The organism is Bacillus sp. FSL W8-0770 (genome assembly GCF_038008705.1).
GTDB classification, from domain to species: Bacteria; Bacillota; Bacilli; order Bacillales; family Bacillaceae_G; genus Bacillus_A; species Bacillus_A cereus.
The window spans coordinates 90,001-147,016 of the sequence record NZ_JBBOZR010000001.1 but is presented as its reverse complement, the minus strand read 5'-3'; the positions used below and the strand labels follow the sequence as shown (position 1 = coordinate 147,016).

Sequence of the window (57,016 nt, the reverse complement as noted above, 5' to 3'; positions counted from 1 at the left end):
AATTCCTCTTCTGTAAATTCTGCAAAACGAAGTCCAACTGTTGCTGCTCCAAGTTCTTTTACTAACTTTACAATTCCAGACTGCAACTGCATTTGTTCCGCTGTACCGGTTTTTACGATTGCAATTTTGATACTCACATGTTCCTTCTCTGGCTTGACTGTTACCTCTTTAATTGCACTTGTTTCTTTTAATGTTTTATGTAAAAACGGATCTACAATCCCTTCTAACGCTTCAACCACTTGCTCTTTCCTTACCATAATTAGCCCAGCCCCCTGTATGAAAAAATAACGTAATGTTAATTGAATTTATCTCTGCTTATTCTTGAAATAAATGCGTTTACATTTCCAGTATAACATATTTTCCGAAAACTTCGTTAACGAGAGAAGCTCAAAAAAATCCTCCTTATTCTGGAGGATTTCCTTTTTCCGTGAAATACCGTAGTATACCACGGTATATTGCAGCTGCTACCTTTTGCTGATATTTCTCCGAATTTAACATATACCTTTCGTTCACATTCGATAAAAAGCCAGCTTCAATTAAAGCACCTGGTGTTTTAGAATACTTTAATAAATATACATGCGAAATTGTCTTAGCAGAACGATTCGTGTTTTCTAAACTTGTTCTCAATTCAGCCTGTATAAATTTTGCAGCACGTTCATTTTCAATTGAAGAGCGGTAATAGAACGTTTGTGCGCCTTTCGATCCACTACTAGTTAAAGCATTTAAATGAATACTTGCAAAAAAGTCTACATCAGGTTTATTGATGATTTCTACACGTTTTTTTAAATCCTCTGCTTTACGTCTGCTATATGACTTTGTATCTTTGTTAGCTAAATCATAATCTCCCTCACGCGTTAAAATAACTAGTGCACCTTGTTCTTGTAAATAGTCTTGTACCTTTTTTGTAATTTCAAGCGTAATATCCTTTTCTATAATATCCTTTCCACCAACAGCCCCTCCATCTGGTCCACCATGCCCAGCATCTAATACGATTACTTTCCCTGATAAGGGTAAATTCCAAGCACGCCACGATTTTGTAATTTGAAATTCTTGTTTGACTAAAAAAAACAATACAACCGCAGCGAGTGCAAAAGAGATAATTCGAATTCTCTTCATACCTTTCCTCCTCCAGCTAGTCCCTCTAATTACTTATATGGGACAAGAGGAAAGTTTATGCTTGTCTTAATGAAGCTTTAATCGATATCTTCTTTCACCTTTTTCATACCCTTCTTGCCACCACAATCCTATAAACTGCTGACAAGATTCAAAAAGTAATTCCTCATCTTTCAACTTTATTTCTCGCATAGTCATACTCGTTAAAAATTGAAATAGCGTTTCAGTTAATTGTTGTTCTTCTTCTAAAGCTCTATATTTCACATCAAAAAACGATTCACCATAATAACCAAATTTACTGTATCTCGCTCCTAATAAATAAGATTCTATCCCTAATTCAATACAGTAATCTTCATACTGACGATGAAGCTCTTGCATTTGAAAGGCATCACGAATATTTGAACGCAATGTTTTTAATGATAATTCCCGCAACATCTTCCGCTCGTATTTTAACTGCTTTTCTTTTTGTTTTTCTTGTAAGCTAACAATGACATTCATAGTACTTATAAACCTCCCTAATACGTATTAGTCTAAACTTCTAAAGAAGAAGCATACGCGTGGCGGTAGCACTAAAATATTCCAAGCTATAAAAATTGCAAAAGAGGAATGAAACATAAAAAACCCCAACCAAAATGGTTGGGGTTTGTAGTTCGCAAAAATTAACGTTTTGAGAACTGAGGTGCACGACGTGCGCCTTTAAGACCGTATTTTTTACGCTCTTTCATACGTGCGTCACGAGTTAATAGACCTGCACGTTTTAGTGTTAGACGGTATTCTGGATCAGCTTTTAATAAAGCGCGAGAAATACCGTGACGAATAGCACCAGCTTGACCAGTGTATCCACCACCATTTACGTTTACAAGTACATCGTAGTTACCTAAAGTTTCTGTTGCAACTAGAGGTTGTTTCACTACTTCACGTAATGCAGCAAATGGGATATAGTTTTCAAAATCACGACCGTTAATGATAACGCGTCCTTCGCCTGGAACTAGGCGTACGCGCGCTACTGAACTCTTACGACGTCCAGTGCCATAGTATTGAACCTGTGCCAAAGTAAGCCCTCCTTTAATTAATTATCCGCGAAGTTCGTAAACTTCTGGTTTTTGTGCTTGGTGTGGATGCTCTGCTCCAGCATACACGTTAAGTTTCTTAGAAACTTGACGGCCTAAGCGTCCTTTTGGAAGCATGCCTTTAATTGCAAGCTCTAACATTTGTACAGGGTAGTTTGTACGCATTTCAAGAGCTGTTCTTTGCTTAAGTCCACCTGGGTGGTTAGTGTGACGGTAGTAAATTTTATCGTTTAATTTATTACCTGTTAAATGAATTTTCTCAGCGTTAATAATAATTACATGATCACCCGTGTCAACGTGTGGTGTAAATGTAGGTTTGTTTTTACCACGTAAAATGGATGCTACTTCACTAGCAAGGCGACCTAAAGTTTGACCTTCAGCATCAACCACATACCATTTACGCTCAACTTCGTTAGCTTTTGCCATAAAAGTCGTACGCATGTGTTTCCCTCCTCGTTATCTTTTCCATAGAAAAAATCTATTGTTTATCTTAAACACGATTTCCTTCCGGGGCTAATCGTGGTTTTAGAAACAATACCATATGTTATGATATACTTTTGAGTTTCTAATGTCAAGCAAATGTTACACCAGGATTAGTTGTTATAGTTTACCTCCCATAAGTAAAGCCCATGACCTGGAGCCATCTTTCCAGCAAACTGACGATTTTGTTTCGCTAAAATCTCTGGAATGCTATCAGGATCAAGCTTTCCTTGCCCTACGCTAAGTAACGTACCAACAATAATTCTGACCATATTATATAAAAATCCATTACCTACAAAACGAAAAATTATTTCATCATCTTGTTCAATTAACTCGATTTCATAAATTGTTCGCACTTTATCTTTTTTGTCAGTTTTTGCTGAACAAAAAGAAGTGAAATCATGCGTTCCAATAAAATAAGGAATTGCTTTTCGTATAGAATTGATTTCGAGCGGGTATGGATATTGATATACGTAATTTCTACGGAATACATCCGCAGTCTTTGATAATAATACACGATAACGATATTCTTTTTTCTCAACACCGTAACGTGCATGAAATTCTTCTGTTTTTTTCTCTACTTGCCTAATAACAATATCATCTGGCAACATTGTGTTTAAAGCATTACTCCATTGCCACTCTTCAAGAGACAAAGGAGTATCAAAGTGTATTACTTGTCCTTTTGCATGAACTGTAGAATCTGTTCTACCAGATGCCTGAACACGAACAAGTTCTCCCTTATGCAATTTCTGCAATGCTTTTTCTATCTCCTGTTGAACAGTACGATGGTTCGGCTGAATTTGATAACCACAAAAATGCATGCCATCATATGCAACCGTACATTTTATTCTATCCATTTCTCTATTCTCCATTACGATCGCACCCATGCCAAAATACAAGCTAAACAAAATAAGCTGACAATCGTTACTGTATCGCTTGTTTTCCAGCGTAGTTGCCTAAATTTAGTACGTCCTTCACCACTTTGATATCCACGAGCTTCCATCGCAATGGCTAAGTCCTCTGCACGCTTAAAAGCACTGATAAACAGAGGAACGAGCAGTGAAATAATAGCTTTCATTCTATCTTTTATCGGTCCCCCGGCAAAATCAATACCACGTGACGCTTGTGCTTTCATTATTTTACTCGTTTCATCCATTAATGTCGGGATAAAACGAAGAGAAATTGACATCATTAATGCGATTTCATGAACAGGAACCTTTATACGCTTCAACGGCTTTAATAACGTCTCCAAACCATCTGTAATTTCAATAGGTGTCGTCGTTAACGTTAATAATGTCGTCATTAAAATAATAACGAAGAATCGTACAGAAATGTATATCCCTTGCTCTAATCCTTTTTCATATATCGAAAACCAACCAAGCTGGAATAGTACATCCCCCTCTTTATTTGTAAAAATATGCAGGAAAAATGTAAAAAGAAAAATCCATAAAATTGGTTTTAAGCCCGAAAGTACATAACGAATCGGCACTTTTGCAAAAAATAAAGCAATGAGTGCATATAAAAATAAAAATCCATATGAAATCGCATTATTTGCTAAGAAAACAACAAATACATATAAAAAGACAATCAGCAGCTTCGTACGTGGATCAAGTTGATGAATAAGTGAATTCCCCGGGATATATCTCCCAATAATCAACTGCTGCATGATTCATGACCACCTTTTCGTAACACCTGCACAACTTCATGAGTAAGATCCTCTAAAGATAAGGTAGCCTTTGGAATTGAAATACCAAACTTCTCTTCAATTGCACGTTTATACTTTAATGACATAGGAAGATCCACACCAATTTTCTCTAGTTCATCAGCATGTGAAAATACTTCCTCTGCACTTCCTTGCAAAAAGACCGTTCCTTTATGCATAACTACAATCTGCTCCGCATACTGAGCAGCATCTTCCATATTATGCGTTACAAGGATAACTGTAAGACCTTTCTCCTTGTGCAACTTATAAAACATCTCCATAAGTTCGTTCTGCCCTTTTGGATCTAGTCCTGCTGTAGGTTCATCTAATACAAGCACTTCAGGTTCCATCGCCAGTACACCCGCTATTGCAACACGTCTCATTTGTCCACCACTTAATTCGAACGGAGAACGTGTTAACAGTTCCGGTTCTAGCCCTACAAGTTCAATTGCCTTTCTAGCCTTTTGCCTTGCTTCGTCTACAGATACTCCAAAATTAGTAGGGCCGAAACAAATATCTTTCTCCACAGTCTCTTCAAACAACTGATGTTCTGGGAATTGAAAGACAACCCCTACTTTTTTACGTAGTGGCTTTAGCTTTTTTTCTTTCTTTCCTGCCGAAATCAAATGTTCACCAATTTGAACTGTACCATTTGTCGGCTGCAATAAACCATTTAAATGTTGAATCATCGTCGACTTACCTGAACCAGTATGACCGATAATGGCATAATAGCCCCCACTTGGAAACGACACGTCTACATCATAAAGTGCGCGTCTTTCAAATGGAGTTTTATATTGATAACGATGCTCTACTTTTTGGAATGTAATCTCCAAAGTTCGTTCACCAAGCTTTCCATTGTAAGATGCGTATTTTGCAAGAGAATTTCATTTCTTTTTAATAATTCTGCTATTTTTACTGAAAACGGTACATCTAAGCCAATTTCTTGGAGCATATGAGAGGATTTGAAAATTTTTTCTGGAGTCCCTTCCTCTAATATTTCTCCCTTATTTAAAATAATGACACGATCTGACTGTGCCGCTTCCTCTAAATCGTGCGTAATCGATAACACAGTAATACCTTTTTGAGTAACAAGTTGTCTAACCGTTTCTACTACTTCACGTCTCCCTTGAGGGTCTAACATTGACGTTGCTTCATCTAATATTAAGATAGATGGTTGAAGTGCTAAAACGCCTGCTATTGCCACTCGCTGCTTTTGCCCACCGGATAAGGAATGAGGCTCATCATTAAGAAAATCTTCCATACGGACAAGTTGCAAGGCCTGTTCTAATCTTTCAATCATTTGTTCTCTTGGCATTCCGATATTCTCTAAGCCAAATACAACATCATCTTGCACTGTTGTTCCAACAAATTGATTATCTGGATTTTGAAATACCATTCCAATTTGTTTTCGAACATCCCATACTGTTTCCTCTGATAAAACCATTGTATCATTTACTGTAATAGTCCCTGCTTCTGGCAAAAACAAACCATTCAATAATTTTGCAAGTGTAGACTTTCCTGAACCGTTTTGTCCAATAATAGATACCCATTCTCCCTCATATAAGGAAAATGAAACATCTTTTAATGCATAAGTGGCTGCCCCAGGATATTGAAATGATATATTTTCTATCCGAAGTTTCTCTTTTTTCAATAGAAGGCACCCTTTCCTTCGCACAGTTAGCCTATTTTTATATTTAAAAAAAAGGGCCATGACCAGTTTCTTGAAAAGAACTGTCCTGCCCTTTTAATTATCATTATACTAACTCGATAATTACCATTGGTGCTGCGTCTCCGCGACGTGGACCAATTTTTGCAATACGAGTGTATCCGCCTTGGCGCTCAGCATAGCGTGGAGCTACATCAGCGAATAGTTTTTGAAGTGCATCTTGACCAGTCTCAGCGTTAGCTACTTCATTGCGAATGAAAGCTGCTGCTTGACGACGAGCATGAAGATCTCCGCGTTTACCTAAAGTGATCATTTTTTCCACTACAGAACGAAGTTCTTTTGCACGAGTTTCTGTCGTTTGGATGCGCTCGTTGATAATTAAATCAGTAGCTAAATCACGTAACATAGCTTTACGTTGCGCACTTGTACGGCCTAATTTTCTGTATGCCATTCGTAGTTCCCTCCTTTGTTGATGGGTTTAAATCCTCAGTCGTCTTTACGTAAACCTAAACCTAATTCCTCAAGTTTATGTTTAACTTCTTCTAAGGATTTACGTCCTAAGTTACGAACTTTCATCATATCTTCTTCTGTTTTGTTCGCAAGCTCTTGTACAGTATTAATTCCTGCACGTTTTAGGCAATTATAAGAACGAACAGAAAGGTCTAGTTCTTCGATAGTCATCTCAAGAACTTTCTCTTTTTGATCTTCTTCCTTCTCGACCATAATCTCAGCATTTTGTGCTTCATCAGTTAAACCAACAAAGATATTTAAATGCTCAGTTAAGATTTTGGCACCTAAAGAGATAGCTTCTTTTGGCCCGATGCTTCCATCCGTCCATACATCAAGCGTAAGCTTATCATAATTAGCCACTTGTCCGACACGTGTCTTTTCCACTTGGTAAGTCACACGTGATACTGGAGTATAAATAGAATCAATAGGAATTACTCCTATTGGTTGATCTTCGCTTTTATTTGCATCAGCTGGCGTATACCCACGGCCACGCTTTGCAGTTAAACGCACGCGGAAATGCGCATCTTTTGCTAACGTTGCAATGTGTAAATCTGGATTTAAGATTTCTACATCACTATCGTGAGTAATATCAGCAGCTGTGACAATACCTTCGCCCTGTACATCAATTTCCAACGTCTTCTCTTCTTCAGAGTAGATTTTAAGAGCTAACTTTTTCAAGTTTAAGATGATCGTCGTAACGTCTTCTACTACGCCCTCAACTGTTGAAAATTCATGTAATACGCCATCGATTTGGATAGCAGTAACAGCGGCACCAGGGAGTGAGGATAAAAGAATACGACGTAAGGAGTTACCCAAAGTAGTACCATATCCACGCTCAAGCGGTTCAATTACGAATTTACCATATTTAGCATCTTCGTTAAGTTCAACCGTTTCGATTTTCGGCTTTTCGATTTCAATCATTAACTAAACCCTCCTTCAAAACGTCGAAACCCCGGTTAAACAAAGGTATAACCCCTGTCTAACCGAAAGTCCCCCTTAGGCAGTTCCCGATTGTGCACAACAAGCGATGTTTCTGTACGAAATTTCTCGATAATGCATCATATCCATTATAGACAAAAGGGAAAATTCTATACAGAAAAATTACACACGACGACGTTTTGGTGGACGACATCCATTATGAGGAACTGGAGTAACATCTCTAATTGCTGTTACTTCTAGACCTGCAGCTTGAAGAGCACGAATTGCAGCTTCACGACCAGCACCAGGACCTTTAACAGTAACCTCTAAAGTTTTTAAACCGTGTTCCATTGCAGCTTTAGCAGCAGTTTCAGCAGCCATTTGCGCAGCGAATGGAGTAGATTTACGAGATCCACGGAAACCAAGTGCACCAGCACTAGACCAAGAAAGTGCGTTACCGTGAGTATCTGTAAGTGTTACGATTGTGTTGTTGAAAGTAGAACGAATATGAGCTATACCAGCTTCAATATTCTTTTTCACACGTTTTTTACGAGTGTTTGTTTTACGTGCCATTGTTAGTTCAACCTCCTTTACTTATTATTTCTTTTTATTTGCTACTGTACGACGTGGACCTTTACGTGTACGAGCATTGTTTTTAGAGTTTTGACCACGAACTGGTAAACCACGACGGTGACGAAGACCACGGTAAGAACCGATCTCCATTAGACGTTTGATGTTAAGAGATACTTCACGACGAAGGTCTCCCTCAACTTTAATACGATCGATGATATCACGGATACGTCCTAATTCGTCTTCCGTTAAATCACGAACTCGTGTTTCTTCAGAAATACCTGCTTCAGCAAGAATTTTTTCAGCAGTTGTGCGACCAATGCCGAATACGTAAGTTAAAGAAATAACAACGCGTTTGTCTCGAGGAATATCTACACCTGCGATACGTGCCATTACGAATGCACCTCCTTCTGATTAACCTTGTTTTTGTTTATGTTTAGGGTTTTCACAAATAACCATTACTTTTCCACGTCTACGAATAACTTTACATTTTTCGCAGATTGGTTTAACTGACGGTCTTACTTTCATGTCTCGAACCTCCTTAAAGATTACGGAGTGCTATATTATTTAAAACGGTACGTAATACGACCACGATTTAAATCGTACGGAGATAATTCTACCGTAACTTTGTCTCCTGGTAAAATACGAATGAAGTTCATACGGATTTTACCAGAAACGTGAGCCAATACGACATGCCCATTCTCTAATTCTACTTTGAACATAGCATTTGGCAACGTTTCAAGAACGGTACCTTCGACTTCAATTACATCATCTTTAGCCATTCAATAGTTCTCCCTTCTTCAAATCAGTAACATTTTACACTGCTCTGAAATCCCGGAGAGCCAGCTACTTATAAAGTGGTAAGGATTTCGTATCCTGCTTCTGTAAGAGCAATCGTGTGCTCAAAATGGGCACACCATTTACCATCTACCGTTACCACTGTCCAGTCATCAGATAGTGTTTTTACATATCGTCTTCCTTGATTCACCATCGGCTCAACACAGATGACCATTCCCGGCTTTAATCTAGGGCCTCTATTGGGTGGACCATAGTGCGGGATTTGAGGGTCCTCATGTAAGTCTTGCCCGATTCCGTGACCAACATACTCCCTAACGATCGAGAATCCATTCTCTTCAGCATGGGTTTGAACCGCATGTGAGATATTTGATAATCTCTCGCCTGGTTTTACTTGTTCTAGACCAAGATACAACGATTTTTCTGTGACATCAAGTAGCTTTTGAACAGATTCAGAAATGTTTCCAACTGGATACGTCCATGCAGAATCTCCATGGTACCCATTGTATTTCGCACCAATATCGATACTGATGATATCGCCCTCTTTGAGCTTGCGCTTCCCTGGAATTCCGTGTACAAGCTCTTCATTTACAGAAGCACATATGCTCCCCGGAAATCCGTTGTATCCTTTAAAAGATGGCGTAGCACCATATTTTTGAATCGTCTTTTCCGCTATTTGATCGAGCTCTTTCGTTGTAATTCCTGGAGTAATGTGCTGTTTCAACTCTTGATGAGTCAAAGCAACGATCCTGCCAGCTTCTCGCATGATTTCTATCTCGCGAGGAGTTTTGCAGATTATCATTACGCTAAGCCTCCGATGAGAACATCGATATCAGCAAATACTTTATTGATATCTTGCTCACCATTAATGCTTTGTAAGTAACCAAGCTCTTCGTAGAAATCAAGCAAAGGTTTTGTTTGCTTAATATTTACATCTAAACGATTTGCTACAGTTTCTTCATTGTCATCAGAGCGTTGATATAATTCGCCACCACATTTATCGCACACATCAGCTTTTGCTGGTGGATTGAATTCTAAGTGGTAAGTCGCACCGCACTCTTTACAAATGCGACGGCCTGTAAGGCGTTTTAATAACAACCCTGAATCCACATTAATGTTTAAAACATAGTCGATTTTTTTGCCAAGATCTTTCATAATTTCTTCAAGAGCTGATGCTTGTGCAACAGTTCGTGGGAAACCGTCTAGTAAGAAACCTCTTACGCAGTCGTCTTGACTTAAACGTTCACGAACGATTCCGATTGTAACTTCATCTGGAACAAGTGCACCTTTATCAATAAAAGATTTTGCTTGTAGACCCATTTCAGTTTCAGCCTTCATAGCTGCACGGAACATGTCTCCTGTTGAAATGTGAGGGATGTTATACTTGGCAACAATCTGTTCGGCTTGTGTACCTTTACCAGCACCAGGAAGCCCCATTAAAATTAAGTTCATCCTTGTTCCCCCTCAGAGTACATGAGCATGTAGGGAAGACAATTCTTCCCACTTACTCACTGCTTGATAAACCCTTTGTAATGGCGTTTTACCAGTTGGCTTTCTAGCTGCTTCATTGTTTCTAAAGCAACGCCGACAACGATTAACATACTCGTTCCACCGATCTGTGCAGATGGAGGAAGATTTCCCAATTTCGTAAAGATAACTGGTAAGATTGCAATCGCTGCTAGGAAAATTGATCCTACAAAGGTCAAACGATACAAGATTTTTGTTAGATATTGTTCCGTATTCTTACCCGGACGAATACCTGGAACATATCCACCTTGCTTGTTTAGATTCTCTGACATTTGCTCTGGATTAACCTGAACAAATGCATAGAAATATGTGAAGGCTACAATGAGCGCAACATATATGATCATTCCCACTGGGTGAGAATAGTTAAAGTTTGCAATAATCCACTGCGATACATCATGTTTCGGGAAGAACTGTGCAATAGTCGGAGGCGTAATTAAGAATGAAACAGCAAAAATTACTGGAATAACACCAGCACTATTTACCTTAAGCGGTAAATGTGTGTTTTGTGCTCCAGCATAACCACCATTTCCTCCTGTTACACGCTTCGCATATTGAATTGGGATCTTTCTAACAGCCTGTTGAATGAAAATAACACCCACAATAACTGCTAGCACAGCTAGTAAAATCAATGCAACTTTAACGATACTCATGAACAATTGATCTCCGATATTTTGAAACTGTTGCTGATACACTTGAGATATAACACTTGGGATCGCTGCGGCAATACCGCCAAAGATAAGGATGGAAATACCATTACCTACACCTTTAGCTGTAATCTGTTCACCTAACCACATTAAAAATGCAGTACCAGCAGTCAGTACCGTAGCAATGTATAAATAAGTGCTCCAACCTGGATTCAAAATTAATTGTCCACCTACCATACCGTTAAAACCGATTGACATACCAAACCCCTGAATAAACGCAAGAACAATTGTAAAGTAACGCGTGAATTGCGTTAATTTACGACGGCCCATTTCACCTTGCTTCGACCATTCCGAAAATTTAGGAACAACATCCATCTGCAATAATTGCACGATGATGGATGCTGTAATATACGGCATGATTCCCATCGCAAAGATGGAGAAGTTTTTCAAGGCTCCACCGCCAAATGTATTTAGAATACCTAAAGCATTTAATTGATCTTGTGCCTTCAGTACGTCTCCATTTGTAAATGGCACGGGGATAAACGTGCCAATCCTGAATACGATTAACATCGCTAAAGTGAATAATATTTTACGTCTTATCTCAGCAACGCGCATAAAGTTGGAGATTGTACGAAACATTAGATCACCTCAACTGATCCGCCAGCTGCTTCAATTGCTTCTTTAGCACTTGAAGAGAACTTGTGCGCTTTAACAGTTAGTTTTTTCTCTACTGCTCCGCTTGCAAGAACTTTAACACCGTCGTTTAACTTGCTGATAACGCCAGTTTCCAGCAATAATTCAGGTGTTACTTCTGTACCATCTTCAAAACGATTTAACGTTGATAAGTTTACAATAGCAAACTCTTTACGGTTAATGTTTGTGAAGCCGCGTTTTGGTAAACGACGGAATAATGGAGTTTGACCACCTTCGAAGCCAAGACGAACACCGCCGCCAGAACGTGCGTTTTGTCCTTTATGACCTTTACCAGCAGTTTTACCGTTACCAGAACCGATACCACGACCGACACGGTTACGTACTTTACGAGAACCTTCTGCAGGTTTTAATTCATGAAGTTTCATTCCCAGGCACCTCCTTATATTAATGAGTTATCCTTAAGCTTCTTTTACAGTTACAAGGTGAGAAACTTTGTTGATCATACCAAGAATAGCAGGAGTTTCTTCCTTAACTACAGTTGAATTCAACTTTTTAAGACCTAAAGCTTCTACCGTCGCACGTTGATCTTGTGGACGACCAATTACACTACGAGTGAGGGTAATTTCTAACTTTTTCGCCATTTGTTTTCCCTCCTTAACCTAGTAGCTCTTCTACAGATTTACCGCGTAATTTTGCAACATCTTCAGCGCGCTTAAGTTCGCTTAATCCGTTCACAGTAGCGCGAATCATGTTGATTGGTGTGTTAGAACCAAGAGATTTCGAAAGAATATCTTGTACACCAGCTAATTCAAGGACCGCACGAACAGGTCCACCAGCAATAACACCAGTACCCTCAGCAGCAGGTTTTAAGAATACTTCACCAGCGCCAAAATGACCGTTGATTGTGTGTGGAATTGTTGTACCAACTAATGGTACAGCGATTAAGTTTTTCTTAGCGTCTTCGATAGCTTTACGGATTGCGTCTGGTACCTCTTGTGCTTTACCAGTACCGAATCCAACATGACCGTTTTTATCGCCAACTACAACTAGTGCAGCAAAGCGGAAACGACGACCACCCTTAACAACTTTCGCGACACGATTTATCGTAACTACACGTTCTTCAAGTTCTAATTTACTTGGGTCAATGCGATGCATCAATTTTCCCTCCTTTGACCATTAAAATTGTAATCCAGCCTCACGAGCAGCTTCAGCTAGAGCTTTAACACGGCCATGGTATAAGTAACCACCGCGATCAAATACTACTTCTTTAACGCCTTTCTCTACAGCACGCTTAGCAACTGATTCTCCAACTTTCGTAGCAGCTTCAATATTGCTAGTACCGTTAAGAGCAAGGTCTTTATCAAGAGTAGATGCACTTACTAACGTTACACCATTCACATCATCAATAACTTGAGCGTAAATATGTTGGTTAGAACGGAACACGTTTAAACGTGGACGCTCTGCAGTACCAGTAAGTTTAGCACGTACACGTGCATGTCTTTTCTTACGAGTCGCATTTTTATCAGCTTTAGTGATCATTCTTGTCACTCCTTTCTCTCACCTAACGGGTTTACTTAGCAGTTTTACCTTCTTTACGACGAACAACTTCGCCTTCGTAACGAATACCTTTACCTTTGTAAGGCTCAGGAGCACGTACAGCACGGATGTTAGCAGCGAATTCGCCAACACGTTGCTTGTCGATACCTTTAATTACGATCTTAGTTGGTGCAGGTACTTCAACTTCAAGACCTGCTTCCGGAGTCATTTCTACTGGATGAGAATAACCTACGCTTAATACAAGTTTATCACCTTGTTTTTGAGCACGGTAACCAACACCGACTAATTCAAGTCCGCGTGCGAAACCTTCAGTTACACCTTCAACCATGTTTCCGATTAAAGCACGAGTTGTACCGTGTAATGCACGGTGTTCCTTCTGTTCAGATGGACGCTCAACTGTTAATGTATTCTCTTCAATTTTGATAAGCATATCAGCATTGAAAGTACGAGTTAATTCACCTTTAGGGCCTTTTACTGTTACAGTATTGTCTTCTGCAACTGTAATAGTAACACCTGCAGGGATTTCAAGAATCTTTTTACCAATACGAGACATGTGGTCACACCTCCGTTCGTTTTAAATATATATTACCAAACGTATGCTACTACTTCTCCACCAGTTTGTAATTGACGAGCGTCTTTGTCTGTCATTACTCCCTTAGATGTAGAAACAAGAGCGATACCTAATCCGTTAAGTACACGTGGTACTTCGTCAGCTTTAGCGTAAACGCGTAAGCCAGGTTTACTGATACGTTTTAATCCAGTGATTACACGTTCATTGTTTGCACCATATTTCAGGAAAATACGAAGGATACCTTGTTTGTTATCCTCGATGTATTCTACATCACGAATGAAACCTTCACGTTTTAAAAGTTCAGCGATCTCTTTTTTGATTTTAGAAGCAGGAACCTCTAATTTCTCATGACGTACCATGTTCGCATTACGGATGCGAGTAAGCATGTCTGCAATTGGATCTGTCATCACCATGTGTTTTACCTCCTTCCCATTTGTGGGTTTTACCAACTAGCTTTTTTAACACCAGGAATTTGACCTTTATATGCAAGTTCACGGAAACAAATACGGCAAAGTTTAAATTTGCGGTATACAGAATGCGGACGACCGCAGCGTTCGCAACGTGTATACTCTTGTACTTTAAACTTAGGAGTACGCTTTTGTTTCGCTATCATAGATTTTTTAGCCACGTTTTCGCCTCCTCTACTTAGCGTTGGCTTCCATTATTTTTGGAATGGCATACCGAATTGTGTTAAAAGTTCACGAGCTTCTTCATCAGTTTTCGCTGTAGTAACGATTACGATGTCCATACCGCGGACTTTGCTTACTTTATCATAATCAATCTCAGGGAAAATAAGTTGCTCTTTAACACCTAATGTATAGTTTCCACGACCATCGAATGATTTCTTAGAAACACCACGGAAATCACGTACACGTGGTAAAGAAACTGATACTAATTTGTCGAAGAACTCATACATTTGCTCGCCGCGTAAAGTTACTTTCGCACCGATTGGCATACCTTCACGAAGACGGAAACCAGCGATTGATTTTTTAGCACGAGTTACAACAGGTTTTTGACCTGTGATTTGTGTTAATTCTTCTACTGCGTTGTCTAACGCTTTTGAGTTAGATACCGCGTCACCAACACCAGTGTTGATTACGATCTTTTCGATTTTTGGTACCTGCATTACAGATTTATAGTTAAACTTGCTCACTAGAGCAGGAGTAATTTCCTTTTGGAACTTCTCTTTAAGGCGATTCAATGAAGTGACCTCCTTTCTTAAGAAAATTATTTATCTAATAATTCACCAGATTTTTTTGCAATACGAACTTTTTTACCATCTTCTACTTTGAAGCCTACACGAGTAGGTTCACCTGTTTTCGGATCTAAAATCATAACGTTAGAAACGTGAATAGGTGCTTCTTTAGTAATAATTCCACCTTGTGGATTTAATTGAGATGGCTTAGAGTGCTTCTTAACGATATTGACACCCTCAACGATAACACGGTTTTGCTTTGGGAAAGCCACAAGGATAACGCCTTGTTTTCCTTTGTCTTTACCAGTGATTACCTGTACTTTATCACCTTTTTTTACATGCATCTTAATTCTGCACCTCCTTAGCAAGGCAATACCTTAAATTATAGAACTTCTGGAGCTAAAGAAACGATCTTCATGAAGTTGCTATCACGTAATTCACGAGCTACTGGTCCGAAGATACGAGTACCACGTGGGCTCTTATCGTCTTTAATGATAACCGCTGCGTTTTCATCAAATTTGATGTAAGAACCGTCCGGACGACGAGCTCCGCTCTTCGTACGTACCACTACTGCTTTAACAACGTCACCTTTTTTAACAACGCCACCTGGTGTTGCTTGTTTTACCGTAGCAACGATAATGTCACCAATGTTAGCATATTTACGACCAGAGCCGCCTAATACTTTAATTGTTAAAAGTTCACGTGCACCAGAGTTGTCAGCAACTTTCAAACGAGATTCTTGTTGGATCATGTTATGAAACCTCCCTTCGGACTAAAAATTCCGATTCGTCTATTTAGATAATAACCGCTTCTTCAACGATTTCAACTAAACGGAAACGCTTAGTAGCAGAAAGCGGGCGAGTTTCCATGATTTTAACGATATCGCCAAGTTTCGCTTGGTTTTGCTCATCATGGGCTTTGTACTTCTTAGAATACTTAACACGTTTTCCGTACAAGGAATGAGTTTTGTAAGTTTCAACTAAAACTGTAATCGTTTTGTCCATTTTGTCAGACACTACACGACCAGTATAAACTTTGCGTTGGTTACGTTCGCTCACTATGCAAACCTCCCCTCAATTTATCGATTAATTCCGATCTCTCTTTCACGAACTACAGTTTTCATACGAGCAATTGCTTTACGCACTTCACGAATGCGAGTTGGATTCTCTAATTGTCCTGTAGCAAGTTGGAAGCGAAGATTAAACAACTCTTCCTTTAAAGCTTTAACTTTTGTTTCGATTTCGGCAGTGGTTAATTCACGAATATCATTAGTTTTCATTAGATTCACCACCATTTTCTTCACGTTTTACGAATTTACATTTCACAGGTAACTTGTGAGCTGCAAGACGTAATGCTTCGCGTGCTACCTCTTCAGATACACCCGCGATTTCGAACATAATTTTCCCAGGTTTTACTACTGCTACCCAGCCTTCTGGTGCCCCTTTACCGGAACCCATACGTACTTCTAGAGGTTTTGCAGTGTAAGGTTTAGAAGGGAAAATTTTAATCCATACTTTACCGCCACGTTTCATGTAACGAGTCATTGCACGACGAGCAGCTTCGATTTGACGGTTTGTAATCCATGAAGCAGCTTGTGCTTGTAAACCGAATTCACCGAAAGCAATTTCAGTTCCACCTTTAGCACGACCACGCATTTTACCACGATGCTCTCTACGATATTTTACGCGTTTTGGCATTAACATATTATTTTCCTCCTTCCTCAGAAGCTTTCTTTTTTGTAGGAAGGACTTCTCCACGGTAGATCCATACTTTTACGCCTAATTTACCGTATGTTGTATCAGCTTCAACTGCTGCATAGTCAATATCAGCGCGAAGTGTATGAAGTGGAACAGTTCCTTCACTGTAAGATTCTGCACGAGCGATATCAGCTCCGCCAAGACGACCAGAAACCTGTGTTTTAATACCTTTAGCACCTGCACGCATAGCACGTTGAATAACTTGCTTTTGTGCACGACGGAATGATACACGGTTTTCTAATTGACGAGCGATGTTTTCGCCTACTAATTTAGCGTTAAGATCAGCTCTCTTAACTTCTAAAATGTTGATGTGTACACGCTTGCCTGTTAATTGGTTAAGAGCTTTACGAAGTGCTTCAACTTCAGTACCACCTTTACCAATTACCATACCAGGTTTTGCAGTGTGAATTGTAACATTTACACGATTTGCTGCACGTTCGATTTCTACTTTAGCAACAGCAGAATCTTTTAAGCGTACATTAATGTACTCACGGATTTTGATGTCTTCATGTAATAATGTAGCGTAATCTTTCTCAGCGAACCAACGAGATTCCCAGTCACGGATAACGCCGACACGAAGACCAATTGGATTAACCTTTTGACCCATCGATTATCCCTCCTTCTTTTCTGATACCACAACTGTGATGTGGCTTGTGCGTTTGTTAATTTGGCTTGCACGACCCATTGCACGTGGACGGAAACGTTTTAACGTTGGACCTTCGTCAACGAAAACTTTTTCAACAACTAGGTTGTTAATGTCCATCTCATAATTGTGCTCTGCATTTGCGATTGCAGATTTTAAAACTTTTTCTACAACTGGAGAAGCAGTTTTTGGTGTGTGGTTAAGGATAGCAATCGCTTCACCCACTTGCTTACCTCGGATTAAGTCTACTACTAAACGAACTTTACGAGGAGCAATACGAACTGTTCTCGCTACTGCTTTAGCTTGCATTGAAGTGCCTCCTCTCATTATCTTCTAGTTTTCTTATCGTCAGCAAGGTGACCTTTGTACGTACGAGTTGGTGCGAATTCACCTAACTTATGGCCAACCATATCCTCAGTGATGTACACAGGTACGTGTTTACGACCATCATATACAGCGATTGTGTGTCCGATGAACTGAGGGAAGATTGTTGAACGGCGAGACCAAGTTTTAACAACTTGTTTTTGCTCAGATGCAACTAATTTTTCCATTTTGCTCATTAAGTGATCATCGACAAATGGTCCTTTTTTTAAGCTACGAGCCATTTTGGTGCCTCCCTTCGTGATTGGCGTACGGTTCTAGAAATGAACCGTACTACAATCCCATTATTTTTTACGACGACGAACGATGAATTTGTCAGACGCTTTGTTTTTCTTACGAGTCTTGAATCCAAGAGTTGGTTTACCCCATGGAGACATTGGAGACTTACGTCCGATTGGAGAACGTCCTTCACCACCACCGTGTGGGTGATCAACCGGGTTCATTACAGAACCACGAACTGTTGGGCGTTTACCTAACCAGCGAGAGCGACCTGCTTTACCGATTTTGATAAGTTCGTGTTGTTCGTTACCTACTTGACCGATTGAAGCGCGACAAGCAGATAATACAAGACGTACTTCACCAGAAGTTAAACGTACAAGTACGTATTTACCTTCTTTACCAAGTACTTGAGCAGATGTACCAGCAGAACGAACTAATTGTCCGCCACGACCAGGCTTAAGCTCGATGTTATGAACAACAGTACCTACTGGAATGTTGATTAATGGTAATGCGTTACCGATTTTAATGTCAGCTTCTGGGCCAGACATAACTTCCATACCTACTTCTAAAGATTTAGGAGCAAGAATGTAACGTTTTTCACCGTCAACGTAGTTAATTAATGCGATATTCGCAGAGCGGTTTGGATCGTATTCGATCGTAGCAACGCGTCCTGGAATTCCATCTTTGTTACGCTTAAAGTCGATGATACGGTATTGACGCTTATGTCCGCCACCTTGATGACGTACAGTGATTTTACCTTGGTTATTACGACCAGCCTTCTTGCTTAAAGGAGCAAGTAATGACTTTTCGGGTCTATCAGTCGTGATTTCAGCGAAATCATTCGTAGTCATATTACGACGACCGTTAGTAGTTGGATTATACTTTTTGATTCCCATCTCAATTTCCCTCCTTCTTTAGTAAGAATTAAACGCCTTGGAAGATTTCGATTTCTTTGCTGTCAGCAGTTAGCTTAACGATTGCTTTACGACGACGGCTAGTAAAACCAGCGTGACGACCAACGCGTTTTGCTTTCGGCTTGTAGTTCATGATGTTCACTTTTTCTACTTTAACACCAAAGATCGCTTCAAGAGCATCTTTAACTTCTGTTTTATTAGATTTAACGTCCACATCGAACGTGTATTTTTTTTCAGCCATCATTTCCATAGAACGTTCAGTGATAACTGGGCGCTTAATGATATCACGAGGATCTCTCATTATGCAAGCACCTCCTCTACTTTTTCCACTGCCGCTTTTGTCATGATTAGCTTATCATGATGAAGCACGTCTAAAACGTTTACGCCATCAGCAGTGATTACTGTTACTCCAGGGATATTGCGAGCAGATAACTCTACAGATTCGTTTGCATCAGCAGTTACGATAAGAGCTTTCTTCTCAACAGTTAATCCTTTAAGTACTGCTAGCATATCTTTTGTTTTTGGTGCATTTAACACTAGGTCTTCAAGAACTACAATGTTGTTCTCAACTACTTTAGTAGCTAATGCAGATTTGATTGCTAAACGACGAACTTTCTTAGGAAGTTTGTACGCATAGCTTCTTGGTGTAGGTCCGAATACCGTACCACCACCACGCCATTGAGGAGAGCGGATAGACCCTTGACGAGCACGTCCAGTTCCTTTTTGACGCCATGGTTTACGACCACCACCGCGAACTTCAGAGCGAGTTTTTACTTTGTGTGTACCTTGACGTAAAGATGCACGTTGCATCATTACAGCTTCGAAAAGTACAGCTTCATTTGGTTCGATACCGAAAATAGCTTCAGCTAATTCGATTTCACCAACCTGTGAACCAGTTTGGTTATATACAGTAACTTTTGGCATTGGAATTCCTCCTTCCTATTGTGAATTATTTGCTAACCTTCACAGCGCCTTGAACAACTACAAGAGATTTCTTAGCACCTGGAACGTTACCTTTTACTAGTAATAAGTTGCGCTCAGTGTCAACTTGAACGATTTCTAAGTTTTGGATAGTAACTTGGTCTCCACCCATACGTCCAGCAAGTTTTTTGCCTTTGAATACACGGTTCGGAGCAACTGGGCCCATTGAACCTGGACGACGGTGATAGCGAGAACCATGAGACATAGGTCCGCGAGATTGTCCGTGGCGTTTGATAACACCTTGGAAACCTTTACCTTTAGAAATTCCTGTTACATCAACGATTTCACCTGTAGCGAATACGTCAACTTTTACCTCTTGACCAACCTCTAATCCGTCCACGTCTGCATCGCGGATTTCGCGAATGAAGCGCTTAGGAGTTGTAGATGCTTTAGCAGTGTGGCCTTGTTCAGGTTTGTTAGTTAACTTTTCACGTTTATCTTCAAATCCTAACTGGATTGCATTGTAGCCATCAGTTTCAGTTGTTTTCTTTTGAAGAACAACGTTTGGATTAGCAGCGATAACTGTTACTGGGATTAACTCACCGTTCTCAGCAAATACTTGAGTCATACCGATCTTTCTTCCTAAGATTCCTTTGGTCATGAGTTACACCTCCTACATTTTTAAGTTATATAAATTATAGTTTGATTTCGATATCTACACCAGATGGTAAGTCTAAACGCATTAATGAATCTACTGTTTGTGGAGTAGGACTCACGATGTCGATTAGACGTTTGTGCGTGCGCATTTCGAATTGCTCACGAGAATCTTTGTACTTATGAACAGCACGAAGAATTGTGTAAACAGTTTTTTCAGTTGGTAATGGGATCGGACCAGAAACTGTTGCCCCAGAACGCTTAGCTGTTTCTACAATTTTCTCAGCTGACTGATCAAGAATACGGTGATCGTAAGCTTTTAAACGGATACGAATTTTTTCTTTTGCCATTATTTTCCCTCCTTCGTTCGCCTATTTCTAAAATAGACCTTCTCCATGGAAATTTCCCCACACCATGCCATGGCAAAGCGGCCGGGTGTGTCAGCAACCTTCCACTTCATCGCAGTCAAAGACCAACATTGTCTATTATACAATGTTATTCGTCTAGATGCAAGCATCTTTTTGTTTGCATCTGCTTTTCTCTACTTTTGCTATTATACATGGCACTTTAAAGAATTTCAAGTTTTCATCTAACAGAATTCATTTTACAGTTTCTGGATTATCTTTTGTTGTTTTTATATTACTATAGAAGAAACTCGTCAAAACAAAAAAAACACTCTCTTCCCCCTTATATAAACGCAAACAAAAAACCTAAGGGAAAATCCCTTAGGTTTTTTTATATCAGTTAAGATTACTCAACGATAGTAGCAACTACACCGTAACCTACTGTACGTCCACCTTCACGAATAGAGAATTTAGTTCCCTCTTCGATAGCGATTGGAGCGATAAGTTCGATAGTCATTTCGATGTTGTCACCAGGCATTACCATTTCAGTACCTTCTGGTAATTGGATGATACCAGTTACGTCAGTTGTACGGAAGTAGAACTGAGGACGGTAGTTAGCGAAGAATGGAGTGTGACGTCCACCTTCTTCTTTAGATAATACGAAAACTTCAGCTTTGAATTTAGCGTGAGCTTTTACAGAACCGCTTTTTGCAAGTACTTGTCCACGTTGGATGTCTTCACGAGCAACCCCACGAAGTAAAGCACCGATGTTGTCTCCAGCTTGAGCTTGGTCAAGAAGTTTACGGAACATCTCTACACCAGTTACAGTTGTAGAAGCATTTTCTTCAGCAAGACCGATGATTTCTACTACGTCACCAACTTTAACGATACCGCGCTCAACACGACCAGTAGCAACTGTACCACGACCTGTGATAGAGAATACGTCCTCTACAGGCATTAAGAATGGTTTGTCAGTTTCACGTTCTGGAGTTGGGATGTAAGCATCAACTTCAGCCATTAATTCAATGATTTTTGCTTCCCAATCAGCTTCTCCTTGAAGAGCTTTAAGAGCAGAACCTTTGATTACAGGAATGTCGTCGCCTGGGAATCCGTATTCAGATAATAGGTCGCGAACTTCCATTTCTACTAATTCTAATAATTCTTCGTCATCTACCATGTCGCATTTGTTTAAGAATACAACGATGTAAGGAACACCTACTTGACGAGAAAGAAGGATGTGCTCACGTGTTTGAGGCATTGGGCCATCAGCAGCAGATACTACTAAGATACCGCCGTCCATTTGAGCAGCACCAGTGATCATGTTTTTAACATAGTCAGCGTGACCTGGGCAGTCAACGTGTGCATAGTGACGAGTTTCAGTTTCGTACTCAACGTGTGCAGTTGAGATTGTGATACCGCGCTCTCTTTCTTCTGGAGCAGCATCGATTTGATCGTATCCGCGTGCTTCAGCACCACCAGCTTTTGCAAGAACTGTAGTGATCGCAGCAGTTAATGTAGTTTTACCATGGTCAACGTGGCCGATTGTACCGATGTTAACATGGGGTTTAGAACGTTCGAATTTAGCTTTAGCCATTCTAAATTCCTCCTTAGTTTATATAGGTTATTTTATATTTAGACTAGAAAGTGAAACTTACGTCCCACTTTCTAAGCTTACATAAGTAGTTATACTTGAACAATCGATAAAAATCAATTATTCACCTTTATTTTTTTTGATAATTTCTTCAGAAACAGACTTTGGTACTTCTTCATAGTGGTCAAACACCATAGAGAATGTTCCGCGTCCTTGAGTGTTAGAACGTAATGACGTTGCATAACCGAACATTTCAGAAAGTGGAACCATAGCGCGAACAACTTGTGCGTTACCGCGAGCTTCCATACCTTCTACACGTCCACGACGAGATGTTACGTCACCCATAATGTCACCCATGTACTCTTCAGGAATTACAACTTCAACTTTCATCATTGGCTCAAGAATTACTGGGCTACATTTAGAAACCGCAGCTTTAAGTGCCATAGATGCAGCGATTTTGAACGCCATCTCAGATGAATCGACATCATGGTAAGATCCGTCAACTAATGCAGCTTTAATGTCAACTAGTGGATAACCAGCTAGTACACCATTTTTAAGTGCATCTTCAAGACCTGCTCCAACAGCTGGGATGTATTCACGAGGAACTACACCACCGACGATCTTGTTTTCGAATTCGAATCCTTTACCTTCTTCGTTAGGTTCAAACTCAATCCAAACGTGACCGAATTGTCCACGACCACCAGATTGACGAGCGAACTTACCTTCAACTTTCGCAGCAGCGCGGAAAGTCTCACGGTATGCTACCTGAGGAGCACCAACGTTTGCTTCCACTTTGAATTCACGACGCATACGGTCAACGATGATATCAAGGTGAAGTTCACCCATACCAGCGATGATAGTTTGGCCAGTTTCTTGGTCAGTGTGAGCACGGAATGTTGGATCTTCTTCAGAAAGCTTAGATAATGCTGTACCCATTTTATCTTGGTCAGCTTTAGATTTTGGTTCGATAGCTACAGAGATAACTGGCTCTGGGAATTCCATAGACTCAAGGATAACAAGGCTCTTCTCGTCACAAAGAGTATCACCAGTAGTAGTATCTTTTAAACCTACAGCAGCAGCGATATCACCAGCGTAAACTGTTGAAATCTCTTCACGGCTGTTAGCGTGCATTTGTAGGATACGACCTACACGCTCACGCTTACCTTTAGTTGAGTTTTTCACGTATGATCCAGAGTTTAACACACCAGAGTACACACGGAAGAACGTTAACTTACCAACATAAGGGTCAGTCATGATTTTGAATGCTAAAGCTGCGAATGGTTCTTCATCGCTAGACTTACGTTCTACTTCTTCATCTGTATCCGGTAGAGTACCTTTAATAGCAGGTACATCTAGTGGAGATGGAAGGTAGTCGATAACTGCGTCTAACAGAATTTGAACACCTTTGTTTTTGAATGCAGAACCACAGATTACTGGGAAGAATTCTACAGAAGTTGTAGCCTTACGGATACCAGCTTTAAGCTCTTCTACAGTGATTTCTTCACCTTCTAGGTACTTCATCATCATTTCTTCATCAAGCTCAGCTACCGCTTCAATAAGTTTTCCACGGTATTCTTCAGCTAATTCTTTGTGCTCTTCAGGAATTTCAACACGTTGAATGTCTGTTCCTAAATCGTTACCGTACATGTAAGCACACTCTTCAACAAGGTCAATGATACCATTGAACTCATCTTCAGCACCGATTGGTAACTGAATTGGATGTGCGTTTGCTTGTAAACGATCGTGGATTGTTCCTACAGAGTATAAGAAATCTGCACCGATCTTATCCATTTTGTTAACGAATACGATACGAGGTACGCCGTAAGTAGTAGCCTGACGCCAAACAGTTTCTGTTTGTGGTTCTACACCAGATTGCGCATCAAGTACTGCTACAGCGCCATCAAGTACGCGTAAAGAACGTTCTACTTCTACTGTGAAATCTACGTGTCCTGGAGTATCAATGATGTTTACACGATGACCTTTCCATTGTGCTGTAGTTGCAGCAGAAGTAATTGTGATACCACGCTCTTGCTCTTGCTCCATCCAGTCCATCTGAGATGCACCTTCGTGAGTTTCACCGATTTTATGAATACGTCCTGTGTAGTACAGAATACGCTCAGTTGCTGTTGTTTTACCAGCATCGATGTGAGCCATGATACCAATATTACGAGTGTTTTCTAAAGAGAACTCTCTTGCCATTTGGTGTCTTGCTCCTTCCATATATGGATTGGATTTTTTTATTTTAAGTAGCAAAAAAGCCACTTTATATTGTTACACATGTCAGTATGTCCAGTACTCTCATTATGTAAAACGAGCGCCCGATGAAAGGGAGAGGCATTCTCCCTCTCCACACTTCCATAAGCGACAAATAAAGCGGTTTATGCTTACATTTATTTTACGTTGAATCCTACCAACGGTAATGAGCAAATGCTTTGTTAGCTTCTGCCATTTTATGAGTGTCTTCACGTTTCTTAACAGATGCACCAGCGTTGTTAGCTGCATCTAAGATTTCGTTAGCAAGACGCTCTTCCATAGTTTTTTCACCACGAAGACGAGCGTAGTTTACTAACCAACGAAGACCTAAAGTTGTACGGCGTTCTGGACGAACCTCAACTGGAACTTGGTAGTTAGCACCACCAACACGACGAGCGCGTACTTCAAGAACAGGCATGATGTTCTTAAGAGCTTGCTCGAATACTTCCATTGGCTCTTTGCCAGTACGTTCGTTTACAATATCGAACGCATTATAAAGAATTGTTTGAGATTTACCTTTTTTACCGTCAACCATCATTTTGTTGATAAGGCGTGTTACTAACTTCGAATTGTACATTGGATCTGGTAACACGTCACGTTTCGCAACAGGTCCTTTACGAGGCATATTGAGTTCCTCCTTTCATTTTAAAGTTATTATTTTTTAGCAGGTTTTGGTCTCTTAGTACCATATTTAGAACGTCCTTGCATACGTTTGTCAACACCAGCTGTGTCAAGCGCACCACGAACGATGTGGTAACGTACCCCCGGTAAATCCTTTACACGACCACCGCGAATTAATACTACGCTATGCTCTTGTAGGTTATGACCGATACCTGGGATGTAAGCTGTAACCTCGATACCGTTTGTTAAACGTACACGAGCGTATTTACGTAACGCTGAGTTAGGTTTCTTTGGAGTCATTGTACCAACACGAGTACATACACCACGTTTTTGAGGTGCAGAGATATCAGTTGATTTTTTCTTTAAAGAGTTAAAACCTTTGTTTAACGCAGGTGATTTAGATTTCCATACTTTATCAGTACGACCATTTCTCACTAATTGGTTAATAGTAGGCATTTGATTATCCTCCCTTCGCATGTTTGTATGACCACATATCCAGGTGGTTCATTATTAGTTGAAAACAAAGTTTTTGCAAGGAAGAGCAAATGCTCTCTCCTCACAAAAACAGTTTTAACTTATTATTCCTATTGCTGAAGCTCCCACTTGAATCCCCGAAGCTTTACCAAGCTTACGAACTGATTCAACTTTTGTTATGGGCACGTTATATTGCATTGCAACACGAATGATAGCATGGGTTAACCGCATGTCAGCATCCTCTGCGATGACAACTTCTTTAACTGTACCATTTTTGATTGCCTCCAATGTGCGTTTATGACCAACGACTACATTTTCAGCAGTTGATACTTTTTGATAAGACATATAAATATCCTCCAAAGCATCGTTCAGGAGCAACCTTGATTATAGTAACATTTTGACTCATACAATGTCAACTAAGATTAATTGTTTTTATACAAAATTTATGCCGGAAAATTTTACTGTTCCACATAAACCTCATCGTTTTCTACATTCATGTCATCTTGTGTTGTTTTTACAAGATCCACTTTGCGATAACGATTCATACCTGTTCCAGCAGGAACAAGTTTACCGATAATAACATTTTCTTTTAATCCTAGAAGTTCATCGCGTTTACCCTTAATTGCTGCATCAGTTAAGACACGAGTTGTTTCTTGGAACGATGCTGCAGATAAGAATGAATCTGTTTCAAGTGAAGCTTTTGTAATACCAAGTAGAACAGGTCTAGCTGTTGCTGGTTGCTTACCTTGCAGTAAGACCTTAGCATTCGCATCAGTGAACTGATGGATATCTAGTAATGTTCCTGGTAATACATCTGTTTCACCTGCATCACTTACACGAACTTTACGTAACATTTGACGTACCATTACTTCTACGTGTTTGTCACCAATTTCTACCCCTTGCATACGGTATACTTTTTGAACTTCACGTAATAAGTATTCTTGAACCGCCGTAATGTCCGTTACTTTTAGTAATTCTTTCGGATCAATAGAACCTTCTGTTAACTCTTTACCGTGGCTAATTGGCTGTCCTGGAGTTACTTTCAGACGAGCACCGTAAGGAATAGCATACGTACGAGCTTCAACTTCACCCTGTACAACTACTTCTTGGCGATCTTTAACGTCGTTGATCGCTGCGATAACACCGTCGATTTCACTGATAACTGCCTGACCTTTCGGATTACGAGCTTCGAAGATCTCTTGGATACGAGGTAAACCTTGAGTGATATCATCTCCGGCAACCCCACCTGTATGGAATGTACGCATCGTTAACTGTGTACCTGGCTCACCGATAGATTGAGCTGCGATAATACCTACCGCTTCTCCTACTTCTACGTCTGTTCCAGTTGCTAAGTTACGACCGTAACACTTCTTACATACACCGTGGCGAGTGTTACACGTAAACGCTGAACGAATGTTTACAGTTTCAACACCCGAATTTTCAACGATATGAGCGATATCTTCAGTAATTAATTGATTTTCAGCAACTAATACTTCACCTGTTTCAGGATGTTTTACAGTTTTTCTTGCAAAACGTCCAACAAGACGATCATATAATGACTCGATAACTTCATTACCCTCTTTAATCGCACCGATTAATAAACCGCGATCTGTTCCACAATCATCTTCACGAACGATTACATCTTGTGCAACGTCAACAAGACGACGTGTTAAGTAACCAGAATCGGCAGTTTTAAGTGCTGTATCAGCAAGACCTTTACGCGCACCGTGCGTAGAGATGAAGTACTCAAGTACTGTTAAACCTTCACGGAAACTCGATTTGATTGGAAGTTCGATGATACGACCAGATGGATTGGCCATAAGACCACGCATACCAGCAAGCTGAGTAAAGTTAGATGCGTTACCACGGGCACCTGAGTCACTCATCATGAAGATTGGGTTGCGTTTATTCAAGGATTTCATCAGTTTTCCTTGGATAACATCTTTTGCATTACTCCAAATAGAGATAACGCGATCGTAACGTTCTTCTTCCGTGATTAAACCGCGACGGAATTGTTTAATTACATTATCTACTTTTGCTTGTGCTTCGTGGAGAATTTCATCTTTTTCGCCTAATACAAGAATGTCAGATACCCCAACTGTAATACCAGCTTTTGTAGAGTACTTGAATCCTAAGTTTTTCATACGGTCAAGCATGCGAGACGTTTCTGTAATTTGGAAACGTTTGAATACTTCCGCAATGATGTTACCAAGGATTTTCTTGCTAAATGGCGCCACTTCTTCGCGACTAGCAATAATTTCTTTAATGTTCGCACCTTTTTCAACGAAATATTTCGCTGGTGTTTCTTTTTCAAGGTTTGAATTTGTTGGTTCATTAATATAAGGGAACGACTCTGGTAAGATTTCGTTAAATATTAATTTACCAACTGTTGTTAATAGAAGCATACTCTTTTGCTCTTCAGTAAATGTTGCGTTGTTTACTGCACTTGCAGCTACTGCAACACGTGTATGAAGATGAACATATCCATTTTGATATGCAAGCAATGCTTCGTTTGCATCTTTGAAGACCATACCTTCACCGATTGCACCTTCACGCTCAAGTGTTAAGTAATAGTTACCTAATACCATATCCTGAGATGGAGTAACAACTGGTTTACCGTCTTTCGGGTTCAAGATGTTTTGTGCCGCTAACATAAGAAGACGAGCTTCAGCTTGAGCTTCTGATGATAAAGGTACGTGAACGGCCATTTGGTCACCGTCAAAGTCCGCGTTGTATGCAGTACATACAAGTGGGTGAAGACGGATTGCGCGACCTTCTACTAATGTAGGTTCAAACGCCTGGATACCAAGACGGTGAAGTGTTGGTGCGCGGTTTAGAAGTACTGGATGTTCTTTAATCACAGACTCTAAAACGTCCCAAACTTCAGGTTGTACACGCTCGATTTTACGTTTCGCACTCTTAATGTTATGTGCTAATCCTTTTTCAACTAACTCTTTCATTACGAAAGGTTTGAACAGTTCAAGCGCCATTTCTTTTGGTAATCCACATTGATACATCTTTAAGTTCGGTCCTACAACGATTACAGAACGACCAGAGTAGTCAACACGTTTACCTAATAAGTTTTGACGGAAACGTCCTTGTTTACCTTTAAGCATGTGAGATAGTGATTTTAATGGACGGTTACCTGGTCCAGTAACTGGACGGCCACGACGACCATTATCGATTAATGCGTCTACAGCTTCTTGTAACATACGTTTTTCGTTTTGAACGATGATGCTTGGTGCACCTAAGTCCAATAGACGTTTTAAACGATTGTTACGGTTAATTACACGACGGTATAAGTCGTTTAAGTCAGAAGTAGCAAAACGTCCACCGTCTAACTGTACCATTGGGCGTAGTTCTGGTGGAATTACTGGTAGAACATCTAAGATCATCCAAGACGGTTCATTTCCAGAGTTACGGAATGCTTCTAATACTTCTAGACGTTTAATAGCACGAGTACGGCGTTGTCCTTGTGCTGTTTTTAATTCTTCTTTTAAGAAGTCTACTTCTTTATCTAAATCGATGTCTTGTAGTAGCTTTTTAATTGCTTCTGCACCCATAGCAGCTTGGAATGTGCTACCATATCGATCACGATATGCACGGTATTCTTTTTCAGAAAGTAATTGCTTCTTATCAAGTGGTGTATCTCCACTTTCTGTTACAACATAAGAAGCGAAATAAATTACTTCTTCAAGCGCGCGAGGGGACATGTCTAAGACAAGTCCCATGCGGCTCGGGATACCTTTGAAATACCAAATATGAGATACAGGAGCAGCTAATTCAATATGACCCATACGTTCACGACGTACTTTTGCACGCGTTACTTCAACGCCACATCGATCACAAACTACACCTTTATAACGTACACGTTTGTATTTTCCGCAATGACATTCCCAGTCCTTTTGTGGTCCGAAAATACGCTCACAGAACAAGCCATCTTTTTCAGGCTTTAACGTACGATAGTTAATAGTTTCTGGTTTCTTAACTTCACCGTATGACCAAGAACGAATCTTGTCAGGTGAAGCAAGTCCAATCTTCATATATTCAAAGTTATTTACATCTATCAAGGGGCCTACCTCCCTTTTAGTCTACAGGTTATCCCAATTATTCCTTAGTTGTCTCAACTTCGACATTCAATTTATCTGCTGATTGATGGTCATCGTCATCTTCTGTATCACGCATTTCAATTTCTGTATCGTCGCTAGACATCATTTTAACGTCCATACCTAAACTTTGCAGCTCTTTAATCAATACTTTGAATGATTCAGGAACGCCTGGTTCTGGAACATTTTCGCCTTTAACAATTGCTTCATAAGTCTTAACACGTCCAACAACATCATCAGACTTCACTGTTAAGATTTCTTGAAGAGTATAAGCAGCACCGTAAGCTTCAAGTGCCCAAACCTCCATCTCACCGAAACGCTGTCCACCGAACTGAGCTTTACCTCCAAGAGGTTGCTGCGTTACAAGTGAGTATGGTCCAGTAGAACGAGCATGAAGTTTATCGTCAACCATGTGCGCAAGTTTGATCATATACATGACACCAACAGATACGCGGTTATCGAATGGTTCACCAGTACGTCCGTCATACAGGATTGTTTTCGCGTCATTTGCCATACCAGCTTCTTCAATTGTGCCCCAAACATCTTCCTCACGAGCACCATCGAATACTGGTGTTGCAATGTGAATGCCAAGGTATCTTGCTGCCATACCAAGATGAAGCTCTAATACCTGACCGATATTCATACGAGATGGTACCCCTAATGGGTTTAACATGATATCGATTGGCGTACCGTCTGGTAAGTAAGGCATATCTTCTTCTGGTAAAATACGAGAAATAACACCTTTGTTACCGTGACGTCCGGCCATCTTGTCACCTTCAGAAATTTTACGTTTTTGAACGATATATGCACGTACAAGTTGATTCACGCCTGGTGGCAATTCATCGCCATCTTCACGGTTGAATACTTTTACGTCTAAGATAATACCGCCACCACCGTGTGGTACACGTAGTGATGTATCACGTACTTCACGCGCTTTTTCTCCAAAGATAGCATGTAATAGACGTTCTTCAGCTGTTAATTCTGTTACACCTTTAGGTGTTACTTTACCAACAAGTAAATCTCCATCTTTTACTTCAGCACCAACGCGAATGATACCGCGCTCGTCAAGGTTACGTAATGCGTCTTCCCCAACGTTTGGAATGTCACGTGTAATTTCTTCTGGTCCAAGCTTCGTATCACGAGCTTCTGATTCATATTCTTCAATATGAATAGAAGTGTACACATCATCTTTTACAAGGCGCTCACTCATGATGATCGCATCCTCGTAGTTATAACCGTCCCAAGTCATGAAGCCAACAAGCACGTTACGTCCAAGTGCTAGTTCACCTAATTCCATAGAAGGACCATCCGCAAGGATTTCACCTTTTACAACTTCATTTCCAACACTTACGATTGGACGTTGGTTGTAACAAGTTCCTTGGTTAGAACGAATGAATTTTTGCATTTTGTAGCGATCTAAGTCGCCTTTTACTGTTTGACCGTCAACTTCTACATAGCGACGTACCCAAACTTCACGTGCTTCTACGCGCTCAACAACACCAGGATGTTTACAGATTACTGCAGCACCTGAGTCTTTTGCTGATACGTACTCCATACCTGTACCTACAATCGGAGATTCCGGATTCATTAACGGAACCGCCTGACGTTGCATGTTCGCTCCCATAAGTGCGCGGTTAGAGTCATCGTTTTCTAAGAACGGAATACAAGCTGTCGCTGCCGACACTACTTGTTTTGGAGATACATCCATGTAGTCGATGCGTTCTCTATTTGTGACAATGTTTTCACCACGGAAACGAGCTACGATATCTTCACTTAGGAATTCACCTTCGTCAGATAATTTCATATTCGCTTGGGCTACAACATAATTATCTTCTTCATCTGCTGTTAAGTAATCAACATGCCCTGTTACAAGACCAGTTTCTGGGTCAACACGACGGTATGGTGTTTCAATGAAACCAAACTCATTTACTTTCGCGAACGAAGATAATGAGTTAATCAAACCGATGTTTGGTCCCTCTGGTGTTTCAATCGGACACATACGACCGTAGTGAGAGTAATGAACGTCACGCACTTCAAAGCCTGCGCGCTCACGCGTTAAACCACCAGGTCCTAATGCAGATAGTCTTCGTTTGTGAGTTAACTCTGCTAATGGGTTTGTTTGGTCCATAAACTGAGATAACTGAGAACTTCCGAAGAACTCTTTAATAGATGCAATAACAGGACGAATATTAATTAGTGCCTGTGGTGTAATCGCATTTGTATCTTGGATCGACATTCTCTCACGAACAACACGTTCCATACGAGAAAGACCGATACGGAATTGATTTTGTAATAGTTCTCCAACAGAACGCAGACGACGGTTTCCTAAATGGTCAATATCATCTGTATCCCCTACTTTGTATAGTAGGTTGAAGAAGTAACTGATAGAAGCAAGGATATCACCTGGTGTGATGTGTTTCACATCACGAGTAATGTTTGCATTACCAATTACATTAATTACGCGTTCGCCTTCCGACTCAGGAGCATAAATCTTAATAGATTGCAGCTCAACATCGCCTTCTACCACTCCACCCATTGGTTTCGCTGTTTTGAATCCAATGTTTTTCTCTAAGTAAGGTAAAATGCGATCAAGTGTACGACGATCTAAGATTGTTCCTTCTGCCGCTAAAATTTCACCAGTTTCTGGATCCACTAATGTTTCAGCTAAACGTTGATTAAACAATCTGTTTTTAATGTGTAACTTCTTGTTGATCTTATAGCGACCTACATTTGCTAAATCGTAGCGCTTTGGATCGAAGAAACGAGACACAAGTAAGCTCTTAGCATTTTCTACTGTTGGTGGTTCACCAGGACGTAGACGCTCATAAATTTCAAGCAATGCTTTTTCTGTGCTATCTGTGTTGTCTTTTTCTAATGTGTTGCTTAAGTATTCGTTATCACCTAAAAGCTCGGTGATTTCTTGATCAGAGCCAAACCCTAATGCGCGTAACAAAACAGTTACAGGAAGTTTACGCGTACGGTCAATACGCACATATACAACATCCTTAGCATCTGTCTCATACTCTAACCAAGCTCCGCGGTTTGGAATTACAGTAGCAGTAAAACCACGTTTTCCGTTTTTATCCACTTTGCCACTATAGTATACGCTTGGAGAGCGAACTAACTGGGAAACGATAACACGTTCTGCACCGTTAATTACGAATGTTCCAGTCTCTGTCATGAGTGGGAAATCTCCCATGAACACATCTTGTTCTTTTACTTCACCAGTTTCCTTGTTGATTAGACGCACTTTTACACGAAGTGGTGCTGCATACGTCACATCACGCTCTTTGCATTCGTCTACAGAGTATTTAGGTTCACCTAAGCTGTAGTCGATAAATTCAAGCGATAGATTTCCCGTAAAGTCTTCAATCGGAGAAATGTCTTGGAACATTTCTCGCAAACCCTCATCAAGAAACCACTGATAAGAAGAGGTTTGAATTTCGATAAGATTTGGTAACTCTAATACTTCACTAATACGGGCATAACTTCTTCGTTGGCGGTGGCGTCCGTATTGAACTAGTTGACCTGTCAACTGCTTCACCCCTCAAATCATGAGTATTATAAATGCACAAAAAAATTTGTGCAAAATCACAAATAAATACAACTACTGCTATTAGCGTAGTCTCTTTCTCTTAAAGATAAATACGTTGAGTCTTTCTACCTGCTCAAAAAAGAAAAATGGCTTCTATAAGAAAACCATCATTCTGTTTCATAATCTGCTGATTTTACTATCTTTTCCAAGAGAAACAAAAATATACATCTTTCTCAACGCAGAAAATCATATATTGGCATTGTATAATGTTAACATAGCCAAAAATAACCGTCAACGTTTTTTTGATTTTATGATATAATATCCTTTTTTCTTTTCTACAACCTCAACTTCAGAAAATACTTCTTCTAGTTTTTTTAGCGCAGACGGTGCACCTTGTTTCTTTTGAATAACAATCCAAAGCTCTCCATCTGGAACTAAATACTCCACAGCTTTTTCTAAAATCTCATGTACGATATCTTTACCCGCACGAATTGGAGGGTTAGATAGAATAGCAGCATACTTACCATCTACATTTTCATAGACGCTACTTTGAAAAATACGTATATTCTCGATTTTGTTATTAGCGGCGTTTTCTTTCGCAAGCCCAAGTGCCCTCTCGTTCACATCCACCATGTGAACTTCACGACCTTGAAACTCTTTCGCTAACGACAAACCAATAGGACCGTATCCGCAACCTACGTCTAATATATCACCTTTAATATCTGGCATTTGAAACGCTTCAATTAAAAGACGGGAACCAAAGTCCACTTCGTTTTTCGAGAACACCCCATGGTCAGATAAGAAAGTGAATCGAGATCCACGAAGGGCAAACTCCCATCGCTTACGATCACTTTTACTAGAAGGGTCGTTAGAAAAATAATGGTCTGCCATATGGCCACCTCTTTTCTTTACAGTTAAAAAAAAAGCTCGCATGAGAGCGAGCTTTTTTTAAAGCATCAAAAGTTAATTACTTAACTTCTACAGCAGCGCCAACTTCTTCAAGTTTAGCTTTGATTTCTTCAGCTTCTTCTTTAGCAGCAGCTTCTTTGATTACTTTTGGAGTGTTGTCAACTAATTCTTTAGCTTCTTTTAAGCCAAGACCAGTGATTTCACGAACAACTTTGATAACTTTGATTTTTTGTGCACCAGCGCTAGTTAGTTCCACATCAAATTCAGTTTTCTCAGCAGCAGCTTCTCCAGCGCCACCAGCAACAGCTACAGGAGCAGCAGCAGTTACGCCGAATTCTTCCTCGATAGCTTTTACTAAGTCGTTAAGTTCTAATACAGTCATAGATTTAACTGCTTCAATGATTTGTTCTTTAGTCATTGTAAATATCCTCCCTTAAATAGGTTTGTATTGTTTTATCGATAATACGTAATTATCTTTTAAAAAATTAAGCGCCTTGCTCTTCCTTTTGGTCTGCAACTGCTTTAGTAGCAAGTGCAAGGTTACGGATTGGAGCTTGAAGAACGCTAAGAAGCATAGAAAGTAAGCCTTCACGTGATGGAAGAGTAGCGATTGCTTTAACCTCATCAAGTGTTACAAGTTTACCTTCGATTACGCCCGCTTTAATTTCTAAAGCTTCATGATCTTTAGCGAAGTCGTTTAATACTTTCGCAGGAGCAACTACATCCTCGTTACTGAACGCGATTGCGTTTGGTCCTGTTAAGAATTCATTTAACTCAGCCATTTCAGCAGATTCTGCAGCACGACGAGTTAGAGAGTTTTTGTAAACTTTGAACTCAACGCCAGCTTCACGTAATTGCTTACGTAATTCTGTTGCTTCAGAAACTGTTAAACCACGGTAGTCAACAACGATTGTAGATTTACTAGCGCGAAGTTTGTCCGCGATTTCAGTTACAACTTGTTGTTTAGTTTCGATTACTTTGCTCATGTTATTACACCTCCTGTAGATTATATAGAAGATGTACCGAAAGTGCACTAAAAACCTCCATGCCCAACTTGTAGACATGGAGGCATATAGTCACAGAAAAAAGATTCCGCTTCGTATATTAACACCTAGGTAGGAAATTAAGTCTATTGACACCTACTGTCTACGGTACACTAATTAAATTCACAACATAAATGATTATATTAAAACTTCTTTATGAAGTCAACTTCCAAAATTTACGCTAATGTAGAAACGTCTACACGTACGCCAGGTCCCATTGTAGAAGCAACTGTTACGTTCTTCATGTAAGTACCTTTTGCAGCAGCTGGCTTAACTTTTTGTAAAGTGTCAGCAATTGTTTTGAAGTTTTCTACTAATTTAGCATCTTCGAAAGATACTTTACCGATTGGAACGTGGATGTTACCAGCTTTATCAACGCGGTATTCAACTTTACCAGCTTTGATTTCGTTAACAGCTTTAGTTACATCGAAAGTAACTGTTCCAGTTTTAGGGTTTGGCATTAAACCTTTAGGTCCTAATACGCGACCAAGTTTACCAACTTCACCCATCATGTCAGGAGTTGCTACTACTACATCGAAATCGAACCAACCTTGTTGGATTTTACCGATGTAATCAGTATCGCCTACGAAGTCAGCTCCAGCAGCTTCAGCTTCTTTAGCTTTTTCACCTTTAGCAAATACTAATACACGTTGTACTTTACCAGTACCGTGTGGAAGAACAACTGCACCACGGATTTGTTGGTCAGCTTTCTTAGGGTCAACACCTAAACGGAATGCAGCTTCTACAGTTGCATCAAATTTAGCTGTGTTTGTTTTCTTTACTAATTCTACTGCTTCTGTTGCAGAGTAAGCAGCTGCACGATCAACAAGCTTTGCAGCTTCTACGTACTTTTTACCTCTTTTAGCCATTTTTATTTCCTCCTCGAATGTGGTTTTAGCGGAATAACCTCCCACGTTTACGCCTGTTTTCAGGTATAACCTGAGGATGAGCGCCATCCATTTATTTAAAAACGATAATCATTTACGATAATAAAGGTTGCGAATTGGAATTCCAGACCCGCAACCTTTTTTAAAAACAAATCGAATTAGTCTTCGATAACGATGCCCATACTGCGTGCAGTACCTTCAACCATACGCATTGCAGCTTCTACGCTAGCAGCGTTTAGGTCAGGCATTTTAGTTTCAGCGATTTCGCGTACTTTATCACGCTTAACAGTTGCCACTTTATTACGGTTTGGTTCACCAGAACCAGACTCAATACCAGCTACTTTCTTAAGAAGAACAGCAGCAGGAGGAGTTTTAGTAATGAAAGTGAATGAACGGTCCTCAAATACCGTAATTTCAACAGGGATGATAAGACCAGCTTGATCTGCTGTACGAGCGTTAAACTCTTTACAGAAGCCCATGATGTTAACACCTGCTTGTCCTAATGCTGGACCAACTGGTGGAGCTGGGTTAGCTTTACCTGCAGGAATTTGAAGCTTTACCATTTTAATTACCTTTTTAGCCACGAGACACACCTCCTTAAGTCCGTGATGTGGTCAATTGGACAGTGATTTGCCCTCCCACGTCATATTTTATCTGTAAGGATAAAATCTTTCAAAAAACGTCTCCGATAACGAAGACGTACTGACTTAAAAGATATTATCACTTTTTACAATTCATTTCAAGTTTCATTTTATAATTTTTCAATTTGATGGAAGTCAAGTTCAACTGGAGTCTCGCGACCAAACATATCCACAAGCACGCTAACCTTTTTCTTCTCCACATCAATTTCTTCAATAGCACCTGTATAATCTGCGAATGGCCCCTCATTTACACGTACTGTCTCATGAAGTTCAAAGTCGAAATCAACCACTTCGTTGTCCATTCCCATATGTTTCATAATGGTAACAACTTCCTCTTCTAATAGAGGTGATGGTTTAGATCCAGAACCAGAAGAACCAACGAACCCAGTTACACCCGGCGTGTTACGTACAACATACCAAGAGTCATCAGTCATGATTAATTCTACTAATACATAACCTGGGAACACTTTTCTTTTCATTAATTTTTCTTTTCCGTTTTTCATTTCTACTTCTACTTCTTCCGGGACAACAACACGGAAAATTTTATCTTGCATACCCATTGATTCTACACGTTTCTCTAGGTTTGCTTTTACTTTATTTTCATATCCAGAATAAGTATGGACAACATACCAACTTTTTTCCATTCATTTAGGACGAGCGTCCTTCCCTCCCTGACGTACATTTTTTTGCGCAAATGAAAAAACCCGTTCACCGGGCTTTTACACAGTTCTTATAAATAACATTATATCATGGATAAGTGCTTCTTATTCAAGAATTAACCAAGAATTAACCGAATTAAAGAAGAAATGCCCATATCAACTACTGCGAAGAAAATCGCAAAGAACACAACTGTAGCAACAACAGTCGCTGTTGAGCGGAGTAATTCATCTTTTTTAGGCCAACTTACTTTTTTCATTTCGCGACCTACATCGCCGAAAAAGTTCGTTAAACGCATCTGCGGGACCTCCAGTGTATTATTTCAATTATTTATTTTGTTTCCTTGTGAACTGTATGCTGATTGCATGTTTTACAAAACTTTTTTATTTCAAGTCGCTCTATTGAGCTCGTATCTTTCATAGTAGAGTAGTTTCGATTTTTACACTCTTCACATGAGAGTACAACTTTTTTCCTCATTAGTTACACCAACCTTGTAACATTATGTCCCTAAAAATGTATCATACAATAAAAGACAATGTCAATGACATGCATTTTGTACTCTCTACAAAAGAAAACAGGTGATTTATTTTACACCTGCAGCACTTGTTACTTCTTATGAATTTAAAGTTGTACTTTCTCTCATTTCCATATATCGTTCCAATTTCCTCTTTACTCTTTGTAAAGCGTTATCAATAGATTTCACATGCCTGTTTAACTGTTCTGAAATCTCTTGATAAGAACGACCATCTAAATATAAAGAAAGCACTTTCCTTTCTAAATCGCTTAATAATTCAGATATTTTTGATTCTATGTCTGTATATTCTTCCTGGCTAATGATCATCTCTTCAGGATCAGTCACCTTCGCTTCAGAAATAACATCCAATAACGTTCGATCAGATTCCTCATCGTAAATCGGCTTATCTAAAGACACATACGAATTTAAAGGAATATGTTTTTGTCTTGTTGCCGTTTTAATAGCGGTAATAATTTGTCGAGTGATACATAGTTCAGCAAATGCTTTGAATGAAGACAGCTTGTCCTCTTTATAATCACGAATTGCTTTAAACAACCCTATCATACCTTCTTGAACAATGTCTTCTCGATCGGCACCCACTAAAAAGTAAGATCTTGATTTCGCACGAACAAAGTTCTTATACTTGTGAATTAAATATTCTAGAGCGTCAGTATTACCTTTTCGAACTAACTCAACGATTGCCTCATCCTCTAAATCACGAAATGTAACGTCGCCTATACTTACGAAGCCTGCTTCCACCTTGATCCCTCCGACCGCTATTTATTTAGCAATATTATACAGTAAAAAGATAAAGAGCGTCAATGCTTCAACGCTCTCCTCTTCTTAATTTTTCTAATTTTTCTGTAATATCCTTACTAAATATCTTTCGCATGGCGGGCTGCTGTTCTTTCGTGTCTTTTGTACGCCTTCTTACTTGTTGTTCCATCGCTTGTACTTCCAACTCTAATTCACGCGCAGATTTTCGAAGGGCACCTTGCCCAAATATAACCCATTGTTCTGTATAATCAGAAGTCGCAACATATATTTGTGTATTTATATTTCTAAGCTCTATCGCAAGTTGCTCTATCTTTTCGTCTGCAGTTTGATTCTTTCGTGTGAATATTACTTCTACACGAGATTGTTTCATCTTTTTTTCAATACCATGGACTGTATAGGCATCAAAGACTATCATCACTTTTGTGCCTGTATAACCTTGATAATCCGCCATCTTATCAATAAGCGCATCTCTTGATGATTGTAAATCTACATCCCGCAGTTTCTTCAAATCTCCCCAAGCTCCGATAATGTTGTAGCCGTCAACGATTAAAATATCGTTCATTTTTTATTTACCAATTTCGTGACGTTTACGATATACCTCATACATTAACAAACTTGCGGCTACTGAAGCATTTAAGGATGTAACTTTACCAACCATCGGTAGAGTGATTAAGAAATCACACTTTTCACCAATAATACGACTCATACCTTTTCCTTCACTACCAATTACTAATCCAATCGGCATTGTACCATCTAAATTACGGTAATCCGTTTTCCCTTTGGCATCTGTACCAGCAATCCAAAGTCCACGCTCTTTTAATTCATCAATTGTACGAGATAAGTTTGTTACGCGCGCAACAGGAATGTATTCAATCGCTCCTGTTGATGCTTTCGCAACTGATGCGGTAAGTCCCACAGCTCTTCTCTTCGGAATAATAATTCCATGAGCTCCTGTTGCATCAGCAGTACGCATAATAGAACCTAGGTTATGCGGATCTTCAATCTCATCTAAAATCAAGAAGAACGGATCTTCATTACGTTTTTCTGCCACTTTGAATAAATCTTCTAACTCTGCATACTGATATGCAGCTACTTGAGCAATTACACCTTGATGATTACCCTCAACTAATTGATCTAACTTTTTCTTTGGTGCATGTTGTAAAATAATCTTATTTTCTTTCGCTAACGCTAGTACAATTTGTACTTGTCCTTTGGCAGCACCTTCTGCGATCCAAATTTTATTAATATCTCTCCCTGATCTTAACGCTTCAATTACAGGGTTACGTCCGATAATATATTCACTAGTCATGATGATGTGCCCCCTTCCTTTTCTTCTAAAACTGCAATTGCCTTATATACAATTTCGTCTAATCTTTCACGATTATTTAATAAATGATGATAACCAATTAGCGCTTCAAAGGCTGTACTATGTCGATATGTTTGTACATCCGTATTTTTCGGAACTGTACCTGAATTTGCATTACGCCCTCTTCTTAATACCGCCTCTTCTTCCTCTGTCAAAAATGCCGTCTCTAATAAATGATAAACAACTTTCGCCTGTGCTTTTGCTGAAACAAAGCTCGTCCCTAAGCGATGTAATTGATTAGGGCGAACTTTTCCTTTTTGAAGGAGGTGATAGCGGATATATTGTTCATATACCGCATCACCCATATACGCTAACGCCAAGCTGTTTAATTGCTTTGCATCAATCATCCTTATCCTCTTTTCCATCTTGTACCTTGAGCGGTATCTTCTAAAATAATATTACGTTCTTTTAAATCGTCACGAATTTGATCAGACAATGCGAAATCGCGATTTTTACGAGCTTCAATGCGCTTTTGGATAAGCTCTTCAATTTCTTCATCCAGTAATTCTTCTTTTGATAATTCTAATCCTAAAATATCAAATAACGTTTCCAGTTGTTTTACGTATGCTTCAATCACAACTTTAGATGTATGCTCTTCAAGTAAATATTGATTTGCATGATTTGCTACGTTGTATAATTCGGTAATTGCATTTGCAGTGTTAAAGTCATCATTCATTGCCTCTTCAAATGCAGTCTGGAATTTCTCTATTTCAGATAACCATTTCTCATTATGGTCCGTTAAATCCGTACTACTCTCCATACGATGCTTTAAGTTTCCATAAGCTGTTTTAATTCTTTCCAGTCCATTATTCGTACTTTGTAATAACTCTTCACTAAAGTTAATCGGGTGACGATAGTGTACTGATAACATAAAGAATCTAATTAACTGCGGGTCGTATTGCTTAATAATATCGTGAACTAAAATAAAGTTACCCAGCGATTTAGACATCTTCTCATTGTTAATATTAATATATCCATTATGCATCCAGTAACGTGCAAACGTTTTTCCAGTCAATGCCTCTGACTGCGCAATTTCATTTTCATGATGCGGGAACGCCAAGTCTTGCCCACCAGCATGAATGTCAATTGTATCCCCTAAGTACTTACGCGCCATTGCTGAGCATTCAATATGCCATCCTGGACGTCCTTGCCCCCAAGGGCTTTCCCAGAAGATTTCTCCTTCTTTCGCAGCTTTCCATAAAGCAAAATCAAGAGGGTCTTGTTTCTTTTCCCCTACCTCAATACGAGCACCGTGACGTAAATCTGCGATTGGTTGATGTGATAATTTACCGTAACCTTCGAATTCCTTCGTCTTAAAGTACACATCACCCTCTGATTCATATGCATACCCTTTATTCACAAGTTCTTGAATAAATTCAATAATGATATCCATATTTTCTGTTACACGAGGATGAACTGTTGCGTGTTTGCAACCTAGTGCTGTTACATCTTCAAAGTACGCTTCAACAAAACGATCAGCAATCGTTGGTACATCTTCACCTAATTCATTTGCCGCTTTAATTAATTTATCATCTACGTCCGTAAAGTTAGATACATATTGCACATCGTATCCTTTGTATTCTAAATAACGACGCACTGTATCGAATACCATAGGAGGTCTTGCATTCCCAATATGAATGTAGTTATAAACTGTAGGTCCGCATACATACATCTTTACCTTATTTTCTTCTAATGGAACAAACTCTTCTTTTTGACGTGTTAACGTATTATAAATGTGAATAGTCATTTTTATCCTTCCTTTCTACCTTTAATTCCAATTGTTTCTTCAATTTATCAAGTTCTACTTCCATAGCCTTTAATTTATCAAAAATCGGATCTGGAAGGTCAGAGTGATTTAATTCTTGACCAATCTTTACTCCATTTTGAATAACGACACGGCCAGGTATACCTACAACTGTAGAATGTGCAGGAACTTCTTTTAATACGACAGACCCTGCTCCGATTTTAGAATTCTCTCCCACAGTAATAGACCCAAGAACTTTAGCACCCGTCGCAATTAATACATTATCCTGAATTGTTGGGTGCCTCTTCCCTTTTTCTTTTCCTGTACCACCTAATGTAACCCCTTGATAAATCGTTACATTATCACCAATTTCACAAGTTTCTCCAATTACAACTCCCATTCCATGATCTATAAAAAAGCGTCGACCAATAGTTGCTCCTGGATGGATCTCAATGCCAGTAAAAAAGCGGCTCACTTGTGAAACAAAACGTGCAAGAAAGAAAAAATTTCTTTTATAAAAAGCATGTGCAATTCGATGGGCCCAAACTGCATGTAATCCAGAGTAAGTTAAAATGACTTCGAAATAACCTCTTGCCGCTGGATCCTGTTCAAAAACGACTTCAATATCTTCCCGAAGCCTCTTAAACATCGGTGTTCCCTCCCCTTTATGGGCTGCTTTTTTGTCGAACGAACTAACTCCCCTAACTCATCACTTCTCCCCTAATTCTTTATATAAGGAGATAAATTCTATATTCATACCTATTTACACGGTATAAAAAAAAGGCGTCTCTGTCATATTGACAGAGACGCCTTTTAAGCGCGGTTCCACTCTGTTTAGGCTTAAAAAAGCCTCAAACTCATCCATGATAACGGTGTACACCGCTTCTGCTTACTTTGCGGCCTAAGACATCCCACGAAGCAATTCGCTGTTCAGCAGAAGACTCGAAGGGGCATTTCAAAAATCCGCTTATAAACCACTCCCAGCCTAAAGGTGGTTCTCTCTGTAAAAAGCCTGATTTTCTACTTCTCCTTCTCGTCGCTTTTCCTTATTAGGTTTTAGGTATACTTATTATATTTCTAAACCTAGAAAATGTTAACCAATTACTTTTTGAAGACGATTTAAAACTTTTTCTTTTCCAAGAAGTGCAATAGCATTCGGAAGCTCTGGACCATGCGTTTGTCCTGTAGTTGCAACACGGATTGGCATAAATAAATTTTTACCTTTATGTCCTGTTTCCTTTTGAACTGCTTTAATCGCTGCCTTAATTGCTGCTGGCTCCATTGCTTCTAGAGCTTCTATTTGACCAGCAAATGCACGAAGTACTTCAGGTACTTGTTCACCATTTAATACTTCTTGTCCTTCTTCTTCATAATCAACATGATCTTTAAAGAACATTTCAGAAAGCTCTACAATTTCAGCTCCAAAACTCATTTGTTCATGGTATAAAGCAATTACATCACGAATCCAAGCTTGGTCTTGTTCGCTTAAAGTTTCTCCCACACGTCCAGCTTTCACTAAATGCGGTAAGCTTAACTCTACAACCGTATCTAAATCTTGCTTTTTCATATACTGGTTGTTCATCCATTTTAGTTTTTGAGAATCAAATAATGCAGGTGATTTTGATAAACGAGCTGCATCGAACATTTTGATAAACTCATCTTTAGAGAAGATTTCTTCTTCTCCTACCGGAGACCAACCTAGTAGTGCAATAAAGTTAAAGATTGCTTCTGGAAGATACCCAAGCTCTTTATATTGCTCAATAAATTGAATAATAGATTCATCACGCTTACTTAACTTTTTACGACTTTCATTAACAATTAGAGTCATATGACCGAATTGTGGAATATCCCAGCCGAAAGCTTCATAAATCATCATTTGTTTCGGTGTATTTGAAATATGATCATCACCACGAAGTACATGTGTAATTTCCATTAGATGATCATCTACTGCTACTGCAAAGTTATAAGTTGGAATTCCATCTTTTTTCACAATAACAAAATCACCGAAATCATTTGAATGGAACGCAACTTCATCTTTTACAATATCTTTGAATGTGTAGTCACGATCAGCTGGTACACGGAAACGAATACTTGGAATACGTCCCTCAGCTTCAAATTCTTTCACTTGTTCTTCAGTTAATTCACGGTGGTTACCTGCGTAACGAGGTGTTTCACCGCGAGCGATTTGTCCTTCACGCTCTGCTTCTAGCTCTTCTTCTGTCATGTAACATTTATAAGCTAGACCACGCTCTAATAAATCTTCATATAATTTTTTATAAATATCTAAACGCTCTGTTTGGCGATATGGTCCAAATTCACCACCAACATCAACACCTTCATCCCAGTCCATACCGAGCCATTTCAAGTATTTTAATTGGCTTTCTTCTCCACCAGCCACGTTACGTTTTACATCAGTATCTTCAATACGAATAATAAATTTGCCATCTAAATGACGAGCAAATAAATAATTAAATAATGCCGTACGCGCATTTCCGATATGTAAGTGTCCTGTTGGACTTGGCGCGTAGCGCACTCTCACTTGCTTTTCCATAATTGGTACACCTTCCATTCTTAATGTCAACACATTCTATAATTGTACACCAAAAAAATGTGATTATCCATCTTACGAATTAAAAACCATTATTTTTTCTGTAATAAAACAACCGCTTGAGAAGCAATCCCTTCTTCTCTACCTGTAAATCCTAATTTTTCTGTTGTTGTTGCCTTTACATTAATGTTATTGATAGACGTTTCTAACAGTTCACTAATGCGCTTACGCATGCTCTCAATATGTGGTGCCATTTTTGGTTTTTGAGCAATAATTGTACAATCTAAATTTCCTAACTCGTAACCTTGTTCACGCACAAATTCCCAAACTTTTTGTAACAATACAGCTGAATCTGCATCTTTAAAAGCTGGGTCTGTATCAGGAAAATGCTTTCCGATATCTCCTGCTGCAATCGCACCTAAACATGCATCAGCAATCGTATGTAACAATACATCTGCATCTGAATGACCAATTAATCCTTTCTCGTGTGGAATTGTAATTCCACCGATAATCAACGGACGCCCTTCCGCAAATTCATGTACATCAAAACCTTGTCCAATTCGAAACATCCTTACTTCCTCCTTAAGCTAAACTACTGAGCTTTATGACTCTATATTATATCGCTATCCTTATAAAGAAAAGCCCGGCTGTTGCCGAGCTTTTCTTTATTAACACATCATCAACGTTATTTCTTCTGAACACGTAGGAAACTTTCAGCAATTAATAGATCTTCCGGAGTCGTCACTTTAATATTATAGTAACTCCCCTCTACTACACCAACTTGCTTCCCAACGCGTTCTACGAGACTTGCATCATCTGTGCCAAGAAAACAACTTTGTTTTGCGCTTCTATGAGCTTCTAGCAAAAGAGAAACAGAGAATCCTTGTGGTGTTTGTACAGCGTTAAGTTGAGACCGCTCTACCGTTTCTACAACAACACCCTGCTCTACTTTCTTAACAGTATCTTTTACTGGCACTGCACAAATGGAAGCTCCATATTTTTCTGCTGCAGTTAATACATCGCGAATCACTTTATTCGTTACGAACGGGCGCGCCCCGTCATGAACAAGAACATATTCGACACCACTCGCATACTGAAGTGCGTTATATACGCTATCTTGTCTTTCGGCTCCACCCTGAATAAATTGTACCTGCTTTTCAATCTGGTACTTCTGCATCAACTCTTCAAAATACGGGCGTTCTTCTTCGTTAATTGCCATAATAATACTTTTGCACGCTTTATCTTTTTCAAAAGCACGCAATGTGTGCACAATAATTGGTACTTCATCTATAAGTAAAAATAACTTATTTTTACCAGCACCCATTCGTTTCCCTTGGCCCGCTGCCGGAATAATTAATGTATACATATTAATAATCCTCTACTTATAATGCTTTTTCTAGCAATTTACGTTTTGCGAAAATCATACGACCAGCCGATGTTTGTAATACGCTAGTAACAAGTACATCAAGTTGTGAACCCACATACTCTCTACCATCTTCTACTACAATCATCGTACCATCATCTAAGTATGCAACACCTTGATTCTGTTCTTTACCATCTTTCACAACATAAACACTTAATTCTTCACCAGGGAGTACGACTGGTTTAATCGCATTAGCTAAATCATTAATGTTTAACACCGTAACCCCTTGTAATTCAGAAACTTTGTTTAAATTGAAATCGTTTGTTACTACAGTTCCACCAGTGATTTTTGCCAACTTTACAAGCTTGCTATCTACTTCTTGGATATCATCGAAATCGCCTTCATAAATTTCTACCGGAATTGGCATCTCCTTTTGAATACGATTTAAAATGTCTAGCCCTCTGCGGCCACGATTACGCTTTAAAGCATCTGAAGAATCGGCAATATGCTGAAGCTCTTCTAATACGAATTGCGGAATGACAATTGTTCCTTCTAAAAACTTTGTTTGGCAAATATCTGCAATACGTCCGTCAATAATTACACTCGTATCGAGAATTTTCCAATGAGTCGTAGATTTTTCTGCTTCGACCTCTACCTCTTCATTCTCACTATTGTTTTTCTTCTTACCTCCGCGTTGGGGTAATGTAAATAATCCTAGCAATTCATTCCTCTTTTTAAATCCTACTTGGAATCCTAAATATCCAAGTAAAAGGGTGAAGAACACTTGCAACACCGTACTAATAACTGGAATTGTAAATTCACGAATTGGTATCAAAATTAAATATGCAACAATAAGACCAGAGATTAATCCTAATGTACCAAATAAAACATCTGCTACAGGCGCCTTTACAAGAGCCTCTTCAATATGCTTAATAAGTTGAACAATATAATCTACAAGCCAAAATGTTGTTAAAAATAAAATAATTGCACCAATAATTGCACGAACATACGATCCTTCCAACAAAGGAACCGCACCGATATCTAATACATTAATAATTTTTGGGATTAAGTAAATCCCTAACGCTCCCCCGATCACTAAAAAGAAGAGCTGTACAATCCGTTTTAACATCCAACCACCTCCTACTCATTATTAACCATTGTTTCGCTAATCAAAACGCCGAATGCAAAAGCGGACGTGTTTTTTTGTAAATAGTTTTATTTACCAATATATCATATCATATACCAAAAATGTTCTAGTGTCGTTATATTATAGAATCAATGTAATATTCTTAATTGTGTCTACTCATATAGAGATGCTCTTGAATTCTTTTTAGACCTTCTCGTATTTTCTTCGCTCTCACTTCTCCAATTCCTTCCACATCATCCAATTCATTAATAGTTGCTCGGCAAACACCTTGCAATGTTTTAAATCGATTAATTAAATTCTCGATAATAAGTGGCGGAACACGAGAAATCTTGCTTGTGATTCGGTACCCTCTAGGTGTCACACTTTCTTCTAAGCTTGTTTGTCCTGGATAGCCAAGTAATTTAACTAAATCACTATCCTCTAAAAGTTGTGTATTTGCAAGATCTTGTAACTTTTTCAAGATTTGATGATGGTCTTGTGTTTTCTCCTGGTGATAATCTTTAATTAACAATGCTGCCTCTGCCTCTAAATCAGCTAGTAATTCTGTAAGCTGTAAACGAATTAACCTACCTTCTGTTCCTAACTCATGAATATAGCTCAATATTTCATTTTTTATACGCAGCACCATTTCAACACTATGTAAAACGTGAACCACCTCTGACATTGTAACGACCTCTTCAAATTCTAGAATACCCAAATTCGTAATGCCGTCATTCCATACAGCCTTATATTTTTCTAGCGTTTGAATTGCTTGATTTGCTTTTGTTAAAATGACACCTATATCTTTTAATGTATAACGTAAGTTCCCTTGATATAGTGTAATTACATTACGTCTTTGTGAAATGGCCACAACAAGGCTGCCCGTCTGCTTTGCTACACGCTCTGCTGTTCGGTGACGCATACCTGTTTCAATAGAATCAATAGATGAATCCGGAACTAACTGTGCGTTTGCAATTAAAATTTTACTTCCAGTTTCATTTAAAATAAGTGCTCCATCCATTTTTGCTAATTCATATAAACTAGCAGGAGAGAATGCGCAATTAATATGAAAACCACCATCAACAATGCTTTTAATCTGCTCATTATACCCAAGAACAATTAGTCCCCCTGTTTGTGCGCGAAGTACATTATCTATCCCTTCGCGCAGTGGTGTTCCCGGGGCCACGAGCTGTAAAATATTAATTATACTTTTGACACGTTGCTTATTTTCTTCCATAGCCTAGCCTCCTAATGTCAAACGAAGCGCTTCTCCTAAATTAGAAACACCTACAACCTCAATCCCCTCTGGAATTGTCCACCCCCCTAAATTTTTTCTAGGAATGATAGCACGTTGAAATCCTAATTTAGCTGCTTCTTGTACACGTTGTTCGATTCTTGATACTCTTCTTATTTCTCCAGTTAATCCAACTTCTCCTATTACCGCATCAGTTGGTGCCGTAGATTTATCTCTAAAACTTGAAGCTATACTTAAGGCAACAGCTAAATCAATTGCCGGTTCATCTAATTTCAAACCACCAGCTACTTTTAAATACGCATCTTGATTTTGTAATAGTAAACCTGTTCTTTTCTCTAGTACCGCCATAATAAGCGAGACACGATTATGATCAATTCCTGTCGCCATTCTTCGAGGATTTCCAAAACTAGTAGGGGAAATTAATGCCTGTATTTCTACTAAAACTGGTCTTGTTCCTTCCATTGAGGCAACTACTGTTGAACCTGCAACTCCAACTGGTCTTTCCTCAAGGAAAATTTCAGAAGGATTTAAGACTTCTGCAAGGCCAAGTTCTTTCATTTCAAAGATACCCATTTCATTCGTAGAACCAAAACGATTCTTTACAGCTCGTAAAATACGATATGTATGGTGTCGATCTCCTTCAAAGTAAAGAACTGCATCGACCATATGTTCTAGCATACGCGGCCCCGCAATTGCACCTTCTTTTGTCACATGTCCTACGATGAAAATTGGGATTCCCTTTGTTTTTGCAAGTTTCATTAATTCTGCTGTACATTCACGTACTTGCGCCACGCTACCAGGAGCTGATGTCACCTCAGGTAAATGTATCGTTTGAATAGAATCAATAACAACAAAAGCAGGATTCATCTCTTCAATATGTGCTGCAATACGCTGTAAATCTGTCTCTGATACAACAAATAGATTACTACCATTTACATGTAAACGATCTGCACGAAGTTTAATCTGCTTTGCTGACTCCTCACCTGATATATACAATACATCATATGAAGCATCTGCTAATTGCGAGGAAATCTGTAATAATAACGTTGATTTTCCAATCCCAGGGTCCCCACCAATAAGTACTAAAGATCCATCTACAATTCCGCCACCTAGTACACGGTTAAACTCCTGAAATTTTGTTTCAATACGTGCCTCAGACTTTGTTTCTACTTCTGTAAGACGTCTTGGTTTTGTTACTTCTGTTTGAATTGCATTTGCATAATTTAGGCGTCTGGATGATACAACGGGTTCCATCTCTTCAACAAGCGAATTCCATTGACCACACCCTGGACATTTACCCATATATTTTGGTGATTGATAACCACACTCTTGACATGTGAATTTTGTTTTCTTTTTAGCCATATCTTTTTATATTTCACTTCGCTTTCATCTATAAACATTTGACCTTCTCGTACAAGAAAGAGGGCTATCTCGTAGCCCTCTTAGTTTGTCTATACTTATTTTACCTTTTCAGCACTATGAATGACAAATGTTTCCCCTTCTACATCAAACATAACTTTTTGTCCTTTCTCAATAGCACCTTTTAAAAGTTCTTCCGATAGTCTATCTTCTACATGCTTCTGAATTGCTCTACGTAGTGGACGAGCACCATATTCACGATCAAACCCTTTATCAGCAATAGCTGCAATCGCCCCTTCTGTTAATTGCAATTCAATTTCTTGTTCTTTTAAGCGATTCACTAACTGATTTACCATAAGAGTCACAATTTCTTGAATATGTTTTTTCTCAAGCATATGGAATACGATAATTTCATCAATACGGTTTAAGAATTCTGGACGAAATGCCTTTTTCAGCTCATCCATTACTTTACCTTTCATATCCGAATAATCACGGCTTTCATCTTGTACGTTAAATCCAAGATGTTTGTTACGTTTTAACGCCTCAGCACCAACGTTAGACGTCATAATAACAATCGTATTACGGAAGTCAACTGTACGTCCTTTAGAATCAGTTAAACGACCATCTTCCAATACCTGTAGTAAAATATTAAATACATCAGGATGCGCCTTCTCTACTTCATCTAATAGGACAACTGAATACGGCTTACGACGAACCTTCTCTGTTAATTGTCCGCCTTCTTCATACCCAACATATCCTGGAGGAGAACCAACTAAGCGAGAAGTTGAATGTTTCTCCATATACTCAGACATATCAATGCGAATCATTGCATCCTCATCACCGAACATAGATTCCGCTAACGCTCTTGCTAATTCTGTTTTACCTACACCTGTTGGTCCTAAGAAAATAAATGAACCAATTGGACGTTTCGGATCTTTCAGTCCTGCTCTTGCACGACGAACAGCTTTCGCTACAGCCACTACCGCTTCATCCTGGCCGATGACACGATCATGAAGAATGGATTCTAAGTTTAATAATTTATCAGTCTCTGTTTGTGCAAGTTTAGAAACAGGGATACGTGTCCATGTAGAAACGACATTTGCAATATCTTCTACCGTAACCTCTGAATTTTCTTTTCCTTGTTGTTCTTTCCACTGACGCTTTGTATCTTCCAATTTCTCACGTAAGCGTTGTTCCATATCACGTAAGGAAGCAGCCTTTTCAAACTCTTGACTTTGTACAGCCGCATCTTTTTCTTTTCGAATTTCCTCAAGCTTCACTTCAAGCTCTTTTAAGTTTGGTGGTGTTGTATAAGAACGTAAGCGAACCTTTGAAGCAGCTTCATCAATTAAATCAATTGCTTTATCTGGTAAGAAACGATCTGTAATATAACGATCTGAAAGTTTCACAGCTGCATCAATTGCATCATCTGTAATAGACACACGGTGATGGGCCTCATAACGATCGCGTAAACCTTTCAAGATTTGAGTTGATTCTTCTAGACTCGGCTCATCAACATGAATTGGCTGGAAACGTCTCTCTAAAGCTGCATCCTTTTCAATATATTTACGATACTCATCTAAAGTTGTCGCACCAATACATTGTAATTCTCCGCGTGCTAAAGATGGTTTTAAAATATTTGATGCATCGATTGCACCTTCTGCTCCACCTGCACCGATTAATGTATGAAGTTCATCAATAAATAGAATAATATTCCCTGCTTGACGTATTTCATCCATTACTTTCTTTAAACGATCTTCAAACTCACCACGATATTTCGTCCCAGCTACCACTGTTCCCATATCTAGTGTCATAACACGCTTATCTCTTAACGTTTCAGGAACTTCATTATTTACGATTTGCTGTGCTAACCCTTCAGCAATTGCTGTTTTACCTACACCAGGCTCTCCAATTAACACTGGATTGTTTTTTGTTCTACGGCTTAACACTTCAATTACACGTTGAATTTCTTTACTACGTCCAATAACAGGATCCAAACGATTCTCACGTGCAACAACTGTTAAGTCGCGCGCTAAACTGTCTAGTGTCGGTGTATTTGCATTTGTCGATGAACCACCTTGGTGACCTGAACTTGCTTCGTTACTTCCAAGAAGTTGTAACACTTGTTGTCTTGCTTTGTTGAGGCTTACGCCTAAATTATTTAAAACACGTGCCGCTACACCTTCACCTTCACGGATTAAGCCAAGTAAAATATGTTCTGTTCCAACGTAAGAATGTCCTAGCTTACGCGCTTCATCCATAGACAATTCAATAACTTTTTTAGCACGAGGTGTATAATGTACAGTTTGAGAAGCTTCTGTTCCACGTCCAATTAACGCTTCTACCTCTTTTTGCACTTTCTCCGGGCTCAATCCAAGAGCAATTAATGCTTTTGCTGCAATTCCTTCACCTTCGCGTACAAGCCCAAGTAAAATATGTTCTGTTCCAATGTTATTATGCCCAATGCGAATTGCTTCCTCTTGAGATAAAGCTAATACTTTCTGTGCTCTTTCTGTAAATCTTCCAAACATCATAGAAATCGCCTCCTACTTGCGCTTAGTTTTTTTCAATACGTAATCGCTCACGGATTAAGGTTGCTCTTCGATAATCTCTTTCTTCTGGTCCTAAAGGTCCTCCTGCGTATTGTTGTAAAATACCAGGTTGCGTAAGAACCATTAGCTCAGTCAAAATATTTCTCGATATACCTTTTATATATCCTAGATCAATACCAAGTCGTACATCCGATAAGCAAGTTGCCGCTTCTGCAGATTGAATTAAACGACTGTTTGCTAGTATACCGTAAGAACGATAAACCTTATCTTCAAGCTCAATACTCGAATTTTGTACAATTAATTCTCTGGCCAATTTTTCTTGTTGTATAATTTGCTGCATGACACTCTTTAAATCTGCAATAATATCTTCTTCGGATTTCCCTAGCGTCATTTGATTTGATACTTGAAATATATTACCTAACGCTTCGCTACCTTCACCGTATATTCCTCTTACTACTAAACCTAATTTTTGAATTACTTGTATAATACGGCTAATTCTTTTTGTTAAAACCAGCCCTGGTAAATGAATCATTACAGAAGCTCTTAATCCTGTACCAACGTTAGTAGGACAACTCGTAATATATCCAAGTGATTCATCAAAAGCATATTCAACCTCTTTCTCAATCCAATTATCTATTTGATTGGCGCTTTGAAGCGCCTTTGATAACTGTAGTCCTGGAAATAGGCACTGAATCCTAATGTGGTCTTCCTCATTAAGCATCACACTAATGTGTTCGCTTTCTGATAACAGACATGCTCCATATTCAGTCCCTGCTAGATTTGGACTAATTAAATGCTTTTCGACTAAAACTCTCCTTTGAAGAGGCGTTAATTCATTCATTTTTAATAGTCCAAACTTCCCAAAGGGCTCTACCGCTTTATTTATAAATTTCTTTTTAAATAATTCTTGAACCTTTTGAGCTTCCTCTTCGTTTTGCATAGTAGAAAATTGATATTGCTTAAAATTACGAGCCAAACGAATTCGACTACTTAAAACAATATCAGAATCAGGGCCATCCCCCTTCATCCATGGACTAATCGCTTCATTCATAATTTTGTCCAGTGACATAGAACTACTCCCCCTCTCTATGCTCACTAAGCTGAGTTTCAAGCCCTCGAATTTCATCTCTTACCTCAGCAGCTTTCTCAAACTCCTCATTCTGTACATATTGTTTCAGAATAAGTTTTAGTTCATCTAATTCTTTCTTTAAGTGGATATTTCCTTCCATTCGTTCCGGAATTTTTCCACAATGTTCTGTATGTCCACCATGAAGTCGTTTTAACAATGGGTTTAAGTGTCCTTTAAATGTATCGTAACAAGAAGCACAACCAAGGCGTCCCACCTTTGTAAAATGTTCGTATGTCATCTTACAACCTGGACATCTTATTGTATTTGTATTTGAACACCCGTTTTTTCCTTCTCCAAACATTGTTGATTCACCGTGTAATAAACCAGCAAATACATCATGAAATGAAAAGTTAGACTGTGATGATTGAAAGAAAGACGTATAGCCACTTTGCTCTGCACATTGCTCACAAAGATGAACTTCCGCCTTCTTCTCGTTGATTACTTTTGTATAATGTAAAGTTGCTGGTCTTATATTACAGTTTTGACAAGTCATCAATATCCCCACCTTTACAACAGGAACGATCTACCTCATGATACTTTTCATACATTACTAGATTGTCCTCTTTCCTTAATCCATTTAAATAAAAGTACATGCTCTTTTTCAAAACTTCTACAATATTTAACTGCCCTATCTTAATTATCATTCTTTTACAAAAGCTGTATTTATTTATATTTCAGTGTTCTTAACATTGCGCATAATATTCGAGCCCTAAGTTCATCTCGAGAAGGAATATCCATTGATAATACAGAACGATCTAGTACACTTAACATTAGTTTTGCTTCACGGCCTGTTATAATTCCCTCTTCTAATAAACGTATAATCATACTCTCTGCATTCCCTTGTGCAACGCTATGATCAATCATATGAAGCATTTGATCAATAATGTCTATATCATCATGCAGTTTGACTTTTATAATGCGAATGTAACCTCCACCACCACGTTTACTTTCTACTATAAATCCTCTTTCTAATGTAAAACGGGTATTGATTACATAATTGATTTGAGATGGTACGCACTCGAATCGATCCGCAATCTCATTTCTTTTGATTTCAATCACATTATTATTACTTAAGTCAATAACTTGCTTTAGATATTGCTCAATGATATCAGATATATTTCTCATTTATCCGCCACCTTTATTGACTTTGACTATCTTTGACTTTAATTATATACGTATTAATAAAATTTGCAACTCTTTTGCTTATTCACTATCCTAGCCACATTCCCCTGTATTTAATCAACATGGTAATTATTTAAGCACATTTTTTTAATTACTATGGATTATAAAAGAAAACACGAAAAAACACGAGTCATTTGACTCGTGTTTAGTTGCTTGGCGACGTCCTACTCTCACAGGGACAAGGTCCCAACTACCATCGGCGCTAGAGAGCTTAACTTCCGTGTTCGGTATGGGAACGGGTGTGACCTCTCTGCCATCATCACCAAACTATTGAAGGCATATTCCTTCAAAACTAGATAACATTGCTACATATTATATGGTTAAGTCCTCGATCTATTAGTATTCGTCAGCTCCACATGTCACCATGCTTCCACCTCGAACCTATCAACCTGATCATCTTTCAGGGATCTTACTAGCTTACGCTATGGGAAATCTCATCTTGAGGGGGGCTTCATGCTTAGATGCTTTCAGCACTTATCCCTTCCGCACATAGCTACCCAGCTATGCCCTTGGCAGAACAACTGGTACACCAGCGGTGCGTCCATCCCGGTCCTCTCGTACTAAGGACAGCTCCTCTCAAATTTCCTACGCCCACGACGGATAGGGACCGAACTGTCTCACGACGTTCTGAACCCAGCTCGCGTACCGCTTTAATGGGCGAACAGCCCAACCCTTGGGACCGACTACAGCCCCAGGATGCGATGAGCCGACATCGAGGTGCCAAACCTCCCCGTCGATGTGGACTCTTGGGGGAGATAAGCCTGTTATCCCCGGGGTAGCTTTTATCCGTTGAGCGATGGCCCTTCCATGCGGAACCACCGGATCACTAAGCCCGACTTTCGTCCCTGCTCGACTTGTAGGTCTCGCAGTCAAGCTCCCTTATGCCTTTGCACTCTACGAATGATTTCCAACCATTCTGAGGGAACCTTTGGGCGCCTCCGTTACACTTTAGGAGGCGACCGCCCCAGTCAAACTGCCCACCTGACACTGTCTCCCGGGTCGATAAGACCCGTAGGTTAGAATTTCAATACAGTCAGGGCGGTATCCCACCAGCGCCTCCACCGAAGCTAGCGCTCCGGTTTCAATGGCTCCCGCCTATCCTGTACAAACTGTACCAAAATTCAATATCAGGCTACAGTAAAGCTCCACGGGGTCTTTCCGTCCTGTCGCGGGTAACCTGCATCTTCACAGGTACTATAATTTCACCGAGTCTCTGGTTGAGACAGTGCCCAAATCGTTACACCTTTCGTGCGGGTCGGAACTTACCCGACAAGGAATTTCGCTACCTTAGGACCGTTATAGTTACGGCCGCCGTTTACTGGGGCTTCAGTTCAGAGCTTCGCTTACGCTAACCCCTCTCCTTAACCTTCCAGCACCGGGCAGGTGTCACCCCCTATACTTCGCCTTACGGCTTCGCAGAGAGCTGTGTTTTTGCTAAACAGTCGCTTGGGCCTATTCACTGCGGCTTTCCGTTAAGAAAGCACCCCTTCTCCCGAAGTTACGGGGTCATTTTGCCGAGTTCCTTAACCAGAGTTCTCTCGCACACCTTAGGATTCTCTCCTCGCCTACCTGTGTCGGTTTGCGGTACAGGCACCTTTTATCTCGCTAGAAGCTTTTCTTGGCAGCGGGGAATCAAAGACTTCGCTCCATAAGGAGCTTCCCCATCACAGCTCAGCCTTCACGATAAGCGGATTTGCCTACTTATCAGCCTAACTGCTTGGACGTGCACAACCAATCGCACGCTTCTTCTATCCTTCTGCGTCCCTCCATTGCTCAAACGATAAAGAGGTGGTACAGGAATATCAACCTGTTGTCCATCGCCTACGCCTGTCGGCCTCGGCTTAGGTCCTGACTAACCCTGAGCGGACGAGCCTTCCTCAGGAAACCTTAGGCATTCGGTGGACGGGATTCTCACCCGTCTTTCGCTACTCATACCGGCATTCTCACTTCTAAGCACTCCACCAGTCCTTCCGGTCTGACTTCACTGTCCTTAGAACGCTCCCCTACCACTGATACCATTGGTATCAATCCGCAGCTTCGGTGGTGTATTTAGCCCCGGTACATTTTCGGCGCAGAGTCACTCGACTAGTGAGCTATTACGCACTCTTTAAATGGTGGCTGCTTCTAAGCCAACATCCTAGTTGTCTAAGCAACTCCACATCCTTTTCCACTTAATACACACTTTGGGACCTTAGCTGGCGGTCTGGGCTGTTTCCCTTTTGACTACGGATCTTATCACTCGCAGTCTGACTCCTAAGGATAAGTCATTGGCATTCGGAGTTTGACTGAATTCGGTAATCCGATGAGGACCCCTAGTCCAATCAGTGCTCTACCTCCAAGACTCTTACACTTAAGGCTAGCCCTAAAGCTATTTCGGGGAGAACCAGCTATCTCCAGGTTCGATTGGAATTTCTCCGCTACCCACACCTCATCCCCGCACTTTTCAACGTGCGTGGGTTCGGGCCTCCATTCAGTGTTACCTGAACTTCACCCTGGACATGGGTAGATCACCTGGTTTCGGGTCTACGACCACGTACTAAACGCCCTATTCAGACTCGCTTTCGCTGCGGCTCCGCCTC

At 39.6% G+C, this 57,016-nt stretch carries 70 protein-coding genes, 2 rRNA genes and 2 other annotated features (2 of these 74 running past the window's edge); all 72 genes read right to left on the bottom strand.

Annotated elements, in window-relative coordinates:
* On the bottom strand, positions 1-257 hold the 5' portion of the coding sequence (locus NST27_RS00855; RefSeq protein ID WP_000251775.1) for an Mrp/NBP35 family ATP-binding protein. It extends 808 nt beyond the left edge of the window; 257 of the gene's 1,065 nt are visible here — the first part of the coding sequence; the start codon lies at positions 255-257; its stop codon lies off the left edge, out of view.
* A 145-nt stretch (positions 258-402) separates the two neighbouring features.
* Positions 403-1,116 carry an N-acetylmuramoyl-L-alanine amidase CwlD gene (cwlD, locus tag NST27_RS00850; protein WP_000822439.1) on the bottom strand — a complete coding sequence of 238 codons (714 nt, stop codon included), beginning with the start codon at positions 1,114-1,116 and terminating at the stop codon, positions 403-405.
* Between the two features lie 66 nt (positions 1,117-1,182).
* Positions 1,183-1,611, bottom strand: coding sequence for a DUF2521 family protein (locus tag NST27_RS00845; protein WP_001101005.1), 429 nt, complete (start codon positions 1,609-1,611; stop codon positions 1,183-1,185).
* Positions 1,612-1,772: 161 nt separating this feature from the next.
* Complete coding sequence (gene rpsI, locus NST27_RS00840) at positions 1,773-2,165, bottom strand: 30S ribosomal protein S9 (protein WP_000079986.1); 393 nt, start codon at positions 2,163-2,165, stop codon at positions 1,773-1,775.
* 21 nt (positions 2,166-2,186) lie between these two features.
* Positions 2,187-2,624 (bottom strand): 50S ribosomal protein L13, encoded by a 438-nt coding sequence (gene rplM, locus NST27_RS00835; RefSeq protein WP_001260793.1) that lies wholly within the window; start codon positions 2,622-2,624, stop codon positions 2,187-2,189.
* A gap of 152 nt (positions 2,625-2,776) precedes the next feature.
* Positions 2,777-3,520, bottom strand: coding sequence for a tRNA pseudouridine(38-40) synthase TruA (gene truA, locus NST27_RS00830; protein ID WP_002164804.1), 744 nt, complete (start codon positions 3,518-3,520; stop codon positions 2,777-2,779).
* Between the two features lie 14 nt (positions 3,521-3,534).
* Complete coding sequence (locus NST27_RS00825) at positions 3,535-4,329, bottom strand: energy-coupling factor transporter transmembrane component T family protein (RefSeq protein WP_001186526.1); 795 nt, start codon at positions 4,327-4,329, stop codon at positions 3,535-3,537.
* Positions 4,317-5,198 (bottom strand): energy-coupling factor ABC transporter ATP-binding protein, encoded by an 882-nt coding sequence (locus NST27_RS00820; protein ID WP_000406535.1) that lies wholly within the window; start codon positions 5,196-5,198, stop codon positions 4,317-4,319. The genes NST27_RS00825 and NST27_RS00820 overlap by 13 nt, the downstream gene beginning before the upstream one ends.
* Entirely contained in the window at positions 5,174-6,016 is an 843-nt protein-coding gene (locus tag NST27_RS00815) for an energy-coupling factor ABC transporter ATP-binding protein (RefSeq protein ID WP_000711757.1), read from the bottom strand. The genes NST27_RS00820 and NST27_RS00815 overlap by 25 nt, the downstream gene beginning before the upstream one ends.
* A 103-nt stretch (positions 6,017-6,119) precedes the next feature.
* Entirely contained in the window at positions 6,120-6,482 is a 363-nt protein-coding gene (rplQ, locus tag NST27_RS00810; protein ID WP_000331490.1) for a 50S ribosomal protein L17, read from the bottom strand.
* Positions 6,483-6,517: 35 nt separating this feature from the next.
* A complete protein-coding gene (locus tag NST27_RS00805) occupies positions 6,518-7,462 on the bottom strand; it encodes a DNA-directed RNA polymerase subunit alpha (protein ID WP_000569643.1) in 945 nt (314 codons plus the stop codon).
* 180 nt (positions 7,463-7,642) lie between these two features.
* Complete coding sequence (rpsK, locus tag NST27_RS00800; RefSeq protein WP_000101798.1) at positions 7,643-8,032, bottom strand: 30S ribosomal protein S11; 390 nt, start codon at positions 8,030-8,032, stop codon at positions 7,643-7,645.
* Between the two features lie 24 nt (positions 8,033-8,056).
* Entirely contained in the window at positions 8,057-8,422 is a 366-nt protein-coding gene (rpsM, locus tag NST27_RS00795; protein ID WP_000090788.1) for a 30S ribosomal protein S13, read from the bottom strand.
* Between the two features lie 21 nt (positions 8,423-8,443).
* Positions 8,444-8,557, bottom strand: a complete 114-nt coding sequence (gene rpmJ, locus NST27_RS00790; RefSeq protein ID WP_000868344.1) for a 50S ribosomal protein L36 — start codon at positions 8,555-8,557, stop codon at positions 8,444-8,446.
* A 35-nt stretch (positions 8,558-8,592) separates the two neighbouring features.
* Positions 8,593-8,811 (bottom strand): translation initiation factor IF-1, encoded by a 219-nt coding sequence (gene infA, locus NST27_RS00785; RefSeq protein WP_001029884.1) that lies wholly within the window; start codon positions 8,809-8,811, stop codon positions 8,593-8,595.
* Positions 8,812-8,879: 68 nt separating this feature from the next.
* Entirely contained in the window at positions 8,880-9,626 is a 747-nt protein-coding gene (map, locus tag NST27_RS00780; protein WP_000582539.1) for a type I methionyl aminopeptidase, read from the bottom strand.
* The gene (locus NST27_RS00775; protein ID WP_001048989.1) at positions 9,626-10,276 is read right to left on the bottom strand and encodes an adenylate kinase; all 651 of its coding nucleotides are present in this window, start codon (positions 10,274-10,276) and stop codon (positions 9,626-9,628) included. The genes map and NST27_RS00775 overlap by 1 nt, the downstream gene beginning before the upstream one ends.
* Before the next feature lie 56 nt (positions 10,277-10,332).
* Positions 10,333-11,634 (bottom strand): preprotein translocase subunit SecY, encoded by a 1,302-nt coding sequence (gene secY, locus NST27_RS00770; RefSeq protein ID WP_000490117.1) that lies wholly within the window; start codon positions 11,632-11,634, stop codon positions 10,333-10,335.
* Positions 11,634-12,074, bottom strand: a complete 441-nt coding sequence (gene rplO / locus NST27_RS00765; RefSeq protein ID WP_000766081.1) for a 50S ribosomal protein L15 — start codon at positions 12,072-12,074, stop codon at positions 11,634-11,636. The genes secY and rplO overlap by 1 nt, the downstream gene beginning before the upstream one ends.
* A 33-nt stretch (positions 12,075-12,107) precedes the next feature.
* Positions 12,108-12,290 (bottom strand): 50S ribosomal protein L30, encoded by a 183-nt coding sequence (gene rpmD / locus NST27_RS00760; protein ID WP_001085234.1) that lies wholly within the window; start codon positions 12,288-12,290, stop codon positions 12,108-12,110.
* Positions 12,291-12,303: 13 nt separating this feature from the next.
* The gene (gene rpsE / locus NST27_RS00755; RefSeq protein WP_000554646.1) at positions 12,304-12,804 is read right to left on the bottom strand and encodes a 30S ribosomal protein S5; all 501 of its coding nucleotides are present in this window, start codon (positions 12,802-12,804) and stop codon (positions 12,304-12,306) included.
* A 21-nt stretch (positions 12,805-12,825) separates the two neighbouring features.
* Positions 12,826-13,188 carry a 50S ribosomal protein L18 gene (rplR, locus tag NST27_RS00750; RefSeq protein ID WP_000628816.1) on the bottom strand — a complete coding sequence of 121 codons (363 nt, stop codon included), beginning with the start codon at positions 13,186-13,188 and terminating at the stop codon, positions 12,826-12,828.
* 31 nt (positions 13,189-13,219) lie between these two features.
* Positions 13,220-13,759, bottom strand: a complete 540-nt coding sequence (gene rplF / locus NST27_RS00745) for a 50S ribosomal protein L6 (RefSeq protein WP_000086558.1) — start codon at positions 13,757-13,759, stop codon at positions 13,220-13,222.
* Positions 13,760-13,791: 32 nt separating this feature from the next.
* Positions 13,792-14,190 carry a 30S ribosomal protein S8 gene (gene rpsH, locus NST27_RS00740; protein ID WP_000245511.1) on the bottom strand — a complete coding sequence of 133 codons (399 nt, stop codon included), beginning with the start codon at positions 14,188-14,190 and terminating at the stop codon, positions 13,792-13,794.
* Between the two features lie 29 nt (positions 14,191-14,219).
* Positions 14,220-14,405, bottom strand: a complete 186-nt coding sequence (gene rpsN / locus NST27_RS00735; RefSeq protein WP_001085700.1) for a 30S ribosomal protein S14 — start codon at positions 14,403-14,405, stop codon at positions 14,220-14,222.
* A gap of 33 nt (positions 14,406-14,438) precedes the next feature.
* Positions 14,439-14,978, bottom strand: a complete 540-nt coding sequence (rplE, locus tag NST27_RS00730; RefSeq protein ID WP_001080831.1) for a 50S ribosomal protein L5 — start codon at positions 14,976-14,978, stop codon at positions 14,439-14,441.
* A 26-nt stretch (positions 14,979-15,004) separates the two neighbouring features.
* Complete coding sequence (rplX, locus tag NST27_RS00725; RefSeq protein WP_000558200.1) at positions 15,005-15,316, bottom strand: 50S ribosomal protein L24; 312 nt, start codon at positions 15,314-15,316, stop codon at positions 15,005-15,007.
* Positions 15,317-15,354: 38 nt separating this feature from the next.
* Entirely contained in the window at positions 15,355-15,723 is a 369-nt protein-coding gene (rplN, locus tag NST27_RS00720) for a 50S ribosomal protein L14 (protein WP_000615912.1), read from the bottom strand.
* A 43-nt stretch (positions 15,724-15,766) separates the two neighbouring features.
* Positions 15,767-16,030, bottom strand: coding sequence for a 30S ribosomal protein S17 (gene rpsQ, locus NST27_RS00715; RefSeq protein ID WP_000004106.1), 264 nt, complete (start codon positions 16,028-16,030; stop codon positions 15,767-15,769).
* A 20-nt stretch (positions 16,031-16,050) separates the two neighbouring features.
* The gene (rpmC, locus tag NST27_RS00710; protein ID WP_000855718.1) at positions 16,051-16,251 is read right to left on the bottom strand and encodes a 50S ribosomal protein L29; all 201 of its coding nucleotides are present in this window, start codon (positions 16,249-16,251) and stop codon (positions 16,051-16,053) included.
* On the bottom strand, positions 16,241-16,675 hold the full coding sequence (rplP, locus tag NST27_RS00705) for a 50S ribosomal protein L16 (protein ID WP_000928969.1): 435 nt from the start codon (positions 16,673-16,675) through the stop codon (positions 16,241-16,243). The genes rpmC and rplP overlap by 11 nt, the downstream gene beginning before the upstream one ends.
* A gap of 1 nt (position 16,676) precedes the next feature.
* Positions 16,677-17,336 (bottom strand): 30S ribosomal protein S3, encoded by a 660-nt coding sequence (rpsC, locus tag NST27_RS00700; RefSeq protein ID WP_000529956.1) that lies wholly within the window; start codon positions 17,334-17,336, stop codon positions 16,677-16,679.
* A gap of 3 nt (positions 17,337-17,339) precedes the next feature.
* Complete coding sequence (rplV, locus tag NST27_RS00695; RefSeq protein WP_001148024.1) at positions 17,340-17,681, bottom strand: 50S ribosomal protein L22; 342 nt, start codon at positions 17,679-17,681, stop codon at positions 17,340-17,342.
* A 17-nt stretch (positions 17,682-17,698) separates the two neighbouring features.
* Positions 17,699-17,977, bottom strand: a complete 279-nt coding sequence (gene rpsS / locus NST27_RS00690; RefSeq protein ID WP_000124454.1) for a 30S ribosomal protein S19 — start codon at positions 17,975-17,977, stop codon at positions 17,699-17,701.
* A 60-nt stretch (positions 17,978-18,037) separates the two neighbouring features.
* Complete coding sequence (gene rplB, locus NST27_RS00685; protein WP_000511583.1) at positions 18,038-18,868, bottom strand: 50S ribosomal protein L2; 831 nt, start codon at positions 18,866-18,868, stop codon at positions 18,038-18,040.
* A 28-nt stretch (positions 18,869-18,896) separates the two neighbouring features.
* Positions 18,897-19,187 (bottom strand): 50S ribosomal protein L23, encoded by a 291-nt coding sequence (gene rplW, locus NST27_RS00680; protein WP_001205558.1) that lies wholly within the window; start codon positions 19,185-19,187, stop codon positions 18,897-18,899.
* Positions 19,187-19,810 carry a 50S ribosomal protein L4 gene (gene rplD, locus NST27_RS00675; RefSeq protein ID WP_001127258.1) on the bottom strand — a complete coding sequence of 208 codons (624 nt, stop codon included), beginning with the start codon at positions 19,808-19,810 and terminating at the stop codon, positions 19,187-19,189. The genes rplW and rplD overlap by 1 nt, the downstream gene beginning before the upstream one ends.
* A gap of 25 nt (positions 19,811-19,835) precedes the next feature.
* Entirely contained in the window at positions 19,836-20,468 is a 633-nt protein-coding gene (rplC, locus tag NST27_RS00670; RefSeq protein ID WP_000160207.1) for a 50S ribosomal protein L3, read from the bottom strand.
* A gap of 34 nt (positions 20,469-20,502) precedes the next feature.
* Positions 20,503-20,811, bottom strand: a complete 309-nt coding sequence (gene rpsJ / locus NST27_RS00665; protein WP_001040596.1) for a 30S ribosomal protein S10 — start codon at positions 20,809-20,811, stop codon at positions 20,503-20,505.
* A gap of 400 nt (positions 20,812-21,211) precedes the next feature.
* On the bottom strand, positions 21,212-22,399 hold the full coding sequence (gene tuf / locus NST27_RS00660) for an elongation factor Tu (protein WP_001029614.1): 1,188 nt from the start codon (positions 22,397-22,399) through the stop codon (positions 21,212-21,214).
* Between the two features lie 117 nt (positions 22,400-22,516).
* The gene (gene fusA, locus NST27_RS00655; protein WP_000090370.1) at positions 22,517-24,595 is read right to left on the bottom strand and encodes an elongation factor G; all 2,079 of its coding nucleotides are present in this window, start codon (positions 24,593-24,595) and stop codon (positions 22,517-22,519) included.
* A gap of 208 nt (positions 24,596-24,803) precedes the next feature.
* Positions 24,804-25,274: a 30S ribosomal protein S7 gene (gene rpsG / locus NST27_RS00650; protein WP_001137491.1), complete on the bottom strand. Its 471-nt coding sequence runs from the start codon at positions 25,272-25,274 to the stop codon at positions 24,804-24,806.
* 29 nt (positions 25,275-25,303) lie between these two features.
* The gene (rpsL, locus tag NST27_RS00645) at positions 25,304-25,726 is read right to left on the bottom strand and encodes a 30S ribosomal protein S12 (protein WP_001142341.1); all 423 of its coding nucleotides are present in this window, start codon (positions 25,724-25,726) and stop codon (positions 25,304-25,306) included.
* A gap of 114 nt (positions 25,727-25,840) precedes the next feature.
* Entirely contained in the window at positions 25,841-26,089 is a 249-nt protein-coding gene (locus NST27_RS00640; RefSeq protein ID WP_000121837.1) for a 50S ribosomal protein L7ae-like protein, read from the bottom strand.
* Positions 26,090-26,202: 113 nt separating this feature from the next.
* Complete coding sequence (gene rpoC / locus NST27_RS00635) at positions 26,203-29,814, bottom strand: DNA-directed RNA polymerase subunit beta' (protein WP_000567939.1); 3,612 nt, start codon at positions 29,812-29,814, stop codon at positions 26,203-26,205.
* Positions 29,815-29,851: 37 nt separating this feature from the next.
* Positions 29,852-33,385, bottom strand: coding sequence for a DNA-directed RNA polymerase subunit beta (gene rpoB, locus NST27_RS00630; protein ID WP_000147553.1), 3,534 nt, complete (start codon positions 33,383-33,385; stop codon positions 29,852-29,854).
* A gap of 291 nt (positions 33,386-33,676) precedes the next feature.
* Positions 33,677-34,276, bottom strand: a complete 600-nt coding sequence (locus NST27_RS00625) for a class I SAM-dependent methyltransferase (protein ID WP_000763262.1) — start codon at positions 34,274-34,276, stop codon at positions 33,677-33,679.
* A 76-nt stretch (positions 34,277-34,352) separates the two neighbouring features.
* Complete coding sequence (gene rplL / locus NST27_RS00620; RefSeq protein WP_000159736.1) at positions 34,353-34,712, bottom strand: 50S ribosomal protein L7/L12; 360 nt, start codon at positions 34,710-34,712, stop codon at positions 34,353-34,355.
* Between the two features lie 67 nt (positions 34,713-34,779).
* On the bottom strand, positions 34,780-35,280 hold the full coding sequence (gene rplJ / locus NST27_RS00615) for a 50S ribosomal protein L10 (RefSeq protein WP_000048716.1): 501 nt from the start codon (positions 35,278-35,280) through the stop codon (positions 34,780-34,782).
* Between the two features lie 39 nt (positions 35,281-35,319).
* Positions 35,320-35,464: a sequence feature (ribosomal protein L10 leader region), on the bottom strand.
* A 49-nt stretch (positions 35,465-35,513) separates the two neighbouring features.
* Positions 35,514-36,206: a 50S ribosomal protein L1 gene (gene rplA / locus NST27_RS00610; RefSeq protein WP_001987630.1), complete on the bottom strand. Its 693-nt coding sequence runs from the start codon at positions 36,204-36,206 to the stop codon at positions 35,514-35,516.
* 176 nt (positions 36,207-36,382) lie between these two features.
* Positions 36,383-36,808: a 50S ribosomal protein L11 gene (gene rplK / locus NST27_RS00605; protein ID WP_001085872.1), complete on the bottom strand. Its 426-nt coding sequence runs from the start codon at positions 36,806-36,808 to the stop codon at positions 36,383-36,385.
* Positions 36,809-36,975: 167 nt separating this feature from the next.
* Positions 36,976-37,509, bottom strand: a complete 534-nt coding sequence (nusG, locus tag NST27_RS00600; RefSeq protein ID WP_000415794.1) for a transcription termination/antitermination protein NusG — start codon at positions 37,507-37,509, stop codon at positions 36,976-36,978.
* 131 nt (positions 37,510-37,640) lie between these two features.
* On the bottom strand, positions 37,641-37,820 hold the full coding sequence (gene secE / locus NST27_RS00595; protein WP_001241323.1) for a preprotein translocase subunit SecE: 180 nt from the start codon (positions 37,818-37,820) through the stop codon (positions 37,641-37,643).
* Between the two features lie 32 nt (positions 37,821-37,852).
* Positions 37,853-37,999, bottom strand: coding sequence for a 50S ribosomal protein L33 (gene rpmG / locus NST27_RS00590; RefSeq protein ID WP_014481927.1), 147 nt, complete (start codon positions 37,997-37,999; stop codon positions 37,853-37,855).
* Positions 38,000-38,135: 136 nt separating this feature from the next.
* On the bottom strand, positions 38,136-38,795 hold the full coding sequence (locus NST27_RS00585) for an RNA polymerase sporulation sigma factor SigH (RefSeq protein ID WP_000387193.1): 660 nt from the start codon (positions 38,793-38,795) through the stop codon (positions 38,136-38,138).
* A 67-nt stretch (positions 38,796-38,862) separates the two neighbouring features.
* Positions 38,863-39,375: an NYN domain-containing protein gene (locus NST27_RS00580; RefSeq protein WP_000997886.1), complete on the bottom strand. Its 513-nt coding sequence runs from the start codon at positions 39,373-39,375 to the stop codon at positions 38,863-38,865.
* Between the two features lie 3 nt (positions 39,376-39,378).
* Positions 39,379-40,122, bottom strand: coding sequence for a 23S rRNA (guanosine(2251)-2'-O)-methyltransferase RlmB (rlmB, locus tag NST27_RS00575; RefSeq protein ID WP_000200237.1), 744 nt, complete (start codon positions 40,120-40,122; stop codon positions 39,379-39,381).
* A complete protein-coding gene (locus NST27_RS00570; protein WP_000564261.1) occupies positions 40,119-40,526 on the bottom strand; it encodes a Mini-ribonuclease 3 in 408 nt (135 codons plus the stop codon). The genes rlmB and NST27_RS00570 overlap by 4 nt, the downstream gene beginning before the upstream one ends.
* 2 nt (positions 40,527-40,528) lie before the next feature.
* Positions 40,529-41,926, bottom strand: coding sequence for a cysteine--tRNA ligase (gene cysS / locus NST27_RS00565; protein ID WP_000152278.1), 1,398 nt, complete (start codon positions 41,924-41,926; stop codon positions 40,529-40,531).
* On the bottom strand, positions 41,907-42,572 hold the full coding sequence (cysE, locus tag NST27_RS00560) for a serine O-acetyltransferase (protein ID WP_000476497.1): 666 nt from the start codon (positions 42,570-42,572) through the stop codon (positions 41,907-41,909). The genes cysS and cysE overlap by 20 nt, the downstream gene beginning before the upstream one ends.
* Positions 42,573-42,722: 150 nt before the next feature.
* Positions 42,723-42,969, bottom strand: a binding site (T-box leader).
* A 47-nt stretch (positions 42,970-43,016) separates the two neighbouring features.
* Positions 43,017-44,474: a glutamate--tRNA ligase gene (gene gltX / locus NST27_RS00555; protein ID WP_000415143.1), complete on the bottom strand. Its 1,458-nt coding sequence runs from the start codon at positions 44,472-44,474 to the stop codon at positions 43,017-43,019.
* Between the two features lie 89 nt (positions 44,475-44,563).
* Entirely contained in the window at positions 44,564-45,040 is a 477-nt protein-coding gene (gene ispF, locus NST27_RS00550; protein WP_000488388.1) for a 2-C-methyl-D-erythritol 2,4-cyclodiphosphate synthase, read from the bottom strand.
* Positions 45,041-45,156: 116 nt separating this feature from the next.
* Positions 45,157-45,837, bottom strand: coding sequence for a 2-C-methyl-D-erythritol 4-phosphate cytidylyltransferase (ispD, locus tag NST27_RS00545; RefSeq protein ID WP_000288286.1), 681 nt, complete (start codon positions 45,835-45,837; stop codon positions 45,157-45,159).
* A 16-nt stretch (positions 45,838-45,853) separates the two neighbouring features.
* Entirely contained in the window at positions 45,854-46,963 is a 1,110-nt protein-coding gene (locus NST27_RS00540) for a PIN/TRAM domain-containing protein (protein ID WP_000919677.1), read from the bottom strand.
* A 160-nt stretch (positions 46,964-47,123) separates the two neighbouring features.
* Positions 47,124-48,197, bottom strand: coding sequence for a DNA integrity scanning diadenylate cyclase DisA (disA, locus tag NST27_RS00535; protein ID WP_000392158.1), 1,074 nt, complete (start codon positions 48,195-48,197; stop codon positions 47,124-47,126).
* Positions 48,198-48,200: 3 nt separating this feature from the next.
* Positions 48,201-49,577, bottom strand: coding sequence for a DNA repair protein RadA (gene radA, locus NST27_RS00530; protein ID WP_001085202.1), 1,377 nt, complete (start codon positions 49,575-49,577; stop codon positions 48,201-48,203).
* Positions 49,578-49,672: 95 nt separating this feature from the next.
* Positions 49,673-52,108: an ATP-dependent protease ATP-binding subunit ClpC gene (gene clpC / locus NST27_RS00525; RefSeq protein WP_000971185.1), complete on the bottom strand. Its 2,436-nt coding sequence runs from the start codon at positions 52,106-52,108 to the stop codon at positions 49,673-49,675.
* 22 nt (positions 52,109-52,130) lie between these two features.
* Entirely contained in the window at positions 52,131-53,195 is a 1,065-nt protein-coding gene (locus NST27_RS00520) for a protein arginine kinase (protein WP_000050842.1), read from the bottom strand.
* 4 nt (positions 53,196-53,199) lie between these two features.
* Positions 53,200-53,748, bottom strand: coding sequence for a UvrB/UvrC motif-containing protein (locus NST27_RS00515; protein WP_047385500.1), 549 nt, complete (start codon positions 53,746-53,748; stop codon positions 53,200-53,202).
* Between the two features lie 170 nt (positions 53,749-53,918).
* Positions 53,919-54,380, bottom strand: a complete 462-nt coding sequence (gene ctsR / locus NST27_RS00510) for a transcriptional regulator CtsR (protein WP_001244558.1) — start codon at positions 54,378-54,380, stop codon at positions 53,919-53,921.
* Between the two features lie 208 nt (positions 54,381-54,588).
* Positions 54,589-54,704, bottom strand: a 5S ribosomal RNA gene (rrf, locus tag NST27_RS00505).
* A gap of 49 nt (positions 54,705-54,753) precedes the next feature.
* Positions 54,754-57,016 (bottom strand): 23S ribosomal RNA (locus NST27_RS00500) (it continues 659 nt past the right edge of the window).

Excerpts from the sequence above, each read along its gene's own strand:
- cwlD (WP_000822439.1), bottom strand. The coding sequence starts at position 1,116 with ATGAAGAGAATTCGAATTATCTCTTTTGCACTCGCTGCGGTTGTATTG.
- NST27_RS00845 (WP_001101005.1), bottom strand. The coding sequence starts at position 1,611 with ATGAATGTCATTGTTAGCTTACAAGAAAAACAAAAAGAAAAGCAGTTA.
- rplM (WP_001260793.1), bottom strand. The coding sequence starts at position 2,624 with ATGCGTACGACTTTTATGGCAAAAGCTAACGAAGTTGAGCGTAAATGG.
- truA (WP_002164804.1), bottom strand. The coding sequence starts at position 3,520 with ATGGATAGAATAAAATGTACGGTTGCATATGATGGCATGCATTTTTGT.
- NST27_RS00825 (WP_001186526.1), bottom strand. The coding sequence starts at position 4,329 with ATGCAGCAGTTGATTATTGGGAGATATATCCCGGGGAATTCACTTATT.
- rplQ (WP_000331490.1), bottom strand. The coding sequence starts at position 6,482 with ATGGCATACAGAAAATTAGGCCGTACAAGTGCGCAACGTAAAGCTATG.
- NST27_RS00805 (WP_000569643.1), bottom strand. The coding sequence starts at position 7,462 with ATGATTGAAATCGAAAAGCCGAAAATCGAAACGGTTGAACTTAACGAA.
- rpsK (WP_000101798.1), bottom strand. The coding sequence starts at position 8,032 with ATGGCACGTAAAACAAACACTCGTAAAAAACGTGTGAAAAAGAATATT.
- rpsM (WP_000090788.1), bottom strand. The coding sequence starts at position 8,422 with ATGGCACGTATCGCAGGTGTAGATATTCCTCGAGACAAACGCGTTGTT.
- rpmJ (WP_000868344.1), bottom strand. The coding sequence starts at position 8,557 with ATGAAAGTAAGACCGTCAGTTAAACCAATCTGCGAAAAATGTAAAGTT.
- infA (WP_001029884.1), bottom strand. The coding sequence starts at position 8,811 with ATGGCTAAAGATGATGTAATTGAAGTCGAAGGTACCGTTCTTGAAACG.
- map (WP_000582539.1), bottom strand. The coding sequence starts at position 9,626 with ATGATAATCTGCAAAACTCCTCGCGAGATAGAAATCATGCGAGAAGCT.
- NST27_RS00775 (WP_001048989.1), bottom strand. The coding sequence starts at position 10,276 with ATGAACTTAATTTTAATGGGGCTTCCTGGTGCTGGTAAAGGTACACAA.
- secY (WP_000490117.1), bottom strand. The coding sequence starts at position 11,634 with ATGTTTCGTACAATCTCCAACTTTATGCGCGTTGCTGAGATAAGACGT.
- rplO (WP_000766081.1), bottom strand. The coding sequence starts at position 12,074 with ATGAAACTTCATGAATTAAAACCTGCAGAAGGTTCTCGTAAAGTACGT.
- rpmD (WP_001085234.1), bottom strand. The coding sequence starts at position 12,290 with ATGGCGAAAAAGTTAGAAATTACCCTCACTCGTAGTGTAATTGGTCGT.
- rpsE (WP_000554646.1), bottom strand. The coding sequence starts at position 12,804 with ATGCATCGCATTGACCCAAGTAAATTAGAACTTGAAGAACGTGTAGTT.
- rplR (WP_000628816.1), bottom strand. The coding sequence starts at position 13,188 with ATGATCACTAAAGCTGATAAAAATGCGACTCGTAAGAAAAGACATGCA.
- rplF (WP_000086558.1), bottom strand. The coding sequence starts at position 13,759 with ATGTCTCGTATTGGTAAAAAGATTCTTGAAATCCCTGCAGGTGTTACT.
- rpsH (WP_000245511.1), bottom strand. The coding sequence starts at position 14,190 with ATGGTGATGACAGATCCAATTGCAGACATGCTTACTCGCATCCGTAAT.
- rplX (WP_000558200.1), bottom strand. The coding sequence starts at position 15,316 with ATGCATGTAAAAAAAGGTGATAAAGTACAGGTAATCACTGGTAAAGAC.
- rplN (WP_000615912.1), bottom strand. The coding sequence starts at position 15,723 with ATGATCCAACAAGAATCTCGTTTGAAAGTTGCTGACAACTCTGGTGCA.
- rpmC (WP_000855718.1), bottom strand. The coding sequence starts at position 16,251 with ATGAAAACTAATGATATTCGTGAATTAACCACTGCCGAAATCGAAACA.
- rplP (WP_000928969.1), bottom strand. The coding sequence starts at position 16,675 with ATGTTAATGCCAAAACGCGTAAAATATCGTAGAGAGCATCGTGGTAAA.
- rpsC (WP_000529956.1), bottom strand. The coding sequence starts at position 17,336 with ATGGGTCAAAAGGTTAATCCAATTGGTCTTCGTGTCGGCGTTATCCGT.
- rplV (WP_001148024.1), bottom strand. The coding sequence starts at position 17,681 with ATGCAAGCTAAAGCAGTAGCGAGAACAGTTCGTATTGCTCCTCGTAAA.
- rpsS (WP_000124454.1), bottom strand. The coding sequence starts at position 17,977 with ATGGCTCGTAGCTTAAAAAAAGGACCATTTGTCGATGATCACTTAATG.
- rplB (WP_000511583.1), bottom strand. The coding sequence starts at position 18,868 with ATGGGAATCAAAAAGTATAATCCAACTACTAACGGTCGTCGTAATATG.
- rplW (WP_001205558.1), bottom strand. The coding sequence starts at position 19,187 with ATGAGAGATCCTCGTGATATCATTAAGCGCCCAGTTATCACTGAACGT.
- rplD (WP_001127258.1), bottom strand. The coding sequence starts at position 19,810 with ATGCCAAAAGTTACTGTATATAACCAAACTGGTTCACAGGTTGGTGAA.
- rplC (WP_000160207.1), bottom strand. The coding sequence starts at position 20,468 with ATGACCAAAGGAATCTTAGGAAGAAAGATCGGTATGACTCAAGTATTT.
- rpsJ (WP_001040596.1), bottom strand. The coding sequence starts at position 20,811 with ATGGCAAAAGAAAAAATTCGTATCCGTTTAAAAGCTTACGATCACCGT.
- tuf (WP_001029614.1), bottom strand. The coding sequence starts at position 22,399 with ATGGCTAAAGCTAAATTCGAACGTTCTAAACCCCATGTTAACATCGGT.
- fusA (WP_000090370.1), bottom strand. The coding sequence starts at position 24,595 with ATGGCAAGAGAGTTCTCTTTAGAAAACACTCGTAATATTGGTATCATG.
- rpsG (WP_001137491.1), bottom strand. The coding sequence starts at position 25,274 with ATGCCTCGTAAAGGACCTGTTGCGAAACGTGACGTGTTACCAGATCCA.
- rpsL (WP_001142341.1), bottom strand. The coding sequence starts at position 25,726 with ATGCCTACTATTAACCAATTAGTGAGAAATGGTCGTACTGATAAAGTA.
- NST27_RS00640 (WP_000121837.1), bottom strand. The coding sequence starts at position 26,089 with ATGTCTTATCAAAAAGTATCAACTGCTGAAAATGTAGTCGTTGGTCAT.
- NST27_RS00625 (WP_000763262.1), bottom strand. The coding sequence starts at position 34,276 with ATGGCAGACCATTATTTTTCTAACGACCCTTCTAGTAAAAGTGATCGT.
- rplL (WP_000159736.1), bottom strand. The coding sequence starts at position 34,712 with ATGACTAAAGAACAAATCATTGAAGCAGTTAAATCTATGACTGTATTA.
- rplJ (WP_000048716.1), bottom strand. The coding sequence starts at position 35,280 with ATGAGCAAAGTAATCGAAACTAAACAACAAGTTGTAACTGAAATCGCG.
- rplA (WP_001987630.1), bottom strand. The coding sequence starts at position 36,206 with ATGGCTAAAAGAGGTAAAAAGTACGTAGAAGCTGCAAAGCTTGTTGAT.
- nusG (WP_000415794.1), bottom strand. The coding sequence starts at position 37,509 with ATGGAAAAAAGTTGGTATGTTGTCCATACTTATTCTGGATATGAAAAT.
- secE (WP_001241323.1), bottom strand. The coding sequence starts at position 37,820 with ATGCGTTTAACGAACTTTTTCGGCGATGTAGGTCGCGAAATGAAAAAA.
- rpmG (WP_014481927.1), bottom strand. The coding sequence starts at position 37,999 with ATGAGGAAAAAAGTTGTACTCTCATGTGAAGAGTGTAAAAATCGAAAC.
- NST27_RS00580 (WP_000997886.1), bottom strand. The coding sequence starts at position 39,375 with ATGAACGATATTTTAATCGTTGACGGCTACAACATTATCGGAGCTTGG.
- rlmB (WP_000200237.1), bottom strand. The coding sequence starts at position 40,122 with ATGACTAGTGAATATATTATCGGACGTAACCCTGTAATTGAAGCGTTA.
- NST27_RS00570 (WP_000564261.1), bottom strand. The coding sequence starts at position 40,526 with ATGATTGATGCAAAGCAATTAAACAGCTTGGCGTTAGCGTATATGGGT.
- cysS (WP_000152278.1), bottom strand. The coding sequence starts at position 41,926 with ATGACTATTCACATTTATAATACGTTAACACGTCAAAAAGAAGAGTTT.
- cysE (WP_000476497.1), bottom strand. The coding sequence starts at position 42,572 with ATGTTTAAGAGGCTTCGGGAAGATATTGAAGTCGTTTTTGAACAGGAT.
- gltX (WP_000415143.1), bottom strand. The coding sequence starts at position 44,474 with ATGGAAAAGCAAGTGAGAGTGCGCTACGCGCCAAGTCCAACAGGACAC.
- ispF (WP_000488388.1), bottom strand. The coding sequence starts at position 45,040 with ATGTTTCGAATTGGACAAGGTTTTGATGTACATGAATTTGCGGAAGGG.
- ispD (WP_000288286.1), bottom strand. The coding sequence starts at position 45,837 with ATGTATACATTAATTATTCCGGCAGCGGGCCAAGGGAAACGAATGGGT.
- NST27_RS00540 (WP_000919677.1), bottom strand. The coding sequence starts at position 46,963 with ATGTTAAAACGGATTGTACAGCTCTTCTTTTTAGTGATCGGGGGAGCG.
- disA (WP_000392158.1), bottom strand. The coding sequence starts at position 48,197 with ATGGAAGAAAATAAGCAACGTGTCAAAAGTATAATTAATATTTTACAG.
- radA (WP_001085202.1), bottom strand. The coding sequence starts at position 49,577 with ATGGCTAAAAAGAAAACAAAATTCACATGTCAAGAGTGTGGTTATCAA.
- clpC (WP_000971185.1), bottom strand. The coding sequence starts at position 52,108 with ATGATGTTTGGAAGATTTACAGAAAGAGCACAGAAAGTATTAGCTTTA.
- NST27_RS00520 (WP_000050842.1), bottom strand. The coding sequence starts at position 53,195 with ATGTCACTGGACAAAATTATGAATGAAGCGATTAGTCCATGGATGAAG.
- NST27_RS00515 (WP_047385500.1), bottom strand. The coding sequence starts at position 53,748 with ATGACTTGTCAAAACTGTAATATAAGACCAGCAACTTTACATTATACA.
- ctsR (WP_001244558.1), bottom strand. The coding sequence starts at position 54,380 with ATGAGAAATATATCTGATATCATTGAGCAATATCTAAAGCAAGTTATT.